At 70.7% G+C, this 57671-nt stretch carries 52 protein-coding genes and 1 tRNA gene (1 of these 53 running past the window's edge); 42 read left to right on the top strand and 11 right to left on the bottom strand.

Annotation, left to right across the window (positions count from 1 at the left end; genetic code table 11):
- On the top strand, positions 1–1080 hold the 3' portion of the coding sequence (gene dusB / locus ACFHWS_RS10785; RefSeq protein ID WP_416554438.1) for a tRNA dihydrouridine synthase DusB. The gene continues 114 nt to the left of window position 1, outside the view; 1080 of the gene's 1194 nt are visible here — the last part of the coding sequence; its start codon lies beyond the left edge, outside the window; its stop codon occupies positions 1078–1080.
- A 241-nt stretch (positions 1081–1321) separates the two neighbouring features.
- Positions 1322–4057: a pyruvate, phosphate dikinase gene (gene ppdK, locus ACFHWS_RS10780; RefSeq protein ID WP_416568115.1), complete on the top strand. Its 2736-nt coding sequence runs from the start codon at positions 1322–1324 to the stop codon at positions 4055–4057.
- An 85-nt stretch (positions 4058–4142) separates the two neighbouring features.
- Here ppdK and ACFHWS_RS10775 read toward each other — a convergent pair whose 3' ends face one another.
- Positions 4143–4631 (bottom strand): roadblock/LC7 domain-containing protein, encoded by a 489-nt coding sequence (locus tag ACFHWS_RS10775; RefSeq protein WP_416554442.1) that lies wholly within the window; start codon positions 4629–4631, stop codon positions 4143–4145.
- Between the two features lie 460 nt (positions 4632–5091).
- On the opposite strand from ACFHWS_RS10775, the gene ACFHWS_RS10770 reads away from it, so the two are divergent.
- Together ACFHWS_RS10770 and ACFHWS_RS10765 are read left to right on the top strand one after the other, a co-directional pair.
- Positions 5092–5442 (top strand): VOC family protein, encoded by a 351-nt coding sequence (locus ACFHWS_RS10770; RefSeq protein WP_416554444.1) that lies wholly within the window; start codon positions 5092–5094, stop codon positions 5440–5442.
- 620 nt (positions 5443–6062) lie between these two features.
- On the top strand, positions 6063–7358 hold the full coding sequence (locus ACFHWS_RS10765) for a deoxyguanosinetriphosphate triphosphohydrolase (protein WP_416554446.1): 1296 nt from the start codon (positions 6063–6065) through the stop codon (positions 7356–7358).
- Positions 7359–7364: 6 nt separating this feature from the next.
- Here ACFHWS_RS10765 and ACFHWS_RS10760 read toward each other — a convergent pair whose 3' ends face one another.
- Complete coding sequence (locus tag ACFHWS_RS10760) at positions 7365–7679, bottom strand: hypothetical protein (RefSeq protein WP_416554448.1); 315 nt, start codon at positions 7677–7679, stop codon at positions 7365–7367.
- 285 nt (positions 7680–7964) lie between these two features.
- Here ACFHWS_RS10760 and dnaG point away from each other — a divergent pair, with 285 nt between their 5' ends.
- Both dnaG and ACFHWS_RS10750 read left to right on the top strand, forming a co-directional pair.
- Positions 7965–9866 (top strand): DNA primase, encoded by a 1902-nt coding sequence (dnaG, locus tag ACFHWS_RS10755; RefSeq protein WP_416554450.1) that lies wholly within the window; start codon positions 7965–7967, stop codon positions 9864–9866.
- Positions 9867–9868: 2 nt separating this feature from the next.
- A complete protein-coding gene (locus tag ACFHWS_RS10750; RefSeq protein WP_416568114.1) occupies positions 9869–10393 on the top strand; it encodes a hypothetical protein in 525 nt (174 codons plus the stop codon).
- A 58-nt stretch (positions 10394–10451) separates the two neighbouring features.
- On the opposite strand, the gene ACFHWS_RS10745 is transcribed toward ACFHWS_RS10750, so the two are convergent.
- Entirely contained in the window at positions 10452–11642 is a 1191-nt protein-coding gene (locus ACFHWS_RS10745; RefSeq protein ID WP_416554454.1) for an ROK family transcriptional regulator, read from the bottom strand.
- Positions 11643–11910: 268 nt separating this feature from the next.
- Here ACFHWS_RS10745 and ACFHWS_RS10740 point away from each other — a divergent pair, with 268 nt between their 5' ends.
- From ACFHWS_RS10740 to ACFHWS_RS10625, 24 genes are all read left to right on the top strand, one after another.
- A complete protein-coding gene (locus ACFHWS_RS10740) occupies positions 11911–12849 on the top strand; it encodes an ABC transporter ATP-binding protein (RefSeq protein ID WP_416554457.1) in 939 nt (312 codons plus the stop codon).
- A 12-nt stretch (positions 12850–12861) separates the two neighbouring features.
- The gene (locus ACFHWS_RS10735) at positions 12862–13503 is read left to right on the top strand and encodes a GNAT family N-acetyltransferase (RefSeq protein WP_416554459.1); all 642 of its coding nucleotides are present in this window, start codon (positions 12862–12864) and stop codon (positions 13501–13503) included.
- A 374-nt stretch (positions 13504–13877) separates the two neighbouring features.
- Positions 13878–14714, top strand: a complete 837-nt coding sequence (locus tag ACFHWS_RS10730; RefSeq protein ID WP_416554461.1) for an ABC transporter permease — start codon at positions 13878–13880, stop codon at positions 14712–14714.
- Positions 14715–14745: 31 nt separating this feature from the next.
- The gene (locus ACFHWS_RS10725; protein ID WP_416554463.1) at positions 14746–15558 is read left to right on the top strand and encodes an ABC transporter permease; all 813 of its coding nucleotides are present in this window, start codon (positions 14746–14748) and stop codon (positions 15556–15558) included.
- Positions 15559–16136: 578 nt separating this feature from the next.
- On the top strand, positions 16137–17087 hold the full coding sequence (locus ACFHWS_RS10720; protein ID WP_416568113.1) for a sugar phosphate isomerase/epimerase family protein: 951 nt from the start codon (positions 16137–16139) through the stop codon (positions 17085–17087).
- 344 nt (positions 17088–17431) lie between these two features.
- Positions 17432–18610, top strand: coding sequence for an ROK family protein (locus ACFHWS_RS10715; RefSeq protein ID WP_416568112.1), 1179 nt, complete (start codon positions 17432–17434; stop codon positions 18608–18610).
- A 74-nt stretch (positions 18611–18684) separates the two neighbouring features.
- Complete coding sequence (locus ACFHWS_RS10710; protein WP_416568128.1) at positions 18685–20193, top strand: sugar ABC transporter ATP-binding protein; 1509 nt, start codon at positions 18685–18687, stop codon at positions 20191–20193.
- Between the two features lie 55 nt (positions 20194–20248).
- Positions 20249–21328, top strand: a complete 1080-nt coding sequence (locus ACFHWS_RS10705) for an ABC transporter permease (protein ID WP_416554468.1) — start codon at positions 20249–20251, stop codon at positions 21326–21328.
- Positions 21329–21435: 107 nt separating this feature from the next.
- Entirely contained in the window at positions 21436–22527 is a 1092-nt protein-coding gene (locus tag ACFHWS_RS10700) for a substrate-binding domain-containing protein (protein WP_416554470.1), read from the top strand.
- 53 nt (positions 22528–22580) lie between these two features.
- Positions 22581–23768 (top strand): Gfo/Idh/MocA family protein, encoded by a 1188-nt coding sequence (locus ACFHWS_RS10695; protein WP_416554576.1) that lies wholly within the window; start codon positions 22581–22583, stop codon positions 23766–23768.
- Positions 23769–24062: 294 nt separating this feature from the next.
- A complete protein-coding gene (locus tag ACFHWS_RS10690; RefSeq protein WP_416568111.1) occupies positions 24063–26132 on the top strand; it encodes a ThuA domain-containing protein in 2070 nt (689 codons plus the stop codon).
- Between the two features lie 360 nt (positions 26133–26492).
- Positions 26493–27665 (top strand): inositol-3-phosphate synthase, encoded by a 1173-nt coding sequence (locus tag ACFHWS_RS10685; protein ID WP_416554474.1) that lies wholly within the window; start codon positions 26493–26495, stop codon positions 27663–27665.
- Positions 27662–28582: an SCO3242 family prenyltransferase gene (locus ACFHWS_RS10680; protein ID WP_416568110.1), complete on the top strand. Its 921-nt coding sequence runs from the start codon at positions 27662–27664 to the stop codon at positions 28580–28582. Before ACFHWS_RS10685 ends, ACFHWS_RS10680 begins: the two co-directional genes overlap by 4 nt.
- Positions 28579–29550 carry a sugar phosphate isomerase/epimerase family protein gene (locus ACFHWS_RS10675; RefSeq protein ID WP_416568109.1) on the top strand — a complete coding sequence of 324 codons (972 nt, stop codon included), beginning with the start codon at positions 28579–28581 and terminating at the stop codon, positions 29548–29550. Before ACFHWS_RS10680 ends, ACFHWS_RS10675 begins: the two co-directional genes overlap by 4 nt.
- Positions 29547–30218, top strand: coding sequence for an EboA domain-containing protein (locus ACFHWS_RS10670; RefSeq protein WP_416554480.1), 672 nt, complete (start codon positions 29547–29549; stop codon positions 30216–30218). The genes ACFHWS_RS10675 and ACFHWS_RS10670 overlap by 4 nt, the downstream gene beginning before the upstream one ends.
- A complete protein-coding gene (locus ACFHWS_RS10665; RefSeq protein ID WP_416568108.1) occupies positions 30219–31070 on the top strand; it encodes a TatD family hydrolase in 852 nt (283 codons plus the stop codon).
- Positions 31070–32254 carry a metabolite traffic protein EboE gene (eboE, locus tag ACFHWS_RS10660; RefSeq protein ID WP_416568107.1) on the top strand — a complete coding sequence of 395 codons (1185 nt, stop codon included), beginning with the start codon at positions 31070–31072 and terminating at the stop codon, positions 32252–32254. Before ACFHWS_RS10665 ends, eboE begins: the two co-directional genes overlap by 1 nt.
- Positions 32251–33660 (top strand): alkaline phosphatase family protein, encoded by a 1410-nt coding sequence (locus ACFHWS_RS10655; RefSeq protein ID WP_416554486.1) that lies wholly within the window; start codon positions 32251–32253, stop codon positions 33658–33660. Before eboE ends, ACFHWS_RS10655 begins: the two co-directional genes overlap by 4 nt.
- Positions 33657–34724, top strand: coding sequence for a polyprenyl synthetase family protein (locus ACFHWS_RS10650; RefSeq protein WP_416554488.1), 1068 nt, complete (start codon positions 33657–33659; stop codon positions 34722–34724). The genes ACFHWS_RS10655 and ACFHWS_RS10650 overlap by 4 nt, the downstream gene beginning before the upstream one ends.
- A 23-nt stretch (positions 34725–34747) precedes the next feature.
- On the top strand, positions 34748–36001 hold the full coding sequence (locus tag ACFHWS_RS10645) for a glycosyltransferase family 4 protein (protein WP_416554490.1): 1254 nt from the start codon (positions 34748–34750) through the stop codon (positions 35999–36001).
- Between the two features lie 225 nt (positions 36002–36226).
- Positions 36227–37708 (top strand): O-antigen ligase family protein, encoded by a 1482-nt coding sequence (locus tag ACFHWS_RS10640; RefSeq protein WP_416568106.1) that lies wholly within the window; start codon positions 36227–36229, stop codon positions 37706–37708.
- 17 nt (positions 37709–37725) lie between these two features.
- Positions 37726–38874, top strand: a complete 1149-nt coding sequence (locus ACFHWS_RS10635) for a Wzz/FepE/Etk N-terminal domain-containing protein (RefSeq protein WP_416568105.1) — start codon at positions 37726–37728, stop codon at positions 38872–38874.
- Complete coding sequence (locus ACFHWS_RS10630) at positions 38843–40489, top strand: oligosaccharide flippase family protein (protein ID WP_416568104.1); 1647 nt, start codon at positions 38843–38845, stop codon at positions 40487–40489. Before ACFHWS_RS10635 ends, ACFHWS_RS10630 begins: the two co-directional genes overlap by 32 nt.
- Positions 40486–41337, top strand: coding sequence for a sulfotransferase (locus ACFHWS_RS10625; protein WP_282231720.1), 852 nt, complete (start codon positions 40486–40488; stop codon positions 41335–41337). Before ACFHWS_RS10630 ends, ACFHWS_RS10625 begins: the two co-directional genes overlap by 4 nt.
- A 414-nt stretch (positions 41338–41751) precedes the next feature.
- Here ACFHWS_RS10625 and ACFHWS_RS10620 read toward each other — a convergent pair whose 3' ends face one another.
- Positions 41752–42360: a TetR/AcrR family transcriptional regulator gene (locus ACFHWS_RS10620; protein ID WP_416554499.1), complete on the bottom strand. Its 609-nt coding sequence runs from the start codon at positions 42358–42360 to the stop codon at positions 41752–41754.
- A gap of 55 nt (positions 42361–42415) precedes the next feature.
- On the opposite strand from ACFHWS_RS10620, the gene ACFHWS_RS10615 reads away from it, so the two are divergent.
- Together ACFHWS_RS10615 and ACFHWS_RS10610 are read left to right on the top strand one after the other, a co-directional pair.
- Entirely contained in the window at positions 42416–43240 is an 825-nt protein-coding gene (locus ACFHWS_RS10615; protein WP_416554501.1) for an SDR family NAD(P)-dependent oxidoreductase, read from the top strand.
- A complete protein-coding gene (locus ACFHWS_RS10610; protein ID WP_416568103.1) occupies positions 43237–43680 on the top strand; it encodes a nitroreductase family deazaflavin-dependent oxidoreductase in 444 nt (147 codons plus the stop codon). The genes ACFHWS_RS10615 and ACFHWS_RS10610 overlap by 4 nt, the downstream gene beginning before the upstream one ends.
- A gap of 38 nt (positions 43681–43718) precedes the next feature.
- Here the strand turns inward: ACFHWS_RS10610 and ACFHWS_RS10605 are convergent, their stop codons facing one another.
- Positions 43719–43910, bottom strand: a complete 192-nt coding sequence (locus tag ACFHWS_RS10605) for a hypothetical protein (protein WP_416568102.1) — start codon at positions 43908–43910, stop codon at positions 43719–43721.
- A gap of 156 nt (positions 43911–44066) precedes the next feature.
- On the opposite strand from ACFHWS_RS10605, the gene ACFHWS_RS10600 reads away from it, so the two are divergent.
- Positions 44067–44876, top strand: a complete 810-nt coding sequence (locus tag ACFHWS_RS10600; protein WP_416554507.1) for an XRE family transcriptional regulator — start codon at positions 44067–44069, stop codon at positions 44874–44876.
- Positions 44877–45090: 214 nt separating this feature from the next.
- The gene (locus tag ACFHWS_RS10595; protein ID WP_416554509.1) at positions 45091–46038 is read left to right on the top strand and encodes a DUF559 domain-containing protein; all 948 of its coding nucleotides are present in this window, start codon (positions 45091–45093) and stop codon (positions 46036–46038) included.
- Here ACFHWS_RS10595 and ACFHWS_RS10590 read toward each other — a convergent pair whose 3' ends face one another.
- The 3 genes from ACFHWS_RS10590 to ACFHWS_RS10580 are packed head-to-tail and all read right to left on the bottom strand — an operon-like array spanning position 46039 to position 49301.
- Positions 46039–47517: a hypothetical protein gene (locus ACFHWS_RS10590; protein WP_416568101.1), complete on the bottom strand. Its 1479-nt coding sequence runs from the start codon at positions 47515–47517 to the stop codon at positions 46039–46041.
- Complete coding sequence (locus ACFHWS_RS10585) at positions 47514–48320, bottom strand: sulfotransferase family protein (protein WP_416554513.1); 807 nt, start codon at positions 48318–48320, stop codon at positions 47514–47516. Before ACFHWS_RS10585 ends, ACFHWS_RS10590 begins: the two co-directional genes overlap by 4 nt.
- Before the next feature lie 18 nt (positions 48321–48338).
- Positions 48339–49301, bottom strand: coding sequence for a hypothetical protein (locus ACFHWS_RS10580; RefSeq protein ID WP_416554515.1), 963 nt, complete (start codon positions 49299–49301; stop codon positions 48339–48341).
- A gap of 275 nt (positions 49302–49576) precedes the next feature.
- Here ACFHWS_RS10580 and ACFHWS_RS10575 point away from each other — a divergent pair, with 275 nt between their 5' ends.
- From ACFHWS_RS10575 to ACFHWS_RS10560, 4 genes are all read left to right on the top strand, one after another.
- Positions 49577–50812, top strand: a complete 1236-nt coding sequence (locus tag ACFHWS_RS10575) for a glycosyltransferase (RefSeq protein WP_416554517.1) — start codon at positions 49577–49579, stop codon at positions 50810–50812.
- Positions 50809–51918: a sulfotransferase family protein gene (locus tag ACFHWS_RS10570; protein WP_416568100.1), complete on the top strand. Its 1110-nt coding sequence runs from the start codon at positions 50809–50811 to the stop codon at positions 51916–51918. The genes ACFHWS_RS10575 and ACFHWS_RS10570 overlap by 4 nt, the downstream gene beginning before the upstream one ends.
- 4 nt (positions 51919–51922) lie before the next feature.
- The gene (locus tag ACFHWS_RS10565) at positions 51923–52828 is read left to right on the top strand and encodes a sulfotransferase family protein (protein ID WP_416568099.1); all 906 of its coding nucleotides are present in this window, start codon (positions 51923–51925) and stop codon (positions 52826–52828) included.
- Positions 52829–53180: 352 nt separating this feature from the next.
- A complete protein-coding gene (locus ACFHWS_RS10560; protein ID WP_416554523.1) occupies positions 53181–54191 on the top strand; it encodes a sugar phosphate isomerase/epimerase family protein in 1011 nt (336 codons plus the stop codon).
- A gap of 116 nt (positions 54192–54307) precedes the next feature.
- On the opposite strand, the gene ACFHWS_RS10555 is transcribed toward ACFHWS_RS10560, so the two are convergent.
- Positions 54308–54670, bottom strand: a complete 363-nt coding sequence (locus ACFHWS_RS10555; protein ID WP_416554525.1) for a hypothetical protein — start codon at positions 54668–54670, stop codon at positions 54308–54310.
- A gap of 345 nt (positions 54671–55015) precedes the next feature.
- Between ACFHWS_RS10555 and ACFHWS_RS10550 the strand changes: the two genes are divergently transcribed.
- The 3 genes from ACFHWS_RS10550 (at position 55016) to ACFHWS_RS10540 (ending at position 55811) form a co-directional block, all read left to right on the top strand.
- Positions 55016–55088 (top strand) — tRNA-Asn (locus tag ACFHWS_RS10550).
- Between the two features lie 58 nt (positions 55089–55146).
- A complete protein-coding gene (locus ACFHWS_RS10545; RefSeq protein ID WP_416568098.1) occupies positions 55147–55386 on the top strand; it encodes a hypothetical protein in 240 nt (79 codons plus the stop codon).
- Positions 55374–55811: a hypothetical protein gene (locus ACFHWS_RS10540; protein ID WP_416568097.1), complete on the top strand. Its 438-nt coding sequence runs from the start codon at positions 55374–55376 to the stop codon at positions 55809–55811. The genes ACFHWS_RS10545 and ACFHWS_RS10540 overlap by 13 nt, the downstream gene beginning before the upstream one ends.
- Before the next feature lie 68 nt (positions 55812–55879).
- On the opposite strand, the gene ACFHWS_RS10535 is transcribed toward ACFHWS_RS10540, so the two are convergent.
- The gene (locus ACFHWS_RS10535; protein WP_416568096.1) at positions 55880–56044 is read right to left on the bottom strand and encodes a hypothetical protein; all 165 of its coding nucleotides are present in this window, start codon (positions 56042–56044) and stop codon (positions 55880–55882) included.
- 5 nt (positions 56045–56049) lie between these two features.
- Positions 56050–56784, bottom strand: coding sequence for an NAD(P)-dependent oxidoreductase (locus tag ACFHWS_RS10530; protein WP_416568095.1), 735 nt, complete (start codon positions 56782–56784; stop codon positions 56050–56052).
- A gap of 114 nt (positions 56785–56898) precedes the next feature.
- On the opposite strand from ACFHWS_RS10530, the gene ACFHWS_RS10525 reads away from it, so the two are divergent.
- A complete protein-coding gene (locus ACFHWS_RS10525) occupies positions 56899–57579 on the top strand; it encodes a TetR/AcrR family transcriptional regulator (RefSeq protein WP_416554533.1) in 681 nt (226 codons plus the stop codon).
- Positions 57580–57671: the final 92 nt, after the last annotated feature.

Raw genomic sequence — 57671 nt, 5'->3', positions numbered from 1 at the left:
ACCAATGTCGCCTTCCGCCGGTTGTGCCGCGAGCAGGGCGGCGGGCTGTACGTCTGCGAGATGATCACCACGCAGGCGTTGGTCGAGCGCAACCCGAAGACGCTGCGGATGATCGCGTTCGCGCCGTCCGAACGGCCCCGGAGCCTGCAGCTGTACGGGGTCGATCCGCAGGTCACCGCAGCCGCCGTGCGGATCGTGGTGGAACGTGACCTGGCCGATCACATCGACCTGAACTTCGGCTGCCCGGTGCCCAAGGTCACCCGCAAGGGCGGTGGTGCGGCGTTGCCGTGGCGGCACCGGCTGTTCAGCCGGATCGTCGCCGGCGCGGTCCGGGCGGCCGCGCCCGCCGGAGTACCGGTGACGGTGAAGATGCGCAAGGGCATCGACGACGATCACCTTACGTACCTGGACGCCGGGCTGGCCGCCCAGGAGGCGGGGGTCGCGGCGGTGGCGCTGCACGCCCGTACCGCCGCCCAGCGGTACTCGGGCACCGCTGACTGGGACGCGATCGGCCGGCTCAAGCAGACCCTGAGCGTGCCGGTGCTCGGCAACGGTGACATCTGGGAGGCCGATGACGCGGTGCGGATGGTGGCGCACACCGCCGCCGACGGGGTCGTCGTCGGCCGGGGCTGTCTGGGCCGGCCGTGGCTGTTCGCCGACCTGTCGGCGGCGTTCGAGGGCGGGTCCGGGCGGACGTTGCCGACCCTGGGCGCGGTCGCCGCCACCATGCGCCGGCACGCCGAGCTGCTGGTCGACTGGTTCGGCACCGGACGGGACGGGCGTGCCGACGCCGAGCGGGACGGCTGCACCGACTTCCGTAAACACGTGGCCTGGTATCTGAAGGGCTTTCCGGTCGGCGGTGAGCTGCGCCGGGCCCTCGCCATGGTGTCCAGCCTGGCGGAGCTCGACGCGCTGCTGTCCAAGCTCGACCCGGCCGAGCCGTTCCCCCGGCACACGTTGGGCCAGCCGCGGGGCCGGACGAACTCGCCGGGCAAGGTCTTCCTTCCGTGCGGATGGCTGGCCAGCCGGGACGACGATTCCGTCCCGGTCGGGGCGGAGACCGCCGATTCCGGCGGCTGAGATCCGCTGGCGGATCCCGTACCTCACACCGGTCGACCGGCGTGATCCAGCTCACCGGTGAATGCGCAGAACTGCGCACGGAAGCGCTCCCAGAACGGGTATCCGATCGCCGCCTGTGTCGTTTCCTGTGCGGCTGGTCACCCACTACTGTCGGCTGGCCTCCCCGGTCGCTTAACCTGCGCCAACCAATGGCCATTGGTGAACCATCGTTCAGCGCCGAACGGCACATGGGAGGCCAACAATGGCGGAATCCGGCGGACCGGGCGACCCGTCCCGGCAGACAACCGATCACCACAGGTACGTCTACGACTTCACCGAGGGGAACCGCTCCCAGCGGGATCTGCTCGGCGGCAAGGGCGCGAACCTGGCCGAGATGACCAATCTCGGCCTGCCGGTCCCACCCGGCTTCACCATCACCACCGAGGCGTGCCGGGCCTACCTGACGACCGGCGCGGTACCGCCGGATCTGCCCGACCAGATCGCCGCCGCCCTGGCCCGGCTGGAGCGCCAGCGGGGTAAACGGCTCGGTGACCCCGCCGACCCGCTGCTGGTCTCGGTCCGCTCCGGGGCCAGGTTCTCCATGCCGGGAATGATGGAGACGGTGCTCAACGTGGGCCTCAACGACGAGTGCGTGGCGGGGCTCGCCGCCCAGGCCGGCGGTGACGAACGATTCGCCTGGGACTCCTACCGTCGGCTGGTCCAGATGTTCGGCCGGACGGTCTGCGGGGTGCCGGGGGAGGAGTTCGACCAGGCGCTGGAGGCAACCAAGCGGGCCGCCGGCTCCGACGACGATCTCGCGCTGGACGCCGACGCGCTGCGCGGACTGGTCCGGGCGTACCAAAAGATTTTCTTCGCGCACACCGGCCGGGACTTCCCGCAGGACCCCCGCGAGCAGCTCGACCTGGCGATCCGGGCGGTCTTCGACTCGTGGAACGCCGAACGGGCGGTGATCTACCGGCGTCAGGAGCGGATCCCCGCCGAACTCGGCACCGCGGTCAACGTGGTGGCGATGGTCTTCGGCAACCTGGGGCCGGATTCCGGCACCGGCGTCGCCTTCACCCGCGACCCGGCCAGCGGTGACCAGGGGGTTTACGGCGACTACCTGGCCAACGCGCAGGGCGAGGACGTGGTCGCCGGGATCCGTAACACGCTGCCGCTGCAGGAGCTGGCCCGGCTCGACCCCCGTTCATACGACGAGCTGCTGGCCATCATGGCCCGGCTGGAGAACCACTACCGGGACCTGTGCGACATCGAGTTCACCATCGAACGCGGCAAGCTGTGGATGCTGCAGACCCGGGTCGGCAAGCGGACCGCCGCCGCCGCGTTCATCGTCGCCAGCCAGTTGGTCGACGAGGGGATCATCGATCTGGACGAGGCGCTGCACCGGGTCAGCGGGGCACAGCTGGCGCAGCTGATGTTCCCCTGCTTCGACCTGTCCGACGCGCCGCCGCCGATCGCCACCGGGGTGGGTGCCTCGCCGGGTGCCGCGGTCGGCAGGGTCGTCTTCGACTCGGCGCGGGCGGTCGAGCTGGCCAGGCAGGGAGAGCAGGTGATCCTGGTCCGGCGGGAGACCAACCCCGACGACCTGCCCGGCATGATCGCCGCGCAGGGCATCCTGACCAGCCGGGGCGGCAAGACCAGCCACGCCGCCGTGGTGGCCCGGGGGATGGGCAAGACCTGCCTGTGCGGGGCCGACGCCCTCGACATCGACGCCAGGGCCGGGCGGTTCATGGTCGCCGATCTCACCGTCTCCGAAGGTGACGTGGTGTCGATCGACGGCACCAGCGGCTGCCTGTACCTCGGTGCGGTGCCGGTGCGACCATCCGAGGTGGTGCAGTACTTCGAAGGCGCCGTCGACCCGGCGAGCTCCACCAACCCGCTGGTGCTCGCCGTACACCGGATCCTGTCCCACGCCGACGACCGGCGGCGGCTGGCGGTGCGTACGAACGCCGACACCGGCGCAGACGCCGCGCGGGCCCGGCGGTTCGGCGCCGAGGGGATCGGGCTGTGCCGCACCGAGCACATGTTCCTCGGCGACCGCCGGGAACTGGTGGAGCGGCTGATCCTGGCCCGTGACGAGGCGGAGCGTGCGGCCGCGCTGGCCGAACTGCTGCCCCTGCAGCGGGCCGACTTCCGGGAGATCTTCCAGGAGATGGACGGCCTGCCGGTCACCGTACGGCTGATCGACCCGCCGCTGCACGAGTTCCTGCCGTCGCTTGAGGAGTTGGCCGTCTCGGTCGCCCTGGCGCAGGCCCGGGGTCAGGACGCCGGCCGCGACACGGCGTTGCTCGCCGCGGTGCGCCGGATGCACGAGCAGAACCCGATGCTCGGCCTGCGCGGTGTGCGGCTCGGCCTGGTCATCCCTGGGTTGTTCGCGATGCAGGTGCGGGCGATCACCGAGGCTGCCGTCGAGTTGGCCGCCGCCGGGCGCGATCCGCGCCCGGAGATCATGGTCCCGCTGGTCGGTGCGGTCCAGGAACTGGAGACGGTACGCGCGGAAGCCGACCGGATCATCGCCGAGGTGCTCGGCGACCGGTCAGTCGAGATCCTGATCGGCACCATGATCGAGGTGCCCCGGGCCGCGTTGACCGCCGGTCAGCTCGCCGGATCGGCGCAGTTCTTCTCCTTCGGCACCAACGACCTGACCCAGATGGGCTGGGGATTTTCCCGTGACGACGTGGAGGGCGCGTTCTTCTGGCGTTACCTGGAGCTTGGCATCTTCGGCATCTCGCCGTTCGAGTCGATCGACCGGGACGGCGTGGGCCGGCTGGTGCGGATCGCCGTCGAGGAGGGCCGCGCCGCCCGGCCCGGTCTGAAGATCGGGGTCTGCGGCGAGCACGGCGGCGACCCCGACTCAGTGCACTTCTTCCACGAGGCGGGCCTGGACTACGTGTCCTGCTCGCCGTTCCGGGTGCCGGTCGCCCGGCTGGAGGCCGGCCGGGCAACGGTCGAGTCGACCGGCTCGGACAGCCGCTGACCGGCCGCTGACGAAGAACGGCCGGGCACCCTGGGGGGCAGGAGGGTGCCCGGCCGCCGCCTCGGTTCCCGCCGGCCGGCGTTGGTCAGAACCGGCGGCGAGGTAGCGCCGGGTTGTACGGCAGGGTCGCCATCGGGGTGCGGACCGCCAGCGGCGCGTGGTTGTCCAGCAGGCCCGGCACCGGTGCCGCGACGTTGCCGGCCGGCCTGCTCCGCAGCAGTTCGCCGATCGACCGGGCGGCCCGACGGCCATGGGCGTGCAGCAGGCCCGGATCGGTGCCCGGTCCGGCGAGCACGGCGAGCAGCGCCCGGTCGCCCACCGGGTAGAGGGCGACCTGGCCACGGTTGCCGTGGATGACGGTCTCCCGCAGGTCACCGTGGCCGGCGGTCATCGCGAACCGCCGCCCCAGGCCGACGCTGGCGGCGGCCAGCGCGGCGATGCTCTCCGCTTCGGTGCTGGCGAGGTCGTGGGTGATCAGCAGGCCGTCCACCCCGGTCAGTACGGACCCGGTCACATCGGGCACCCAGTGGCGTAGCCCGTTCAGCTCGGTAACGATAGCGGTGTCAGTGTCCACCGGCGGTCTCCTTCACTCGATCGTCCGGTTGGCTGGTCGCCGACCTCGTCCCGACCGACCTGCCGCAGGCGTACCGGCGGGTGGTGGCCGGACGGGGAGGGCGGCCGCGGTCGGCGCGGCGTCGGCGACGTTGCGCGCCGCGCGACAGTGGGCGCAGGGTTCCGCCACCGGGCCGGGTGGGGTGCCGGCGGGCCTCGGTCGGTCGATGATCGACACCAGCGGGTTGTCCAATCGTCCGGTCGAGGCGGCAGTGACGATGTGCTCCTGGCACGTTACCGCAGGCGATGTTTCTTTGTGGACCCGTAACCATCGGCAATCGGACAGCAATCGATAACTGATTGGCTATTGCGAACGATCATCAAACTGACTTCGGGTGTTTGGCCCGTCACCCTGCCGGGTCGGTGGTCGTCGCCGTACGGTAGGCCTGGAACCGGGTCCGTACGACCTCAGGAGGTGGCCGGTGGCAAGTCAGTGGGAGAACCTGGTGGTCGACGCCCACGACCCGGCCCGGCTAGCCAGATGGTGGGCGCAGGCGCTCGGCTACCAGATTGTGCACGAGGCGTCGGACGAGGTGGAGATCCGGCGCGCGCCGGACCAACTGCCCGGGCTGATCTTCGTTCCGGTGCCAGAGAGCAAACAGTTGAAGAACCGGCTGCACATCGACCTGCGCCCGACGGATCAGGCAGCAGAAGTCGAGCGGCTGGTCGACATGGGTGCCCGCCGGGTCGACATCGACCAGGGCGACGTCACCTGGATGGTGCTGGCGGATCCGGAGGGCAACGAGTTCTGCGTGCTCAGCGGACGTGGCTGAGTGGCCCGCCCCACCGCGGCCCGCAACAGCAGCAGGAACGTCCGGCCGTCCGGCCCGTCGCCGAACCCCAGCCAGCAGGACTCGGGCCGGCCGTGGGTCTGCCAGCGGGCGGTGACCAGGATGCCGTCCGCCGCCGGCAGGGCCAGCGCCAGCGTGGCCAGTCGTGCCGACCGGGCGTAGCGGTGCGGCGGATCGTCCCCGGCAGTGACCAGGTGCCGCCCGAGCAGGATGTCGACCCGATGATGACGGCGCGGTGGTCGCGCCGATCCGGTCGGGCCGGTCGAACTGGTCAGACAGCAGGCGCTGGCGCCGGCCAGCTCTCCCATGAGCTGGCCGGCGCAGTGCTCCTCGACGGCGTACCGCATCGGTTCGGCGACATCGCAGATGTGTACGAGCCGGCTGGTACGGGTCCACCCCTGGTCAGCCACGCCCCGATTGTGGGCTGGTCGGTGCGGTCCCGCAGGGCCGACGTCAACATCACGACACAAACCGGAAACCACCCCGAAATCGTTACCCGGTCGGGTGACGGCGCCGCCGCACGAGGGGTTCGGTTCGCCGCCCCCGACGGGCCGGTCGGGTTGCCGGTTCGCCGCGCCGCCAGGGCGGTTAGGCTGCTGAAGGTGAGTCCCTCTCCGGACGGCCCGGCGGTTGGTCGCGCCGCCGACGTGCACCGTCTGGTGCCGGAGCCGGCCAAGGACACCGGCTACGGGCGCAGCCCGTACGAGCGGGACCGGGCCCGGGTGCTGCACTCGGCCGGGTTCCGGCGGCTGGCGGCCAAGACCCAGGTGCATCTGGCGGATCCGAGCGGCGCGGACGGCGTACCCCGGACCCGGTTGACCCATTCGCTGGAGGTCGCGCAGATCGCCCGCGAGATGGGTGCCCGGCTCGGCTGTGACCCGGACGTGGTGGACGTCGCGGGCCTGGCCCACGACCTCGGACACCCGCCCTTCGGGCACAACGGTGAGCGGGCACTGGACGAGGTGTCCGCCGGCTACGGCGGCTTCGAAGGCAACGCGCAGACGCTGCGGGTGCTCACCCGCCTGGAAGCAAAGGTGATCGGTCCGTCCGGCGATTCCGTCGGGCTCAACCTCACCCGGGCCTCGCTCGACGCTACCTGCAAGTACCCCTGGCCACGCCGGCCCGGCGAGCGCAAGTTCGGGGTGTACGCCGACGACCAGCCGGTGTTCGCCTGGCTGCGCGACGGCGCGCCCGACGGCCGGCGGCGCTGCCTGGAAGCGCAGGTGATGGACTGGGCCGACGACGTCGCGTACTCGGTGCACGACCTGGAGGACGGTATCCATGGCGGCTACATCGACCTCGGTCGGCTGATCGCGGACCCCGACGAACAGGCTGCGCTGGCGGCCGACGTCGCCGCAGTGTACTCCACCGAGTCCGCCGACGAATTGACCGGCATCCTGGCCGAGTTGCTGGCCCGGCCGGAGCTGCGGCTGCTGGCGGGCTACGACGGCAGCCACCCGGCCCAGGCAGCGCTGAAGGGTACGACCAGCATGCTCACCGGGGCGTTCGTCGCCGCCGCGGTGTCGGCCACCCGGGAGTGTTCCGGTGGGCAGCCGGTGCGGCGGTACGCGGCCGATCTGGTCGTGCCGCGGGTGGTGCGCGCCCGGTGCGCGCTGTTGAAGGGGCTGACGTTGCGCTACGTGATGCGTCGGCCGGGTGCCGCCGCCGGCTACCTGCGGCAGCGGGAAATCCTCGCCGAACTCGTCGAGGCGTTGACCGCGTACGCCCCGGCCGGTCTGGACCCGGTATTTCTCCCATTGTGGTCGGACGCGTCGGAGGACCGGGCCCGGGCCCGAGTGATCATCGACCAGGTCGCGTCACTCACCGATCTGGCGGCGATCTCCTGGCACCGGCGGCTGACCCGGCCGGCGGGGCGGCCGGGTCCGACCCGCGTCTGATCCGGTTCACGGCCGGTGGCTCACTCGGCCCTCGGCCGGCGGGCGGACCGCGACCAGGTCTGCGGCGAGCAGCGCCGACCACCAGGTCTCGACGTTCGACAGCGATCCGGAGATGATCCGTGGCTGGTCGCCCTCGGTGAGCAGGGTCAGGGCCGAGCCGTCCGGCCAGGCCAGCACCCAGCCGGCGATGTGTGGAAGCTCGTCCTCCGGCGCCAGCTCGGCGTCCTGGCCGCGGTAGAGGGCGCACAGTCGGGGCGCTTCGTCGAGGGCGATCACGTCCAGGTGGTCGGTGGCGCTGGTCTCGGGTAGCAGCTGGGGCATGGGGGTGCCTCCTCCTTCGGGCTGGGGATCCGGCAATGTAGACGAGACACAGTGAATCGTGAAGAAAGAGAAACAAGCCAGCGAACGGTTCACTAGGTACGACACAGACAGTATTGCCCTGGTTACAGGTGAGGACAAGGTCTGTTCTTCGGCGAGGCGTGGAAAGTGCGTATTGACAGAAGCCTGCCTGGTCAGGGTGGGGTTCGGGGGTCCGCTGCGGCCGGTGGGGTGCCGGCTCCCGGCTCTCGGCACCCGCACCGTCGGTGATGGTGGCGGCAGGGCAGGATGTACCTCGAAGGAGGGCGGCAGAGCATGGCTGGTCGGATCCGGGACGAGGACATCTCGCTGGTGCGGGAGCGTACGTCGATCGCCGACATCATCTCGGAGAGCGTCACACTCAAGTCGGCCGGTGGCGGCAACCTCAAGGGGCTCTGCCCCTTCCACGACGAGAAGACGCCGTCGTTCACCGTGGCACCTGGCCGGAACGTGTACTTCTGTCACGGTTGTGGCAAGGGTGGGGACGCGATCACCTTCCTGATGGAGGCCGAGCATCTCACCTTCGTCGAGTCGGTGGAGCGGCTCGCTGCCCGTGCCGGGATCCAGCTGCGCTACATCGAGGCCGGTCCCGCGCCGGTCCGCCAGCAGACCGGTCAGCGGCAACGACTGACCGCGGCACACGCCGCCGCGGTCGAGTTCTACGTCGACCGGCTGACCGACCCGGCGGCCCGGCCGGCCCGCGAGTTCCTCGCCCGCCGTGGGTTCGACCGGGCGACCGCCGAGCGGTACGCGTGCGGGTTCGCCCCGGACGCGTGGGACGAGTTGACCCGGCATCTGCGCCAGCGGGGCTACACCGCCCAGGAGCTGATCACCGCTGGGCTGGCCCGCCAGGCCCGGTCCGGCTCGTTGATCGACCGCTTCCGGCGCCGCCTGCTGTGGCCGATCCGGGAGCTCGGTGGCGACGTCATCGGCTTCGGCGCGCGTAAGCTCTTCGACGACGACGACGGACCAAAGTACCTGAACACCCCGGAAACCCCGATCTACAAGAAGTCTCACGTGCTGTACGGGATCGACCAGGCGAAGCGGGAGATCGCCCGGCAGGGCAGGGCGGTGATCGTGGAGGGCTACACCGACGTGATGGCCTGCCACCTGGCCGGGGTGCCGACCGCCGTCGCCACCTGCGGCACCGCGTTCGGCGCGGACCACATCGGCGTACTGCGCCGGCTGCTGATGGACACCGAGGCGGTCGCCGGGGAGGTCATCTTTACCTTCGACGGGGACGCGGCCGGGCAGAAGGCGGCGCTGCGCGCGTTCGAGGAGGATCAGCGTTTCGTCGGGCGTACCTTCATCGCGGTCAGCCCGGACAACATGGATCCGTGCGATCTGCGGCTGGCAAAGGGCGACCTCGCGGTGCGCGACCTGGTCGCGCGCCGGGAACCGCTGGTCGACTTCGCGCTGCGGCAGGTACTGAGCCGGTTCGACCTGGACACCGTCGATGGCCGGGTGGAGGCGATGCGGCGGGCCGCGCCGCTGGTGGCGAAGCTCAAGGACCGGGACAAACGCCCGGAGTACGTGCGCAAGCTCGCTGGCGACCTCGGGATGGAAATCGAACCGGTGCAGCGGGCAGTGCTTGCGGCGGCGGCCGGGCCGCAGCGGACCGCTGGCGGCCGGGCGGCGGTGCCTGAGCCGGCGGCGCCGAAGCCGCGCAACGAGCCGGACGATCCTCAGACGTTGGTCGAACGGGAGGCGTTGAAGCTCGGGCTCCAGGTGCCGGTGCTCGCCGGTCCGATGTTCGACAATCTCGGCGCGGAGGTCTACCAGCATCCGGTACACGCCGTGCTGCGGGACGCGATGGCGCAGGCCGGCGGGGCCGCAGCCGCTACCACCGGAGCGGTGTGGATCGAGCGGGTCCGGGACAACTGCGCCGACCTCGCGGCCCGGGCGTTGGTCGCCGAGCTGGCAGTCGAACCGCTGCACGTCGACCGGGAGGCGGACCCGTACTACGTCTCGGTGACCCTGGCCCGCCTGCAGTGGGGAGCGGTCACCACCCGGATCAGGGAGCTGAAGTCGAAGGTGCAGCGGATCAATCCGGTGACCAACCAGGACGAGTATCTGACCCTGGCCGGAGAGCTGTTCTCCCTGGAACAGCATGCGCGTGCGTTGCGCGAACAAGCCGTGGGAGGGTTGTGACGGTGTGGAGTCTGTTTCGGCGTAGCGCGCGGCTGCCGGCCGACCAGCGGCCGCCGCTGGACCGTGACGAGCGGGTGCTGGCCTGGAGTGGGACCGCGACCGGCACGCTGGTCGTCACCAACCGGGGCCTGTGGTTGCCGGGCCGGGCCACCCGGCTCGGCTGGCACCGGGTGCACAAGGCGGTCTGGTCGGGCGAGACGCTGGTCGTCACGCCGGCCGAGACGGTGTCTGAGCACGACGGTTACACCGTGGTCGCCGACGGGCCGGCAATCTCGTTCGACCTCTCGGACCCGGGAGACGTTCCGGACCAGGTCCGGACCAGGGTGACCCGGTCGGTCGGCTACAGCATGCACCACCAGCTGGATGGTGGTGGGGCTCGGGTGGTGGGCCGGCGGGTGTCCGGCATCGACGGCCTGAGCTGGACGGTGCGCTACGACGCCGGCGTCGACACCGACGCGGCCTGGCTGCCCGAGCGTACCGCCGAATTGGTGGCCGCGGCCCGGGCGTCGGTCGAGCAGCAGCCGTGACCGGCCGCGGTGGTGGAGCCGTCCGGTGGCGGATGCGCCCGGGGTCGGGCAGGTCGGCTCAGCTGGCGGTGAAGACGTGGTCGCTGATCATCCGGGTAGCGCCGATCAGACCGGTCTGGTCACCCAGCTCGGACAGGACGATCGGCATGTCGCCGGTGGCCAGCGGCAGTGAGCTGCGGTAGACGACGCCTCGGATCTCGGCCAGTAACGCGTGACCCATTCCGGCGAGCCCGCCGCCGATCACCACCATCCCCGGGTTGAAGAAGCTCACCAGTCGGGCCAGCACCTGACCGACGCGTCGTCCACCGTCGCGGACCATGCCGACCGCGACCGGGTCGCCGGCGGCGGCCGCCCGGGTGACGTCCAGCGCGGTGAGCGTGCCGATCCGGGCGAGTTGTTCGGCGAGCTGGTCGGAACGCCCGGCTCGGGCGGCGGCGACCGCGTCGCGGGTCAGCGCCGCACCGCTGAAGTACGCCTCCAGGCAGCCGACGTTGCCGCAGAGGCATTGCGGCCCGTTCTCGTCGACAGCGGTGTGGCCGATGTCGCCGGCGCAACCGTTGGCCCCCCGGTAGACGTACCCGCCGACCACTATCCCGGCGCCGATCCCGGCGCCGATCTTGACGAACAGGAAGTCGTCGAACGAACGGGCGATGCCGGCGTGTTTCTCACCGAGCGCCATGATGTTGACGTCGTTGTCGACCAGCACCGGGCAGCCGAGTTCGGTGCTGAACATCTCCCGTACCGGAAAGCGGTGCCAACCCGGCATGAACGGTGGCGAGACCGGCACGCCTTCGTGGAAACTGACCGGACCGGGCACCCCGATGCCGGCGCCGGTGAACCGCGTGGTGCCCGAGTCGGCGGCCAGTTTGGTGACCAGTTCGAGGGCCTGCGCGATCACCGCTGTCGGACCCTTACGCAGCTCGGTGCGCTCGGCCAGCCGGGCCACGACCTGCAGTTCGCCGTCGGTGAGCGCCACGTCCAGAGTGCTCGCGCCGATGTCGATGCTGAGGAAGCGGGTGGCGGCGGCGATCCGGACGATCGACGACGGACGACCGCCGCGGGACGCGGCCGGACCGGCGGTCTCCACCAGACCCCGGTCGATCATCCGGTCGAGCTCGGTGGCCACCTTCGACCTGGAGAGGCCGACCGCGTCGCCGAGTTCGGCGCGCGAGCACGGGCCGTCGCGGAGCAGGCGCAGGATCTGCGCCTGATGCGTGTTCTCCGGCCACACTCCCAACACGTTGGTCATTGTCCTTCACCTGGGTCCGGCACGTGGCGTCGTCCGACGTGGAGGGCCGGTGGACACGCGGGCGGAGCGGACCGGCGTGGGCAGGGATCGGGCGAGGTGACGAACTCGCCCGCTGACCCAGGAATAGTGAGCCAGGATGGCAAACTTAGTGCATCAAAGCGTAAACTTCAAGATGCTCGTACAGTACTTTGTCCCCGATCTGGCGGAAGGTGCCTGCTTGCGAAACTCGCTGGCGTCCCTGTCGGGGCCGCGCGGTAGCGTCGGGGCCGTGACTGAACGGGGTAGCGGGCCACTCATCCACGCACGCGGTCTGGTCAAGCGGTTCGGGGCGTTCACCGCGGTCGCCGGCATCGACGTCGATGTCGCGCCCGGTGAGGCGTTCGGCTTCCTGGGGCCGAACGGCGCCGGCAAGAGCTCCACCATGCGGATGGTGGGCTGCGTCTCCCCGCCCAGCGGCGGCACCCTGCGCATCCTCGGGATGGATCCGCAGCGGGACGGCCCGGCGATCCGGGCCCGGCTCGGCGTCTGCCCGCAGCTGGACAACCTCGACCAGGACCTGACGGTACGGGAGAACCTGGTCAGTTACGCCCGCTTCTTTCAGATCCCGCGCCCGGTCGCCCGGCGACGCGCCGACGAACTGCTCGATTTCGTGCAGTTGCGCGACCGGGCGGGCAGCAAGGTGGAGCCGCTGTCCGGCGGCATGAAACGCCGGCTCACCATCGCCCGTGCCCTGGTCAACGAGCCGGACATCGTGCTGCTCGACGAGCCGACCACCGGGCTGGACCCGCAGGCCCGGCACCTGGTGTGGGAGCGGCTGTTCCGGCTCAAGCAACGGGGTGTCACCCTGGTGCTGACCACGCACTACATGGACGAGGCCGAGCAGCTCTGCGACCGACTGGTGGTGATGGACGGCGGTCGGATCGTCGCCGAGGGCTCGCCGCGGGACCTGATCACCCGCTACTCCACCCGGGAGGTGGTCGAACTCCGGTTCCCGACCGACGACCAGGACAGCTTCGCCGACAAACTGGGCGGAATCGCCGAACGGACCGAGGCGCTGCCGGACCGGATCCTGCTCTACACCGGCGACGGCGACGGGGCGCTCAACGAGGTGCACCGCCGTGGGCTGGCGCCGACCAGCGCGTTGATCCGGCGCAGCGGTCTGGAGGACGTCTTCCTGCATCTCACCGGCCGGACCCTGATCGACTAGAATCGGCCGGGGATGATCGCGCAGACCGACCGGCTGTCACTACGCCGCTTCACCATCGACGACCTGCCACTGCTCGTCGAGCTGGACAGTGACCCCGAGGTGATGCGGTACCTCACCGGAGGCAGACCGACCCCGGCCGAAACCGTACGCCGCGAGGTCCTGCCTGCGATCCTGCGTGACTATCTTCGCTTTCCGGGCTTTGGCAAGTGGGCCGCCATCGAGCGCTCCAGCGGCGCCTTCATCGGCTGGTTCGCGCTGAAGCCGGCCGCCGCCGGTCCGGCCGGTGTCGGTCCCGCCAGCGGTGTGGTCAACGGCCGGGGTGGTCGGCTGGCGATCACCGAGGTGGAGCTCGGGTACCGACTGCGGCGCGCCTCCTGGGGCCGGGGGTACGCCTCGGAGGGTGCCCGAGCGCTGCTGCGGATGGCGTTCGACCACCCGACCGTCGACCGGGTCTTCGCCGAGACGATGGCGGTCAACGTCGCCTCGCGGCGGGTGATGGAAGCGGCCGGGTTGCGCCTGGCCCGCTGCTTCCACCTGCAGTGGGACGATCCGATTGAGGGCGTCGAGCACGGCGAGGTCGAATACGAGGTGCGCCGAATCGACTGGGCGGAGCGCGTCGCGGCGCCGGCGATCGAGCGCAACCGCCCGCACTGACGGCGGGGCCGCACTGACAGTTGGGTCGCCGAAACTTCGGCCTGGTAGCGCCGCGTCTGACCCAGTTCACCGAACGCTTCGAGCCGTACCCGCCATTCTCGTGCTGTCCACCACGGGCGACACCGAGCGGCGGTGGTTGGCAGCTGGGCAGGCGCTGCAACGGGTGCTGTTGCTGACCACCGTCGAGAACTTGGCGACCATCCCGGGCGGCGGACCCGGGAGACGGAAATCCCGGTGAGGATGTCCCGCCGTCGCCGTAGAGTACGCCGGGCCGGTAGATCCCGGGCGGTCGGGCCGGGGCGTCGTTTCCACGATGTCGTACCCGGGCGGTACAACATCGGCCGGGGACCGGGTACGGGGGAGGGCGACGACGGATGTCCGGGACAGACACTGGCGCGACGCCGACGGCCACGACAACCGCGCGATCGACCGGGGCGCGGGCCCGGAGCTGGTTCGGGCCGGCGTCGAGCGTCCTGGAAGCGAACCTGACCGGCTACCGGCGGACCTGGCGGTCGTCGGTCTTCTCGACGTTCCTGCTGCCGCTGTTGACGGTGCTCAGCTTCGGTGTGGGGGTGGGAGCCTACGTTGACCAGGGGGTCGGTGGGTTCAGCTATCTCGACTGGATCGTCCCTGGTCTGATCGCTTCCACCGCGTTGCAGGTGGCCATCGGGCAGTCCTCGTGGCCGGTGCTGGGCGGGTTCACCTGGCAACGAACCTACTACTCACAGATAGCCGCTCCGCTACGGATCGCCGACATCGTCGGTGGGTTGCTCGCCTTCGTCCTGCTGCGGGTGCTGGCCAGTGCCGTGGCCTTCCTCGCGGTGGCCGCCGCGTTCGGTGCGCTGCATTCAGGTTGGGCGGTGCTGACCCTGCCGGTGGCCGTGCTGCTGGCAGCGGCCGTCGCCCTGCCGGTGGCCGCCTTCGCGGCCACCATCCGCAGCGACAGCTACATGGTCATCGTGTTCCGGTTCGCGGTCATCCCGATGACCCTGTTCGCCGGAGTGTTCTTTCCGGTGGAGTCGCTGCCGGTGACAGTGCGCTGGCTGGCTTACCTGTCGCCGCTCTGGCACGGGGTCGACCTGTGCCGGGCGGCCTCGCTCGGCACCACGCCCGCCTGGTCCGTCCCCGGACATCTCGGCTACCTGAGCCTCTGGGTGGCGGCCGGATGGTGGCTGGCCGTCACCCGGTTCCGCAGGCGTCTGATCCACTAGAGAGCGTCTGATCCACTAGAGGAGGCAAACGGTGGTGACCCTCGTCCTGCCGCAGGTGCTCGGGGTCGGCGCGGCCGTGCGGCGGGCCGGGTCGGTGATGGAGCGCAACGCGGCCGCCCTGAAGTCCGCGTACTGGGTGGTGATGATCTCCGGGGTGGTCGAGCCGTTGCTCTACCTGTTCTCGATCGGTGTCGGCGTGGGCCGGCTGATCGGGGACATCGCCCTGCCGGGCAGCGGGGCCGTCATCGGGTACGCCGCGTTCGTCGCGCCGGCGATGCTCGCCGCCTCGGCGATGACCGGCGCGTTGTCGGAAACGACTTTCAACTTCTTCGCCAAGATGAAGTTCGTCAAGCTCTACGACGGGATCCTGGCCACCCCGGTCCGTCCGACCGAGTTGGCCTTCGGCGAGCTCGGCTGGGCGATGGCGCGGGGCAGTATCTATTCGGCGACCTTCCTGCTGGTGATGGTCGTGATGGGGTTGACGACCGTCCCGCGGGCGCTGCTGGCGTTCCCGGCGGCGGTACTGGTCGGGTTCGCCTTCGGTGGGCTCGGCATGGCGCTGTCCACCTACATGCGTAGCTGGCAGGACTTCGACTTGATGGGCTCGGCCCAGTTCGCGGTCTTCCTGTTCTCCGGGACGTTCGTGCCGGCGGAGGCGTACCCGTCGGTGCTGCGTTGGCTGGTCGAGCTGACCCCGCTGTACCGGTCGGTCCATCTGATCCGGGCGATCTCCGTGGACACCGTCGGGTGGACGCAGTTGGTCGACGTCGGCTACCTGGTCGGGGTGACGGTGCTCGGGCTGACCGTCGCCGGGCGTCGGGTAGGTCGGCTGCTCTGCAACTGACGTCCTAAAGCACCCTTCTGCGACAGTCATCGATCTTGTCGGGTCCTGTCGTACAGACTTCTGGCTGGCGGAAGACAAAGCCATCGGTAGTTCACCTGAAAGTTTAGTTCGACGGGGTCATTCTTTCCCTGGTCTCCGGGGCTGATGTCTGCCCCAGACGTAACACCAGCGACACAGCGTCGTAAACGCCGGTCGCGACCAGGGCCACCAGGCCCGAGCTGTCTCCCGCCAGGGGCATGGCGGAGACAGCTGCGGTTCGGGGTCGGTGCCCGCCACCGCGGCACCGACCCGAACCCACCCATCCGAACCTCTCCGCCCCGGGGTCGTGCGTTTCGGCGGCGTGCGGCTCCGTACACCCCGACCCTCCTCACTCGTCATCGGCGGCTCTGCGAGCCGCTGCAGAAAGGTGGACAGAATGGACGAGGTGCTACGCCGCAACGGGCAACTCTCGCCACCCAATCCGGCGCTCACCCGCCGCAACATCCTCGCCGCATCGGCCGGTGCCGCTGCCGTGCTCGGTGCGGCCGGGCTGCCGGTGCTGCAGACCAGCCGTCCGGCCCGGGCCGGACGGCTGGTCGGTGGACCCGCTGATCCCCGAGCAGAACCGGGGCATCATCCTCTTCTCGGTCCGGGACCGCATCCGGGCCGCTCCGGACGACAGCGGCGTGCCGTACGGCTTCGAGCGGGTCCTGGCCCGCCTGGCGGAACTCGGTTACAAGGAGGTCGAGTTCGCTGGTTACACCCAGAGCGAGGAGATCCTCGGACGGCAGATCACGCCGACCGAGATCCGCAAGATCCTGGACGACAACGGCCTGGTCGCAAACGGCACCCACGCCAGGATCAATGCTGAGACGTTCCAGCAGGAGCTCGACATCGCCGAGGAACTCGGCATGAAGAACATCGGCACCGGCAGCGACCCGACCCGCAGCGACTACCAGTCGGACTGGAACGAGGCCGCTGACCTGTGGAACGAGCTCGGCCGGCAGGCCCGGGAACGCAAGATGCGGCTCTACACCCACAACCATGACGCTGCGTACAACTTTCTGCTCGACTCCGGCCCGCTGGACGAGCAGGGACGGCCGACCCGTTCGTCCGGTGTCCGCAAGGTCGAGTACTTCATGGCCAAGACCGACGCGAAGTACGTCTACTTCGAGATGGACATTTACTGGGGCTACGTCGCCCGGCACAAGCACTACACGTTCATCAACTCGGCCGGCAAGGAGCGGACCCGGGTGTTCGACCCGATCCTGACCGTGGCCCGTCGGCCCCGGCGGTTCCCGCTGTTCCATGCCAAGGACGGCAACAAGAACTCCGAGCTGAGCAACGGCTACGAGATGACGCCGATGGGCGACGGCGACATCAACTTCCAGCAGTCCTTCCAGACCATCGGGCACTACGACTTCCACCACGCCAACTGGGAGCAGGACACCGCTCCCGGTGGATCGGAGAACCCAGGTCAGTCGCTGGAGTTCGCCGAGCGCAGCTACCAGCACATGTCGGAACTGACCGTCTACAGCCAGAGCGAGTGATCCACCGGTCGCCAGTCACCCGGCACGGCGGCCACTGATCCAACCGTGTGAACCGACCGGGGTGCCGGCCGCCGCCGCGGCGGCGGCCGGCACCCCGGTTCCGCGTGTCCGGGCTCCGCCCTCGTTGCGCGAGGGCCGATCGGTCGATCCCTCGTGCCCTGAACCAGATACATCGGGCCAGGTTAACTTCGGTTCGGGTAGGTGCCACCAACTTCTGTCACGATCAGAAAAAGTTTTGCTTCAGTAGACCGAAACTCTGGACACGAGACTGAGAAGACTCTTAGTGTTTCGGTCACGACACGCCGAGGTCGCCTCGGTGTTACTCACTGTCGGAGGTGGACCCCATGCGTACGGCGGATCCTCTGCACCTCCAGCTGCTGCGACTGCTGCGGGACAACGGACCGGTCTCCCGGGCCGAGCTCGCCGACCAGCTGGAGATTCCCCGCCCTCGCCTGCTGTCCGAGTTGGAGCGGCTGGTCGCCTCCGGCTTCGTGACCGAAGCAGGGATGGCCGCCTCACGGGGCGGCCGCCGCTCGACCCTGGTCGAGCTCAACCCGGATCTGCGGTTCGCCGCGATCGACCTGGGCGCCAGCTCGGTCGACGTGGAGATCACCAACGGCCGGCTGGAGCCGGTGGCCGCGTACGCCGAGCCCGCCGACATCCGGCAGGGGCCAAAGGTCATCCTGCACCGAATCAACGAGCTGCTCGCCAAGGCCCGGGTCGAAGGGGTGCACGAGCGCCTCGACGGTATCGGCATCGGGGTACCCGGGCCGGTCAGCTACCGCGACGGAGTGCCGGTCTCCCCGCCGATCATGCCGGGCTGGGACCGGTTCCCGGTCCGCGAGCTGCTCGCCCGGGAGCACGGCTGCCCGGCGGTGGTGGACAACGACGTGAACATCATGGCCATCGGGGAACGGCACGGCGGCGTGGCCCACTCGGTCGACGACTTCCTGTTCGTCAAGCTCGGCACCGGCGTCGGCTGCGGCATCTACCTCGCGGGCCAGGTCTACCGGGGGATCGACGGCTGCGCCGGCGACATCGGCCACATCCAGGTCGACTCGCACGGTCCGATGTGCTCCTGCGGCAACGCCGGATGTCTGGAGGCGCTGTTCAGCGGTGCGGCGCTGGCCAAGGAGGCGGCCGCCGCCGCCCGGGCCGGCACCTCTCCGGCGCTGGCCGAGCGGCTCACCCAGCGGGCCGAGCTCACCGCGCGTGACGTTGCCGAGTGCGCCATGGAAGGCGACGTCACCTGCATCCGGCTGATCCGCGACGGCGGCCGACGGCTCGGCGGCGTCCTCGCCGGTCTGGTCAGTTTCGCCAACCCGTCGATGATCGTGATCGGTGGTGGTCTGGCCCACCTCGGGCACATCCTGCTGGCCGAGATCCGCAGCGTGGTCTACCGGCGGTCGCTGCCGCTGGCCACCGGCAACCTGCCTGTCGTGCTGTCCGAGCTGGGCTCGCGGGCCGGCGTGACCGGCGCCTCCGTGCTGGCCAGCGACGTCGCCTTCGAGCAGGCGTCGTGAGCGCCCCCGAGGCCACCGGCGCCGCGCCGGTTGACGAGCCCGGTGGCACCCCGACCGTGACCGCCGGCGGCGACGTGGTGCTGCGGCTGACCGACGTCGTGAAGACCTTCCCCGGGGTACGCGCGCTGGACGGGGTGCAGCTCGAGGTGCGCGCCGGGGAGGTGCACTGCCTGCTCGGCCAGAACGGGGCCGGCAAGTCGACCCTGATCAAGGTACTGGCCGGCGTGCACCGCCCCGACTCCGGGCGGGTCGAATGGCAGGGCCGACCGGTCCGGTTCGCCAATCCGCAGGCCGCGATGCGGGCCGGCATCGCCACCATCTACCAGGAACTCGATCTGGTCGACGACCTCTCCGTGGCGGAGAATGCCTTCCTCGGCCACGAGCCGCGGACCGCGGGCTTCGTCCGTCGGTCGGCGATGGCTCGACGCACCCGCGACATCCTGGGCCGACTCGGCCACGCCGAGATCCGACCCCGCGGGCTGGTCCGATCGCTTCCGGCGGCCGGCAAGCAGGTGGTCAGCATGGCCCGGGCACTGTCCCACCAGGCCAAGCTGATCATCATGGACGAGCCGAGCGCGGTGCTCGCCCACGACGAGGTCGAGAACCTGTTCCGGATCATTCGCGAACTGACCGCTCAGGGCATCGCGGTCATCTACATCTCGCACCGGTTGGAAGAGATCCGCGAGATCGGTGACCGGGTCACCGTACTCAAGGACGGCCGGACCACCGCGCAGAACCTGTCGGCCCAAACCACCCCAACCAAGGAACTGGTCAGCCGGATGACCGGCCGGTCGATCGAGTACGTGTTCCCACAGCGGGAGCCCAACCCGCACGGGGAGCAGCTGCTGGAGGTGTCCCGGCTCAGCCGCGCGGGGGAGTTCAGCGACGTCTCACTGACTGTCGCACGGGGGGAGATCGTCGGCATCGCCGGTCTGGTCGGTGCGGGTCGTTCGGAACTGCTGGAGACGATCTTCGGAGCCCGGACCGCCGACACCGGCAGGGTCACGATGGCCGGCAAACCGGTACGGGCCGGCAGCGTCGGTGCCGCAGTGCGGGCCGGCATGGGCATGGCGCCGGAGGAACGCAAGAGCCAGGCGCTGCTGCTGGGCGAACCGATCTTCCGCAACATCACGCTGGCCACCTTCGGTCGCCTCGCCCGGGTTGGGTTCACCGACGCCGGCCGGGAGGTCAGCGCCGCCGAACGGGTGGCCGGCTCGCTGGAGCTGCGTCCCCGGGGTGTGCACCGTCCGGTGCGCCAGCTCTCCGGCGGCAACCAGCAGAAGGTGGTGGTCGGCCGGTGGCTGCTCGGTGACACCCGGCTGCTGCTGCTCGACGAGCCGACCCGGGGCGTCGACGTCGGTGCCCGGGCCGAGCTGTACCAGGTAATCCACGACCTCGCCGCGCAGGGCGTGGGCGTCCTGCTGGTCTCCAGCGAGGTGCCCGAGGTACTGGGGCTGGCTGACCGGGTGCTGGTGATGCGGGAAGGACGCGTCGTCCACCACGCCCCGGCCGGTGAGATCGATGAGGAAACCGTGCTCGATCTCGTCATGTCGGGGTCGGCGAAGGAAAGTGCCACGGCGTGACCGGGCGACCCGACCGGTTGGCCAGCGGCCAGCCGGTAAACGAAGGAGTAGGACTGTGACCGCGGAAGAGGCCACGGCGACCGTACCCGGTAAGGAGAAGCCGGCAGCGCCGCCGGCGCACGGCGCGGACGAACCATCCCGGCAGAGCTGGTGGCGTTCCGACGCCAGCGAGTACGCCCGCCGCAACCTGTGGCTGGTCGGCGTCCTCGTTATTCTGGTCATCATCGGTGCTGCCACCCGGCCCGACCTATACAGTGACCCTACCTGGGTCCGCAACAACATCTTCACCATTTTGCAGCAGGCCTCCGCGATCGGCGTGGTCACCGTCGGTATGACATTCGTGATCATCGCCGGCGGCATCGACCTGTCGGTCGGCGCGATCATGGCGCTGGCCGGGGTATGGGCCACCACGGTAGCGACCCAGAGTTTCGGCCCCGGCGGCATGATCTTCACCGCTGTCGTGGTCGGGATGTGCGTCGGGCTGGTCAACGGAGTGCTGATCTCGTACGGCCGGCTGGTGCCGTTCATCGCCACCTTGGCGATGATGGTGGCTGCGCGAGGGCTGGCCGCGCTCATCTCCGGCAAGCAGACCCAAATCTCCACCTCGTCGGTGATCAACGGAATGGCCACCCAGCGGATCCTCGGAATCCCGTTGCTGGTCGTCATCCTCGCCGCGGTGGTCGCCGCCGGCTGGGTGCTGCTCAACCGCACCACCTTCGGCCGACGCACCGTCGCCATCGGCGGCAACGCCGAAGCGGCCCGGCTCGCCGGGATCAACGTCCGGTGGCACACGCTGCTCATCTACGGACTGTCCGGGCTGTGCTGCGGCATCGGCGCGATCATGCTGACCGCGCAGGCCAACTCGGCCCAGGCCGCTATGGCCAACCTGTACGAGCTTGACGCGATCGCCGCGGCGATCATCGGCGGCACGCTGCTCACCGGCGGTCGCGGCACCATCATCGGCGCCCTGTTCGGGGTGCTGGTCTTCTCCACCATCACCAACCTGTTCGCCATCAACGGACTATCCACCGAATCCCAGAACATGATCAAGGGCGGGATCATCGTGGTGGCCGTTCTCATCCAGCAGTTCCGGTTCAACTCCCTCAGTCAGCTCTTCAACCGAAGAACCGTCTGACTCCCACCTGACACACCCGTCCACCGCCCGGTGGCCGTCGACTTCCGACGGTCGCCAGGCCCCGCACACCCCGGTAACCCCTCGCCATTGCGATCCAGGAGGTCGTCATGACCGCTTTCTCCCGCCGGACACTGTTCGGCGCGCGCGGTGCCGCCGCCGGTGACATGTCCCGCCGTCGGCTGCTCGCCGGTGGTGCCGCAGTCGGTGCCGGTGTACTGCTGAGCGCGTGCACCAGCAACGAAGCCGCCCCGACCAACACCCAGACGCAGGCAGCCAACCAGGGCAACCCCAACTCCGAGCCCGGTGAGACCGTCACCATCGGCTTCTCCGCCCCGGCGGCCGACCACGGCTGGCTCGCGGCGATCACCAACAACGCCCGGGCCCAGGCTGAGGCGTACTCGGACGTCGAGTTCCTCACCGTCGAGGCAGGTGCCGACGCTGCCGCTCAGCGGGCCGCGTTGGACACGCTGATCTCGCAGAGTCCGGACGTCATCGTGATGCTGCCGCACGACGGAGCTGAACTCACCGCCAGCGGTCTGCAGGCCATGGAGGCCGGCATCCCGGTGGTCAACCTGGACCGGGCGTTCACCCAGGCGCTCGCCTACCGTACTCAGATCAAGGGCGACAACTACGGCATGGGCGTGTCGGCGGGCAACTACATCGCCGCTCAGATGCAGGAGAAGGGCATCGCCAACCCGGTGATCGCCGAGATCGCCGGGATCGACGCGCTGGAGTTGACCCAGGAGCGGTCCGCCGGTTTCAAGGACGCCCTCGAGGCACACGGCTTCACCGTCGCCAACCGGCGGGCGGCCGAGTTCACCGCCGACTCCGGCCAGCGCGAGGCGGCCAACCTGCTGCAGGCCCTGCCGGAAATCGACGCCATCTGGAACCACGACGACGACCAGGGCATCGGGGTACTGGCCGCGATCAGCCAGGCCAACCGGTCGGAGTTCATCATGGTCGGCGGTGCCGGTTCGCGGGCGGCGATGGAGGCGATCCAGGCCGACGACAGCGTGCTGAAGGCGACCGTCACCTACAGCCCGTCGATGGCCTCCTCGGCGATCTCGCTCGCCCGCCTGATCGCACAGGGCCGGGGCATGTCCGACCTGGTCGAGCTGCAGGTGCCCAAGGAGATCATCCTGGCCTCGGAGACCATCACCAAGGAGAACGCGAGCGAGTACCTGCCGCTCGGGTTCTGACCTTTTCGGGGAGGCTTACCTTGTCCGCTGAACACAACGAACTGCGGGTCGGCATGGTCGGCTACGCGTTCATGGGCGCCGCGCACTCGCAGGCCTGGCGTACCGTGAACCGGGTCTACGATCTGCCGGCGCGGGTCCGGATGACCGCAGTGTGCGGCCGGGACGAGTCCAAGGTGGCCGAGGCCGCCGACCAACTCGGCTGGGAGTCGTACACCACCGACTGGCGGGCGCTGATCGCCCGGGACGACATCGACGTGGTCGACATCTGTACGCCGGGTGACAGCCACGCCGAGATCGCCATCGCGGCACTCGCCGCCGGCAAGCACGTGCTCTGCGAGAAGCCACTGGCCAACACGGTGGCCGAGGCGCAGCAGATGGCCGACGCGGCTCGGGCCGCCCGGGCCGGCGGCGTCCGGTCGATGTGCGGATTCAACTACCGGCGGGTGCCGGCGGTGACGTTGATGCGTCAACTCGTCGCCGACGGCCGGATTGGAACGATCCGGCACGTGCGGGCGGTGTACCTGCAGGACTGGATCCTCGATCCGGAGTTTCCGTTGGTCTGGCGGTTGCGCAAGGACAAGGCGGGTTCCGGGGCGCTGGGTGACATCGGTGCGCACATCATCGACGCCACCCAGTTCGTAACGGGCCAACGGATCGCCCGGGTGAGCGGGCTGACCGAGACGTTCGTCAAGCGGCGGCCGCTGCCAGCCGGTTCCAGCGGGCTGACCGCTTCGGCCGGCGGCGGGTCCGCAGACGACGCCGAACCGGCCACCGGCGAGGTCACCGTCGACGACGCCGCGCTGTTCATGGCCCGGCTCGACGGTGGGGCGGTGGCCAGCTACGAGGCGACCCGCTTCGCCACCGGACGCAAGAACGGGTTGCGGATCGAGATCAACGGCTCGCTCGGGTCGGTCGCGTTCGACTTCGAGCGGATGAACGAACTGGAGTTCTTCGACGCCACCCGGCCCGCGGCCGAGCAGGGCTTCACCCGCATCATCGTGACCGAACCGGAGCACCCGTACCTGTCCGCCTGGTGGCCGCCCGGCCACGGCATCGGGTACGAGCACTCCTTCACCCACCAGGCCCGTGACTTCGTCGCGGCGCTGGCGGCCGGAGACGACCCGACACCGTCCTTCGACGACGCACTCCAGGTCCAGCAGGCGCTGGCCGCGGTGGAGCAGTCGGCCGGGCTCGGCGAATGGGTCACCGTGGACTCGGTGAAGACCACGGCACCGGCCTGAGCGGCCCGACCTTCGTGGCAAGGTCTGGAAACCGAGACTCCTCGTCCCGTGGGCGAGGGTCGCCCGGCGCGGTTGCGCCCCGTGCCGGGTGATCCGCGGGTACGAGGACGGCTCGTCCGGCGTGACCGGATCGGGATTCCCCGGTCACGCCGGACGGCCGGCAGGGCGTACCAGAAGACTCTGGCGGACGTGGCACCGCGCCAGGGGTGAGGCACCAACCGTAACTGTCCGTCCGCAACGGAATCAGTGCCCACGGTCAGGCATGAGCCTCCCGAACCCCCGGAGGAACGACTGATGAGTAGATCCGCCCGGCGATGGCTTGCCGTCGCCGCGGGTGCGGCACTCGCCGCACCCATGATCACCACCGCGCCAGCGGTCGCCCACGACGGCCACGAGCACCACGACGACTACCAGGTGCTGGTCTACACCCACAGCGAGGAGGCGGCCCAGGCGTCGACCGCCAAGGGTGTCAACGCCATCCGTACCCTCGGCAAGAACAACGGCTTCACGATCGACGTGTCCCGCAACGGGACCAGCTTCACCAGTGCGAACCTCGCCAACTACGCGGCAGTGGTGTTCATCAACAACACCGGTGACGTGCTCGACGACGCGCAGCAGGAAGCGTTCGAGGACTACGTCAAGGCCGGCGGTGGCTACCTCGGCGTGCACCTCGCGGTGGACGCCGAGCCGGACTGGGCCTTCTACCGTGGCCTGGTAGGCACCACCTCGACCGGCACCAGCGCCAGCGGTGCCGGTGTCATCGACGTCGTCGACCGCTACCACCCGTCCACGGCCACGATGCCCCGCGAAGTGATCGTCGAGGACGAGTACCTCAACTACACCGGCAACGTCCGGGGTGTGCAGCACGTGCTGGCCAGCGTCGACCCGACGTCGCTGGACGGCAGCAGCATGGGCGCCGACCACCCGATCTCCTGGTGCCAGGACTACCAGGGCGGCCGGTCCTGGTACACCGGTCTCGGCGCCTCGGCGGACACCTTCACCATCGGGGCGGTCCGCAAGCACCTGCTCGGTGGCATCGAATGGGCTGCGGGCATCGCCGAGGGTGACTGCGGCGCGACCGTCGAGTCCAACTACGAGCGCGTCGTTCTCAACGACCAGCCCGGTGAGCCGATGACTCTCGCGGTGCTGCCCGACGGCCGGGTGCTGCACAACACCCGCGCCGGTGAGATCCGTCTGTACGACCCGTCGTCGGGGGCCAGCCCGGTCATCAACAACCTGGACGTCTACCAGCACGACGAAGACGGCCTGCAGTCGGTGACCCTCGACCCCAACTTCGCCGAGAACAAGTGGGTCTATCTCGACTACGCGCCACCGCTGGACACTCCGGTGGACGACCCGGCCACCCCGGGCGTCAACGAGGGCGACGCACCGGCCAACAGTGACGACCCGAGCGTCTGGGAGCCGTTCAAGGGCTACAACCTGCTCTCCCGGGTCAAGTTCGTCGAGGAGCCGACCCCGCACCTGGACATGTCGACCGAGCAGGAGATCCTCAAGGTCGACACCGACCGGGGCGCCTGCTGCCACGTGGCCGGCGAGGTCAAGTTCGACGGCCGGGGCCTGCTCTACCTCGTCACCGGCGACGACACCAACGCCAGTGGCTCGGACGGCTACACCCCGATCAACCGGTCGGCGACCCGGGGTCCGGCCTACGATGCCGCGCGCTCCTCGGCCAACACCAACGATCTGCGGGGCAAGGTGCTGCGGATCCGCGTCAAGGACGACGGTAGCTACAGCATCCCGGCCGGCAACCTGTTCCGGGAGTCGCAGGACGTCGATGACAAGACCCGTCCGGAGATCTTCCTGATGGGCCTGCGCAACCCCTTCCGGTTCGACGTCGACGACCGTGGCTTCGTCTACATCGGTGACTACTCGCCGGACTCGCGCAACCCGGACCCGCAGCGGGGCCCGGAGGGCACCGGCCGGTGGTTCGCGACCAAGACCGCAGGCAATTACGGCTGGCCGTACTGCTACTCGCCGACTCTGCCGTACATCGACTACGACTTCGAGACGGGAACCTCGGGCGAGCCGTTCAACTGCGCCGCGCCGATCAACGACTCGCCGCGCAACACCGGTCTGAGCGTGCTGCCGCCGGTCGAGCAGCCGCAGTTCTGGTACACGTTCAACGCCACCACCACTTGCCGGGACAGCTACCTGGTCGACCCGGTCGGCAGCTGTGACTTCCAGTGGCCGGTGATCGGCACCGGCGGTGTCGGTCCGATGGGTGGCCCGATCTACAAGTACGACGAATCGCTGGAGTCGAAGTACAAGCTGCCGGCGTACTACCACGACACGGTGTTCTTCGGTGAGTTCAGCCGGGACCGGATGTTCAACCCGGCGAGCTGACCGGGCCGTGGGCCGGTGGCCGGCCGGCCACCGGCCCACGGACGACGACCCGGTAACCGCCGGGGCGGGCGCACCACCCGTCCCCGGCCGGGGACCGACCAGCAGTACCGCGGCCGGCGTGAGCCGGCCGGGGACAACTCAATGCGGGGGAGGCAGGGCCGAACGCCGAACGTCCCTGCCTGCCACAGCCCCGTCCGTCCGGTCGACCGGGCCCGCGACGGTGTCGTTGACGCCGACCTCGGCGCCGTCGACGGTGGTGCCACCCTGGCGCGCCCGGACGGACGGGGCCTTGCCGAACCGGCAAGGCAGACAACCGGCAGCAGAACGAGCACCGCCAGCGGCGGGCGTTGGGAGGCAGGAATGCGTACCGGAGTCTGGCTGATCGGAGCCCGTGGCTCGGTCGCGGTCACCAGCATCGTCGGCGCGCTGGCCGTGCGCGCCGGACTGGCCGACACCACCGGCTGCGTCACCGAACTGCCGCCGCTGCGCGGCTCGGCCCTGCCCAACTTCACCGATCTCGTCTTCGGCGGCCACGACATCGCCGCGACGCCGCTGGTGAAGAAGGCCGACGCGTTGGCCAGCGCCGGTGTGGTCCCGGGGCGGCTGGTCGCCGCCCTGCACACCGAGCTGACCGGTCTGGAAGCACAGCTGCGTCCGCTGCCGGCCGGGGCCACCCAGGCCGAGACAGCGGCGGCGATCGCCGCAGACCTGGTCGCCTTCCGCCGCCGGCACGACCTGGATCAGGTAGTGGTGGTCAACGTCTCGACCACCGAACCGGCGCCGCCACCGCATCCGGCGCACCACGACCTGGCCGCGCTCGCCGCCGCGCTCACCGAGGCATCCGGCGGCCCGCCGGTGCTGCCGCCGAGCGCGTTGGCGGCGTACGCCGCGCTCGGCGCCGGCTGCGGCTACGTCGACTTCACCCCGTCGGTGGGGGCCCGGTTGCCGGCCCTCGACGAGCTGGCAAGACAGCGGGGGGCGCCGTACGCCGGGCATGACGGCAAGACCGGCGAGACGCTGGTGAAAGCGGTGCTGGCACCCATGTTCGCGCTGCGTAACCTGCAGGTCCGCAGCTGGTCCGGCAGCAACCTGCTGGGCGGTGGCGACGGGGCCAACCTGGCCGAGCCGGCGGCCAACGCGGCCAAGGCGGCCAGCAAGCAGCGGGTACTTGGCGAGATTCTCGGCTATCAGCCGCAGGGGTACACCCGGATCGAGTACGTCGACGACATCGGGGACTTCAAGACCGCCTGGGATCTGATCACCTTCTCCGGCTTCCTCGGCACCGGGATGCGGATGGAGTTCACCTGGCACGGATGCGACTCGGCACTGGCCGCCCCGTTGGTGCTGGACCTTGCCCGGCTGACCGCCGCCGCCGCTCGTGCCGGACGCGTCGGACCCCTGCCGGAGCTGGCGTTCTTCTTCAAGGACCCGATCGGGTCGGGCCCGCACGCCCTCGGCGACCAGTGGCGGATCCTGGTCGACTTCACCGCGTACCTGCACGGTCAGACGGCCGAGCCGGGCGGTGTCGCATGACACCGCCACGGCTGTCGGATCTGGCCGAGCTGGTCCGGGCACCGGCAGCGCTGTCCGTGCCAGGTGACGTGGTCGCCGGGGCCGCTGCCGCCGGCGGGCTCGGCCCGCGTAGCGCCGGGCTGGCCGGCGCGTCGGTCTGCCTCTACTGGGCCGGGATGGCCGCCAACGACTGGGCCGACCGGGAGCTCGACGCGGTCGAGCGGCCACAGCGACCCATCCCGTCCGGCCGGGTCACACCTGGTGCCGCGCTCGGTGTCGCCGCCGGGCTCACGACCGCCGGGCTGGCGCTCACCGCCGTCACCGGCGGCCGCCGGGCGCTCGCCGTCGGCGTGCCGCTGACCGCCGCCATCTGGGCGTACGACCTGTGGGCCAAGAACACCCCGGCCGGCCCGGCGGTGATGGCCGCCTGCCGAGGGCTCGATGTCCTGCTCGGCTCGGCCGGCACCGGCCGGACCCGGGCCGCGCTGCCTGCCGCGCTGGCCGTCGCCGCGCACACCTACACCGTGACCGAACTGTCCCGTAGTGAGGTCAGCGGTGCCGATCCCCGGCTGCCGGCGGCCACCTTGGCCGGGACCGCTGCCATCGCACTGGCCAGCGTCGCGCCGGCGGCCGGCCGGGCCATTTCGGTCCGCCAGGCCACCTCCGCCCACTGGTGGCGGGCCGGAGTCACCGCCGGACTCGCCGGCTGGTACGCCGCCCGATACGGTGCCGCGCAGACTGCGGTCGCCCGTGACCCCCGGCCCGAACAGGTACGCGCGGCGGTCGGCGCCGGCATCGTCGGTCTGCCCGCCCTGCAGGGCGCGCTCACCGCCCGGGCGGCGGCCACCGGCACCGGCCTGGCCACCGCCGTTGGGCTCGCCGTCTCCGCCGCCGCGCCGATCGGTCGGCGGCTGGCCCGCAAGGTGTCCCCGACATGACCGCCGACCCGGCCGGCGAGCGGGAACCGGCAACCGGCGGGCCCGGCCCGGACGCGGCAGCCGGGCTGCGGTTCGGGTACGGCACTAACGGCTTCGCCAACCATCGGCTCGGTGACGCGCTGGCGCTGCTCGCCGACCTCGGCTACCAGGGTGTCGCGCTCACCCTCGACCACGATCACCTCGACCCGTACGCCGCCGGTCTGCCCCGCAAGGTGGCCCGGGTCGCCGACCAGTTGCGGGACCTCGACCTCGCGGTCGTGGTCGAGACCGGCGCGCGGTACCTGCTCGACCCGTGGCACAAACACGCCCCGACCCTGCTGCACGACACTGCGGCCCGTCGGGTCGATTTCCTGCGCCGGGCGGTGGCGATCGGCGCCGACCTGGGCGCGGAGGCGGTCTCCTTCTGGTCGGGGGTGCGCCCGGGCGACGTCGACGACGCCACCGCCTGGGCCCGGCTGGTCGCCGGCTGCGCGACGGTCGTCGAGGCGGCCGACGCCGCCGACGTCACCCTCGGCTTCGAACCAGAGCCCGGGATGCTGGTGGCCGACATCGCCGGCTGGTGGCGGCTGCGCGACGCGCTGGGCCGCCCGGTCCGGTTCGGCATCACTCTCGACATCGGACACTGTCGGTGCCTGGAGCCGGTGCCGGTGCCGCAGTGTGTCACCGACGTGGCCGCGCACCTGGTCAACGTCCAGATCGACGACATGCGCCGGGGCGTGCACGAGCACCTCGAGTTCGGTACCGGGGAGATCGACTTCCCGCCGGTGCTGGCTGCCCTCGACGCCGCCGGTTACCGGGGCCTGGTCGCCGTCGAGCTGCCCCGGCATTCACATGCCGCCCCGGCGGTCGCCGCCCGGTCCATCGAGTTCCTCCGGTCCGCCGAACTCCAGGCTCGCACGGGACCGGCCGGTGCGGCATCAGCCAGTACGGGTTCGGCCCGCACCGTCGTTGAAGGAGGCCAGCTGTGAACCGGTCCGCCCAGCCCGCCGAGGACCCCGCCGACGTCGCAGGCAGACTCGCCGCCGCGCTGGCCGGCGTACCCGATCCGGACTGGCTCGCGCAGGCGCGGAGCCGGATCATCACCGACCCGGTCAGCCTGCCGATGCTGTTCGCCAGCGCGGGCCGCCGCTGCGGCCGGGCCGAGCTGGCTGCCGTACCGGGTTGGTCGGCCGACGAGGCCGCCCGGGTGCTGCTCCTCGTCGACCTGGCCACCGTCACGACTGAAGCGGAGTTGGCCGCCGCGGTCGCCGACTGCTACCACCACGGCGACGCTGCGGAGCGTCGGGCGGTGCTCAAGGCGCTGCCGCTGCTGCCGGTCGGTGACCGGGCGGTGCCGCTGCTCGACGACGCGATCCGGACCAACGACACCCGGTTGCTGGCCGCCGCGCTCGGCCGGTACGCCCGCCACCTCGACCAGCCGGCGTGGCGTCAGGCGGTGCTCAAGTGCGTCTTCACCGGCGTACCGCTGGCTGCCGTGCACGGCCTCGACGCCCGCGCCGACGCCGAACTGCTGATCATGCTCGCTGGGCTGCACGACGAGCGGGTCGCCGCCGGCCGGAGCCTGCCGGACGACGCGCTCGCCCTGCTGCGGCGGCTGCGCACCGCGGCAGACACCACCACCCGACAGGAGGGGTGAATGCGCATCTTCGACCCGCACATCCACATGACCTCACGGACCACCGACGACTACCAGGCGATGGCCGACGCCGGGGTCCGGGCCCTGGTCGAACCGGCTTTCTGGCTCGGCCAGCCGCGCACCAACGTCGGCTCGTTCGTCGACTACTTCGACTCGCTGCTCGGCTGGGAGCCGTTCCGGGCCAGCCAGTTCGGCATCCGGCACCACGCCACGATCGCGCTGAACCCGAAGGAGGCCAACGACCCCCGCTGCGCCGGTGTGCTCGATGTACTGCCCCGCTACCTGGTCAAGGACGGGGTGGTGGCGGTCGGCGAGATCGGCTACGACTCGATGACCCCGGCCGAGGACGAGGCGTTCGCCGCCCAACTGGCGTTGGCCCGCGCGCACGATTTGCCGGCCCTGGTGCACACCCCGCACCGGGACAAGGCCCGGGGCACCGAACGGACTCTGGCGGTGGTCGCCGAGTCCGGCATGGACGCCGGCCGGGTGGTGCTCGATCACCTCAACGAGGTGACAGTCGGGCTGGTCAAGGAGTCCGGCTGCTGGATGGGCTTCTCCATCTACCCGGAAACCAAGATGTCGCCGCCGCGGATGGTGGAGATCATCAAGGAGTACGGCCCGGAGCGGATCCTGGTCAACTCGGCCGCCGACTGGGGCCGGTCCGATCCGCTGCTGACCCGGACCACCGGCGCGGCGATGCTGGCCGCCGGATTCAGCACCGACGACGTTGACCGCGTGCTGTGGCGCAACCCGGTGGAGTTCTACGGCCAATCCGGCCGGCTCGACCTGAGCGACGTCGCCGCCACCGCACCGACCTTCGAAGGCAGCTCGATCATGCGGGGCGGTGGCTGATGCGCCTGCACGACCGGCGTCGGCGCACCGTCCACCTCAGCTACTGCACCAACGTGCACCCGGCCGAGGACCTCGACGGAGTGCTCGGCCAGCTCGACACGTACGCGGTGCCGGTGCGCGACCGGCTCGCTGCCGACCCGCTCGGCCTGGGTCTGTGGCTGGCCGCGCCGGCCGCCGCCGCGCTCGCCGCCGACCCGGCCGCCCGGCGCCGGCTGCGCACCGCGCTCACCGACCGTGGCCTGGAAGCGGTCACTCTCAACGGGTTCCCGTACGAGGCGTTCCAGGCGCCGGTGGTCAAACACGCCGTGTACCACCCGGACTGGGCCGACCCGCGCCGGCTCGACTACACCCTGGCGCTGGCCCGGATCCTCGCCGACCTGCTGCCCGACGACGCCGAGCGCGGCTCCATCTCCACGCTGCCGCTGGCCTGGCGGGAGCCGTGGGACACCGAGCGGGCCGACGCCTGCGCCCGGATGCTGGACCGGCTGGCCGTCGGTCTGACCGAGGTCGAACGGGACACCGGCCGCACCGTCCGGGTCGGCTTCGAACCTGAACCGGGCTGCGTCGTGGAGACCACCGCTCAGGCCGCCGAACAGCTGGCCCGGGTGGACACCGACCGGCTCGGCGTCTGCGTCGACCTGGCCCATCTCGCCTGTGCCTGGGAGGAGCCGGTCGCCGCGGTCGGTCGGCTGCGGTCCGCCGGGCTACCGGTGGTCAAGGTCCAGGTGTCGGCCGCGTTGGAGGTCACCGACCCGGTGCGGGACCGGTCCGCGATCGCCGGCTACGTCGAACCTCGGTTCCTGCACCAGACCCGGTCCGGGGTCGCCGGGGCGACCGACGACCTCGACGCCGCGCTCGACGCCGGGCTGCCCGGCCCGTGGCGGGTGCACTACCACGTGCCACTGCACGCCGCGCCGGTCGCGCCGCTGGCCTCGACGATGCTGCAACTGCGGGCCGGTCTCGCCGCGATCATCGACGGCGACGGCTGCGACCACTTCGACGTGGAGACCTACACCTGGGGGGTGCTGCCGGCCGGACAACGCCCCACCGGACCCGACCAGCTCGCCGCCGGGATCGCCGCCGAGCTCGCCCAGGCCCGCGACGAACTGGTCGGGCTCGGCATGAGCGCCCGCACCCGTACCGCCGCCACCCGTACCGCCGCAGGATCGGAGGCCGCTGCATGAACCCGCTGCTCGTACTCGACGTGGTCGGCCTGACCCCCCGGCTGCTGCGCCACATGCCCCGGCTGGCGGCGGTCGCCGACTCCGGCTTCCAGGCCGAGCTCGGCACCGTGCTGCCGGCGGTCACCTGCTCGGTGCAGTCCACCTTCCTGACCGGTGAGCCGCCGTCCGGCCACGGCATCGTCGGTAACGGCTGGTACTTCCGCGGCCTCGGCGAGGTGTTTCTCTGGCGGCAGCACAACGCCCTGGTCGGCGGGGAGAAACTGTGGCAGGCCGCGCGCCGGGTCCGCCCCGACTACACGGTGGCGAACATCTGCTGGTGGTACGCCATGGGTGCGGACGTCAACTGGACGGTCACCCCCCGGCCGATCTACCACGCCGACGGGCGCAAGGATCCGGACTGCTATACCGATCCGCCGCAGCTGCACGACGAGCTGACCGGTCGGCTCGGCACGTTCCCGCTGTTCAACTACTGGGGGCCGGGTGCCGGGCTGGTGTCGTCGGAGTGGATCGCGAAGGCGACCCGGCAGATCATGGCCGACCATTCGCCGGATCTGACCCTGGCGTACCTGCCGCATCTCGACTACGACCTGCAACGCTACGGTGGCGCCGGCCCGCACGCGCAGCGGGCGGCGGCCGAACTCGACGCGGTGCTGGCTCCGCTGCTGGACGCGGCGGCGGCGCGCGGCGCGACCGTCGTGGCGCTGTCCGAGTACGGCATCACCGACGTGTCGCAGCCGGTGCACGTGAACCGGCTGCTGCGCGCCGAAGGGCTGCTGCGGGTTTACACCCAGGCGGGGATGGAGTACCTCGACCCGTGGACATCGCGGGCGTTCGCCGTCGCTGACCATCAGGTCGCCCACGTGTACGTTCGGGATCCGGCCGACGTCGCGACGGTGGCCAAGCTCTGTGCCGGCCTGCCCGGGGTGGCGCAGGTCCTCGACGCCGACAGGAAGGCGGCAGCCGGCCTGGACCATCCGCGCTCCGGTGAGCTGGTGCTGGTGGCCGAGCCGCAGGCCTGGTTCACCTACTACTACTGGCGCGACGACACCGCTGCGCCGGACTTCGCCCAGTTGGTGGAGATTCACCGCAAGCCCGGCTACGACCCGGCGGAGCTACTGTTCGACCCGGCCAATGCGGGTGCCGCCAAGGCACGCGCGGCGATCGCCCTGGCCCGCAAGAAGATCGGCCTGCGGTACACGATGAACGTGGTCGGGCTGGACGCCGGTGCCCGGGCGGTACGCGGATCGCACGGCCGGCTGCCGGAGGACCCCGCCGACGGCCCGGTGCTGCTCTGCTCGGACCCGGCGCCGGCCCAGGACCGGTTCGCCGCCACCGAGGTCAAGTCGCTGCTGCTGGAGCTGGCCGGGCTCGGTGCCGGTGAACCGGCACCGGAGGTGTCCCGGTGACCGTGGCGCCGGCCCGTCGAATCGGCGGGTCGCCGCGGGAGCGGTGCGACGCCGAACTGACGGCGTTCCTCGACCGGCAGGATCCGCACTGGCCGGACGGGGCATCGCGCGGGGTGTACGACACACTGCGCCGGTTCGTCCTGGCCGGCGGCAAGCGGCTGCGCCCGGTCTTCTGCTACTGGGGGTGGCGCGGTGCCGGGGGAGCGGACTGCCGGGAGATCGTCGCGGCCGCCGCCGCGCTGGAGATCTTCCACGCGTTCGCGCTGATCCACGACGACATCATGGACGGAAGCGACCGTCGCCGGGGCGAGCCGTCGGTGCACCGAATCTTCGCCGACCTGCACACCCGCTCGTCCTGGCGGGGCGACTCCGGCCGCTACGGTCACAACGCCGCGCTGCTCTGCGGGGACCTCTGCGCCGCCTGGGCGGACCAGATGTTCCACGAGTGCGGGCTCGATGCCGAGCAGATCCGACGCGGCTACGCGATCTTCGCTGGGATGCGGACCGAGGTGATCGCCGGGCAGTACCTGGACCTGGTGTCCGGCGTAGGCGACGGTTCCGTGGCCAGTGCGCTGACGGTAATCCGGATGAAAGCCGCCAGATACACGGTTACCCGACCATTACAGATCGGTGCCGCCCTTGCCGGGGCCGGCCCCGAACTGCTGGACGCGTACGCTGCCTTCGGCGATCCACTGGGCGACGCGTTCCAGCTCCGTGACGACGTACTCGGAGTGTTCGGCGACCCGGCGGTTACCGGCAAGTCGGTGCTCGACGATCTGCGAGAGGGCAAGTCGACGGTGATGATGGCGCAGGCCCGCAACCTGGCGGACCGCAGCCAGGCAGCCCGGTTGCGAGAGCTGTTCGGCAATCCGGAGCTGGGCCCGACCGGGGCCGACGAACTGCGCAGCATCATCGCCGACACGGGAGCTCTCGAGGTGATCGAGCAGATGATCCGGATTCGTACCCAGGAAGCGGTGACCATTCTTGTCGATGCGTCGTTGACCCCCGAGACGCGCGCGGAATTGACCGTCCTGGCTGAATCGGTGGCCGAGCGGCAGAGCTGACCCGCAGGACCCAAGGAGGCATCGTGGCCGTACCCCACCAGGTGACCGGTGGTTCGCATCCGGTCGACCAGCATGGTGTCGAACCGGGAACGGAGCACCGGCGGCTGCGGATAGCCATGATTGGCCAGAAGGGGATGCCCGCGACGTACGGCGGGATTGAACGTCACGTCGAGGAGTTGGCCAGCCGGCTGGCCGCTCGGGGACACGACGTCACCGTGTACTGCCGGCCCAGCTACGGGTCGGTGCCGATGGACCGGTATCGCGGCGTACGGCTGCGCCAGGTGCGAACCGTGGCCAGCAAACACCTCGACGCCATCGTGCACTCCACCACCTCGACCCTGGCCGCCATGCGTGACCGGCCGGACATCGTCCATTACCACGGTCTCGGCCCCGGCCTGGTCGCGCCGCTGCCCCGCTACCTGGCCCGCAGCAAGGTGGTGCTCACCGTGCACGGCCTCGACCAGCAGCGGGCCAAGTGGAGCCGGCTCGCCCAGACGGTGCTCGGTACCGCCCACTGGCTCAGCGGGTACGTGCCCGACGCCCGGGTCGCCGTCTCCCGCGGTCTGGCCAACCACTACCAGACCAGGTTCGGCAGTTCGGCCAGCTACATCCCGAACGGAGTCGGCATCCCGCGCCAGGTCCCGGCCCGACAGATCGGCCCCCGCTTCGGCCTCACCCCCGGCCGGTACCTGCTGATGGTCGGCCGTCTCGTGCCGGAGAAATCGGCGGATCTGCTGGTCCGCGCATTCCGCCAGGTCGACACCGACCTGCGGTTGGCCATCGTCGGCGGATCGTCGTTCAGCGACGACTTCGTGGCCCGGGTACGCGCCGAGGCCGTCGACGACCCTCGGGTAGTCTTCACCGGCTTCGCGTACGGCGATCTGCTGGCCGAGCTCTACTCGCACGCCGCCGCTTTCGTCCAGCCGTCCCGGCTGGAAGGGCTGCCGCTGACCCTGTTGGAAGCGGCTTCCTACGGATTGCCGGTGGTGGCTAGTGACATCACCCCGCACGTCGAGGTGCTCGCCGCCGACGGACCCGGTCACCGGATCTTCCGCGATGGTGACGCCGACGATCTGGTCCGCGCGCTGCGCCAGCTGGCCGCCGATCCGGACGCGGAGCGCATTGGCGCAAAGGCCTTGCGTGACCGGGTCGGCGCCGAGTACACCTGGGACGCGGCCACCGCCGAGCTGGAAGCGCTGTACCTGAATCTGCTGCCGGCCCGCAAGCCGCAGCTGATCCGGCCCCGCCGCCAGCCCCGCAGCGAACCGGACGGCTGATGGCCGGCCCCGGCGTGTCGGCCTATACTGCCTCGTTGCGGATCCAGCTAGATTAGGCCGGCCCACCGGCGAACGGCGGTGGGCCGGGCCGGCCCACCGGGACGGCGGATCGACCTCCGTCCGCCCCGACCCGGGGCCGGTGGCGGTCCGGGTATGCGGCGCGGCTCGACCCGACAACGGGCGAAGCGGGACAACTGGCAAAGCGGGACAGTGGATCGGCGTGCGGTGACCAGACGACAGCGGGAACCCCGGCCAGCGGGCCGGCTGCTCAGCGTGCTCGCTGCGGCCGCCGCCGCGGCCGTCGCCGTTGCCGTCGGCCTGGCACTCGCCGCCGGTGACCGGCGCGGTGTGGTGCTGCCTGTCGCCCTCGTCGCCGGAGCCGCCGTCGGGGTGCTGGCCATCACCCGGTTCTCCGGGTACGTGATCCTGATGCTCGCCGTGCGTCCGCTGCTGGACGTGGTCAAGCTGAGCGGACCGACCGCCGGCCGGACGGACACCGACCAGGCGTCCCGGCTGAGCGACCCGTCGACCATGGTCGCGGTGCTCTTCCTGCTCGCCGCCGGGCTCTGGCTCGCCGCCCAGTTGCGCCGCAGCGGCCGGTTGCGCGGCACCCCGCTGGGCTGGGCGATGCTGCTGGTCGGAGCGACCGCGCTGGTCAGCGCGCTCGGCGCGAACCGGCCGACGCCGAGCCTGCTCGAGGCGATGCGGATCCTGACCGTGGTGGTCATGTTCGTGGTACTCGAACAACTGATGCCCGACCGGGTGGCGGTTCGGCGGATCCTGATCGCCTGCTACGGCTCGCTGGCCCTGGCGCTGCTCTACACCGTGCTGGTCAGCGCCTTCGGGCAGGTGCCGTCCGAGGTCAAAGGCCAGTTCATCAGGGTCAGCGGCCCGTTCAGCCAGTCGACCACCTTCGGCCGGTACCTGATGTTCATGATCGTCTTCGGGTTCGCGATCTACCGGTTCCTGGCCCGTCGCGCCCAGGTGGTCCTCGCCATACTGCTCGGGCTTTCCCTGGCTTTCCTGATGCTGACCAATACCCGTTCGGCGATCCTCGGCGCGGCGCTCGGGCTGATCGTCGTCGCGGTGCTGCACCGCAGCGGTCGGATGCTCGCCACCCTGCTGGTCGTCGCGGTCGCCGGGGTCAGCCTGCTGCCCTCGGTCGGGGGCCGGTTCGCCCAGCTCGCCGAGGACCGGCCCACCGGCGGCGGGCCGACCGGCAACACCCTGCAGTGGCGGGTCGACTACTGGGCGGAGATCGTCACCCTGGCCAACCGCAACCCGGTAACCGGGATCGGGCCGAACATGACCCAGCACGAGACCTTAGAGGCGAAGAAGCCGCACAACGACCTGCTGCGGGCGTACGTGGAGACCGGTCTGGCCGGGCTGCTGGCCTACCTGGCGATGCTGGTGCTGCTGCTGTACACCGCCCGTACGGCGTTGCGCCGCGCCCCGCCGGACAGCCTGGAACGCGGCGCCGCGGTCGGTTTCGCCGGCTGCGCGGTGGTGTTCATCGCGGTCAGCCTCGGCTCCAACGTCATCTCCAACGTGGTGACGCTGTGGTACTTCGTCGCGTTCGCCGCCGCGGCCAGCGCCATCGCCCACGGGCGGGCCACCCCGGCCGTCGGCAACCCGGACCGCGGCCTGATCGTTGACCCGTCTACCCCACCGGCCCGGTCACCACGTTCGGCCGCCGGACAGTACTGAACACCGACAAAGCCGGCATGAGTAGGAGCCACAGCGTGGAGATCGTCGACTACCTGCGCATCGCGCGCCGGCGGCTGTGGCTGCTGGTCGGTGTGCCGGTGCTAGCTGCGGGCGCGGCCGCGACCCTGGTGCTGATCGCCCCGCAGCAGTACACCGCTATGGCGTACGTGGCCGCCCCGGCTCTGGTCGGCGGCACCGCAGCCCAGCAGTTCACCGGCAACCAGGCGGCCAACCAGTTCGCCGCCGCGTTCAGCGCCGCCGCCACCTCCCCCCGCGTGATCGACGAGGTCGTCGCCGACACCGGCGTGGCCGCCAACCGGCTGCGGTCCGGGCTGGTGGTCAACCAGGTTGGCGTGAGCAGCCAGATGGAGATCACCTTCACCTCGCCGGACCGGGCGACCGTCTCACCAGTGCTAACCGCGACCGTCGAACGCGCGCTGGCGTTCCTCTTCTCCTCGCAGGTCGCGATCGCCACCGAGCAGGTCGCCGCGGCCAGCGCCGACGTCGCCGCCGCGACCGCCGCGATCACCGCCTGGGAGAAGGAGAACAAGGTCACCCAGCCCGACAAGATTTACCAGGCGACCCTCAACGAGATGGCGAGCCTGCGCCAGCAGCGCCTGCAGATGCAGGCGGTCGGCAACGGCCGCGGCGCCGACGCCGCCACCGAGGCGATCAAGGCCGGGCAGAAACAACTCGACACCATCGGCCCGAAACTGGCCGACTATCAGGCGCTGATCGCCCAATGCGACGCCGCCACCGGCGCGCTCTCCTCGGCCCGGCAGGGCCTGCAGTCCGCCCGCGCACAGGTCCAGGCCGCCGACCCGGCGGAGGTGGCCAGCATCGGCGCGGTCCGCGCGGTCTCTCGTACCACCAGTCTGATCAACACCACCGTCTCGGTCGCCGGCGCTGGTCTGCTGCTCGCCGTCATCCTGGTCGCGATGCTCGAGCTACTCGCCCGCAACCGTGCCGGTGAACCCCCGGCGTCGTCGACCGACAGCCCGAACCCGCCGCCCGGCCCCCGCCCGACCGGCGGCGACGAGACCCGGGAGATCCCGGTGGCCCGGGCCGGCCGGGTTGGTCGGGCCGCGCCGGTCGGTCAGCTGTCCCAGGCCGGCGGCCGGGTCTACGGATCCGATGGCCCGCTCGAACCGCACCCGGGGCGGTGACGTGACGGCCGAGCCGCCCCCGGCCCCCGCCGCCAGCACCCCGTCGGGCCCTGACTCCGGCGATCAGCACATCCGCGGGATGGCCCGGGGCGGCGGGCTGAACCTGGTCGGGGCGATCCTCAATCAGGGTGCGGTATTCCTGGTCATGCTGCTGCTGGCCCGCTTCCTAGGGATCAGCGAGGTCGGTCAGTACGCCCAGTGCTACGCCGTACTGGCCCTGCTCAGCCTGCTGTCGCTGTCCGGGTTCCGGGCCGGGCTGACCCGGTTCGTCGCCGTACACCTCGCCGACGACGACCCGGCCGCGATCCGTGGCACCATCCGGCTCGGCCTGGCCATCTCCGCCGGCTCGGCGACCGCGATCGCGGTCGCGCTGGCCGTGGCCGCCCCCGCGTTGGCCGCCGCGCTGCACGACCCTGGCCTGGTCACCGGGCTGCGCCTGGTGGCGTTGACCCTGCCGGCGCTGACCGTCTGCGAGGCGGCGCTCGCCGCCACCCGGGGCTGGCGCACCCAGCGGCCGTTCACCCTGATCGGGCAGATCTACGAGCCGGGTACCCGGCTCCTACTGACCGCGCTGGCCCTGATCCTCGGCGCCGGCGTCACCGGCAGCTACTGGGCGCTGGTCATCGCCGGCTGGTCGGCCGCGTTGCTGGCCCTCGGCGCGCTGGCCCGGCTGATGCGCCGGGTCGCGCCGGGCCCGGTCGTCTACCGGCCCCGGCAACTGTTCAGCTTCTCCACCGTGAGCTGGGTGTCGTCGCTGTCGTCGACCGGCCTGATCTGGGTCGACACCCTGATGCTCGGCTTCTTCGCCAACGACGAGATCGGCGTCTACAACGTCGCCACCCGGCTGGTCACCGTGGCGATCTTCGTGCTGGCCCCGATCAACGCCGCGTTCGGGCCGTACCTGGCGTACCTGCACCACCAGGGGCGGGCCGACGAGGTACGCCGGATCTACGGCGCCGCCACCGGCTGGGTGGTGCGGCTGTCGCTGCCGGCGTTCGTGGCGCTGCTGGTCTTCCCGGAGAGCCTGCTGACGGTCTTCGGCGGCGGGTTCGCCGCCGGCGCTGCGGTCACCCTGGTCCTCGCGGTCGGGCAGTTGGTCAACGCGGCCACCGGGCCGTGCGGCACGGTGCTGAACATGTCCGGCCGGGTGGCGATCAACATGTACGACAACATCGCCGCGCTGTTGCTGAACATCCTGCTCAACCTGTGGCTGATCCCGGCGTACGGGATCATCGGCGCGGCGGTCGCCTGGGCGATCTCCCTGGCGGTGGTCAACGTCGCCCGGGTGCTGCAGGTGCGGGCCCTGATCCACGCCGTGCCGGTGACCGTTGGCATGCTCAAAGGGCTCGCCGCCGGGCTGGTCGCGCTGGCCGCCGGGCTGGTCGTCCGGCTGCTGCTGCCCGGCTGGCCGGAGCAGTTGCTGGTCGGGCTGCCGGTGGTGGTGACCGTCTACGTGGGCGTCGTGCTGGCGCTGGGCCTGAGCCGGGAGGACATCATGGTGCTGCGTACCCTGCGCCGGGGTGGCCGGCGCGGCGGGGTCGGCCGTCCCGGCGGGGCGGACGGCCCGGACCGGCCCGGTGCACCGGTGGCGAACCTGGAGGAGGCGGCACGATGACCGGCAACCGGGGGACCACCGACCGGCTGCGCCGTACGGTACGCGGGGCGCGGGCCTGGGCGCGCACGATGGTGCCCGGCCAGCTGGGTGCCCTGCCGGACTTCCTGATCATCGGTGGACAACGTTGCGGCACCACCTCGTTGCACCACTATCTCGCCGCCCATCCGCAGGTGCGCCCGGCCACCGGCAAGGAACTGCAGTACTTCAGCATCCACCACGGACGCGGGGAACGCTGGTATCAGGCGCACTTCCCGGCCCGCCCGGCCGGGGTCCGCAGCTTCGAGGCCAGTCCGTACTACCTGTTTCACCCGAGCGTGCCGGCCCGGGTCGCCACCGACCTGCCGCAGGCCCGCTGCATCGCCCTGCTGCGCGACCCGGTCGAGCGGGCCTACTCGCACTACCTGCACACCCGCTCGTACGGTGCCGAGCCGTTGTCGTTCGCCGACGCGGTCGCCGCCGAGGAGCGGCGGCTGGCCGACGCGCTGCGCGACGGGCCGGGCAGTCCGGCCGCGCACACCGCGCTGCGCAACCACTCGTACCTGGCCCGGGGCCGTTACGCCGAGCAGTTGCAACGCTGGTACGCCGTCCTACCGGCGGATCGGCTGCTGGTGCTGCGCAGCGAGGACATGTACGTCGACCCGGCCGGCGTCTACGACCGGGTGCTGCGCTTCCTTGACCTGGATCCGTTCACCCCGGCGGGGTTCGCCCAGCACACCCGGCGCACCGACCAGGGGCCGGGGGAGCTGACCGACGAGCTGCGCGCCCAGCTCGGCAGCTACTTCGCCCCGCACAACGCCGACCTCGCCGACCTGCTCGGCTGGCCGCACACCTGGTCGCCCCGGAGCTGACCGACGCTCGATCGCGGCTCCGCTGATGCCGGCCGGGGCCTGCCGTCGGCTGAGACACTGGGTGTCTCCGGCCAGAATGGCGGTTGTCCGTTGCCGTCTCGACCCCGTGAGCCGCTGGGTGCCGCTGCCTCCCTGCTGCTCGTGTTCTGCGGGGTAGCGGCGGTTTTCTGCTCCCTTTGTCGGACGGCCGCGTGCTTGGAGTTCCGCAAGGATCCGCTGCAGCAATCGGGGGAGCGGGTGTTCGGGCTCACCGGCCGGGTCTACTCGGACATCACCGCCAGGGCGGTGTCCTGCCCGTAGCGACCTCGGAGCAGCCGCCCACCGCTTCATGATCACATGACGAAAGTTCGGCCGACACGCCGACAGGCCCCCAGCAGAGCATCAAGTGATCATGATCCGGCGGCAAGGCCAGGTTCAGGAACCGTCGGCTGGTGCACGGGTGAGTACGCCGTGCAGTACCTGGTCGGTGAGGTGGTCGCGGAACCGGGTGTCGGTGGGGTCGGCCCCGGCGACGGACCGGCCGAGCACGGCGAGCAGCAACGCGCCGAGGACGGCGTTGGCGGTGTCGGCAGCGTTGGCGATGTCTGCGACGGTGACTGCGCCGTCTGTGTCGGCCTTTGCTTCGGCGAGGAGTTCCCGGAGCGGGCCGGCGATCCATCTGTCGTTGGCGGCCATGACGTCGGTCATCCGGCCGGTGGAACCGAGGGCGCTGAGCAGGCCGGCGCAGATCCCGGGGTGCTGCGACAAGTAGCTGGCGAGAGCCGCCACCATCGCCCGTAGTCGCCGCTCGGGCGGGTCGGTGGGGTCTACCGACGCCTGTACCGCCTCGGCTCCGTCCTGGGCGTGCGCGGTCAGCAGGAACGCGAGCAGGTCGTCGCGGCCCGCGAAGTAGTAGTACAACGTCGCCCGCGACGCCCCGACCATGCCGGCGATGTCTTCCAGCCGGGGCGCGGGGTCGCCGTGGAGCACCTGCTCGCTGACGTCGAGCAGGCGTCGCGCGAGGTCAGCCGGAGGGGTCTTCACGTTGACACAGCCTATCCGCTTGTCCTGGATCAGAATCCAGACTACAGTCTAAATCATGGTTGAAATCAGATCCTACGGCCCGTGGGCGCTGATCACCGGTGCCTCATCCGGCATCGGTGAGGCGTTCGCCGAGTACCTCGCCGCTGCCGGGCTGCACCTTGTCCTGGCGGCCCGATCCACCGACCGGCTCGAGATCCTCGCCACCGCGCTGACCCGTGCCCACGGCATTAGTTGCCGGGTGGTCACCGTCGACTTCGGCAGGACCGAGGCCGCTGTCGAGCTCGTCGACGCGACCGCGGATCTCGACGTCGGCCTGCTGGTCTCCAACGCGGGCACCGGCCAACCCGGACCACTGCTCGACCAGGACCTCGGCGACCTGCACCGCCGGCTCACCGTCAACGCCACCACACACCTGGATCTGACCCACGCCTTCGGGCGGCGGTTCGTCGCCCGCGGCCGAGGCGGCATCATCCTCGTGTCGTCACTGGGTGCGGTGCACGGGCTGCCGAACATGGCCCACGAGAGCGCGGCCAAGGCCTATGTGCTCAACCTCGGCGAGGCCCTGCACCACGAACTCGCCGCCGCAGGCGTGGCCGTCACCGTGCTGTTGCCGGGCAATGTCGACACCCCGATCATCGACGCCCTCGGCATCGACCGGGCAGCCATGCCGATCCGGCCCCAGCCGGTCCAGAACGCCGTACGCGAAAGCGTGGCCGCGTTCCTGCGCGGTCGGCCCACCCACATCCCGGGCCGGTCGATGCGGATCATGACCCGGCTGCTGCCCCGGACCCGGTCCATCCGCCTCAACGGCCGGATGCTCGGCCAGGCCGCCCGCCGCCTCGCCGAACGGGAAGCCACCACCACGGTGGCCCCGTCGTGAACGCCGCTGCCCTGCCCGCCGGGGTGGAGCGGGTCAGCCGGATCCCGTACCGGCTACTCAGCTGGGGGGTGCCGATGGGGCCGCTGACCCTGCTGCGTACCCAGGGCCGGCGCACCGGCCTGCCGCGTACCGTGCCGGTCGTCACGCTGCGGCACGCCGACCTCGACTGGCTCGTCTCACCGTTCGGTGCCACCCAGTGGGTGCGCAACATCCGCGCCAACGGCCACGCCGAACTCGGCCGCGGACACCGGCTCCGCACCGTCGGCCTCGTCGAGGTCGACGGCGAGACCAAACTGGACGTCCTGCATCGCTACCGCCGCGCGTTCGGGTTCATCCCGTTCGTCCGGCAGGCCTTCGACGCCACCCCCGGCGACGGTCCGTCCGGGTTTCGCACCGAAGTGGACCGCCACCCGGTCTTTCTCCTCCAGCCGCGCGGCTGACCCGCTCACTCGCTGGCGAGGCCCCCGCGCCGGTCGCATCAGCCACAGGGGCGGAGTACGTAGACAGCCGAACTGCCTGATCCACTGTCCAGTTCGGCTGTCTGCAGGTCGGTCACCGGTATGTTGATTCGCTGTCCAGTTGCGCCGCTGCCTGCGTCGGCCCACACCTCGACCGTCCCGCTGGCGGGTAGCTGCCGTGGCCCGATCACCAGGATCTGAACCTCTGCCATCGCATGTCTCCTGCCTGCTCGCGCCGGCGGTCGCGCCGGCTGCCACGAAAACAAGGATGTCGCCGAATTGTCGCCCCGCGCGACGGCTTCCATGGGACGACGTTCCGGCGACCTGCAGGGCGACATTCCGGCGACACAAGGGCTACGATCACTCGCATGACGACCACTCCGAACGCGACGTTGCGGGCTGTGCGGATGGGCCTGCTGATGAGTCAGGACGACTTCGCCCGCGCGCTGCGGCAGGCAGGGGATCGCGCCGGAATGCCCAACGATGCGAACAAGCGCCTCGTGCAACGCTGGGAGGCTGGGGCGATCACCTCGCCCCGTCCGGCGTACGCGCGTGCCCTGGAATCGGTCACCGGCCTGCCGATCAGCTCGCTCGGCTTCACTGTGGCGGTCCCGCATGCCCGCAGCGCCGACGCCGGCGAGGATGGTGCCGGCGGCCGGGGTGGCGAGGGCGGGGACGAAGCTCGGGGTGCTCAGGTGCCGGCGACCGGGCAGGCGTCCACCCCGGTGCCGCGCGGTGGCCCTGCCCCATGGACCGCGCCGACCGGCAAATACTCCGGAGTGTGGCTGTCCCGGTACGAGTATCACAGCTCGGGTCGTGGTGCCACGTTCACCGGTCGGCACTATGTCGTGCTGCTGCAGCACGGTGACCGGCTCACCGTGCGCAGTCTGCCCAACTCCTCCGATGCGCCGCTCACCATGGACCTGACCGTCGACGGCAATGTGGTCACCGGGACCTGGATCGAGCAGACCGCGCCGCAGGGCTACTACCGCGGCGCCCGGTACCATGGCGCGATCCAACTGCTGGCCGAGCCTACCGGGCGTCGGCTGACCGGAAAGTGGATCGGGTTCGGCAAGGAGATGGAGGTCAACACCGGCCCGTGGGAGCTGGTATTCCAGGATGCCAGCACGAACAAGGCGACTCTGGCCGCCTACGACCGTCGGCCCGATCCGGAGTAGCAGCCCGCTGCCTCATGATCAGTAGCTGCCCTTCATGATCAGATGACGGAAATTCGGCCGACACGCCGGTGAGCGCCCAGCAGAGCATCAAGTGATCATGGTCCGGTAGCGCGTCGCCGAGGAACCCGCCACCTGATCCACAGTCGAGCAGTTGTCCACAGCGTGGCTCTACCTGGGTCGTCTGATGGCTTAGGTCGCGGCATCGTAGCCGGGCATGAACGAGGTGATCGAGGAGTTGTGCCGGCGCAGCGGCGGTGTGGTGACCCGTCGCCAGGCCCTTCAGATGGTGCCGCGCTGGGCGCTGGACGACGCGGTACGCGCCGGTCGACTGCGGCGCGTTCTGCCGGGCGTCTACGTCACCACCGAGTTGATCGACGACGACCGTGGCGGAGTGTCGTCGATCCAGTTGCTCGCACCGCAGCTGCGTCGGCATGCGGTGCTGGCCCACGCCGCCGGTCGGGTCGCGTTCAGCCACACCACCGCACTCGATCTCTGGGGGCTGCGCCAGCAACCCACTGCCGAGGTACTGCACCTGACGGTGCCGATCGGCGTGGGAATTCGCAGCCAGGCCGGCCTGACCGTGCACCATCGACCGGCGTTCACCGTCGGTCCGCCGCAGGTGGTGGTACGCGACGAGGCGCCGGTGACGCGGCTGGAACGGAGTCTTGTCGAGTCCTGGCCGCTGCTGCCGGCCGCCGACCGGCCGGCTCCGCTGATCCGGGCTGTCAACGACAGGTGGACGAACGCGGACCGGATCTGCGCAACTCTCAATGAGCTGCCGCGACTCACCGACCGGGCCGCGTTGCGGACGCTGCTGGCGAAGCTCGCCGCCGGCTGCCGCAGCCAGCTGGAGATCTGGGGCCACGAGCACGTCTTCGTCGGTGCCGGGATGCCCGAATTCCAGCGGCAGTATCCGGTCCGGGTCGGCGGCCGCACCATCTACCTGGACGTGTACGCCGAGCGGGAACGGATTGACTTCGAGCTCGATGGAGCCGCCTCGCACGGCAGCCCTGCCCAGCGTGAGATCGATCTACGGCGTGACGCGTTGCTGGCCACTGTCGGCATCCAGGTGGTGCGGTTCGCACACCGCCGGCTGGTGACCGAGCCGCGGCAGGTCCGCCGCGAGATCCTGACCATTCTCCACCGCCGGGGGTACGGCTGATCAGTCGACGTCGGCGAGGATCGACTCCGGGGTGCCGGTGGCGCGCAACAGCACCGGCCGGTCGGTGACGGTCACCTCGGCCGCTGTCTTGGTCGGCGAGGCGCCGGCCGGCCCGGCGTGCAGGCTCGGCACCGCAGACACCCGTACCGCGTCGTTGACCTCGCCGGACCAGACGACCAGGGTGCTCTCCTCGCCCTGCTGGAACGCGACGCCGATCAGCCCGTCCCGGCGGACCGGAGTGACGGTCGCACCACGGGCCGCCACCGCCAGGCTCTCGAACATCCGGCCAGCCTCACGTTCCGTACCATCGGGGTCGAGCAGGCCGTAGCGAACCTCGCTGCCGGCCCGGTTGTTCGGGCTGTAGCCCAGCGGCAGCCACATCACTTGTCGGATACCGCCGGCCAGCAGCATGGTGGAGACCTTGACGACCTCCTCGGCCCGGCTGACGTCGTCGCCGTCGCCGTCGCGCCAGAACTGCCCGACCTCCCACGCCTCGATCGGCACGTTGACCGGGTTCTGTGCCGCGACATAGTCCAGCAGCGCCGGTACGCCGTCGAAGTGCTCGTAGTAGTGCACCTGACGTAGCTGCACCACCCCGTCGTCGATCAGCTGCTCGGTCGCGGCCAGGAAGGCGACGTTACGTACGTTGGTCTCGTTGTCGAGCGCGGTCCGCAGCGTCTCGATCGTGTCCACTTCGGGGATCTTGCGGCCCCGGGTGCCGATCCGCCGCTGGAAGTACGCGTTGTAGGCGGCGATCGCCTCGTCGTTGCGGCCGGCTTGGACCAGCCGGTCGACCACCCCGAAGCCGTACGCGACACTGCTGATGCCGGAGTCGACGACCACCGCGTCCGGGTTCGCGGCGTGCACCGCCTCAGCGGCGGCGGTGGCCAGCTCGACGTACTCCGCGGGGGTGCCGCGCCAGTACTGCGGGGCGTTGACCTCGTTCTCGATTGCGTACTGGCGGACGCCGTAGGGCGTGTAGCGGCGCACCACGTCACCGACGAACTGCCGATAGGCGGCCATGTCCAGCGGCATCGTCGACTCGGTCTTGTTGGCCTGACCGCGGACGTGTTCCGGGGTGCCACCGGTGGCCCAGCACATCTCGGTCCGGATCTTGATGTTCAGCGCGATGCCGAGTACCCGGCTGCGCTGGGCAATCTGGTCCAGGGCCGACCAGTCCTGTTGCCCCTGGGTCGGCTCGATGCTGCACCAGCTGATCTCATGGTAGGTGGCGGACCCGGACAGTTTGCGCAGGTACGGGAGGAACTCGTCGTACCGGTTCCAGTCCCAGTGCGCGCCGAACGGGTGGGTGTCCTCGGGGTAGGGCGGCAGGCTCGGCAGCGGCGCGCCGGTCGGCGGCACCGGTGGCGGGGTGGTGTCCTCGTCGGCGCTGGTGCAGCCGGCAAGGAGCAACAGCCCGCCGAGCGCCGCCGCCACCCAGCGCCGGGCCACGGTGTCCGGCCGCGTCGCAGTGTTCATCGGTAACCCAGCTCGCGCAGCATCCGCCCGGAGAAGACCGCGACGAGCAGCCGCAGGAACGGGTCCAGCTCCCGGCGGTAGCTGCCGACGCGGGACCGGTAGATGGCCGAGTCGGTGCCGGCGGAGGCACGGCGTCGGTCCGCCTCACTGGTGTACTTTCCGGCCACGTCATGCGGTTTGTCGACGTAGTCGAGCACGCCTTCCTCCCACGGTTCGCCGAGGAACTCGAACAGCGCGCGCATCGACTTCTCCGGCTCACGTACCGCATCCTCGTAGCGCAGCTCGTGGTAGCGGTCAGCCGGCAGGGTGGCACCCACCGCACGAGCGGTACGAATGTAGCGCGGCCACTTGACCACGCACTTCACCGCCGACCAGTACCCGAACCGTTTGCGGTGCGAGACCACCACGTCGCGGCCGTCTCGAATCACGTGCACGATCTGCGCGTCCGGGAAGACCTCGGTGACGAAGTCGAGCGAGATCGCGTACAGCGGGGTCTTGTCGGCCCACCGGGCCTTGCCCCGGCCGGTGGCGTAGTCGGCGTGCACGCCGCCGAAGAAGTCGGCGATGCGGCGCAGCCAGTCCTCCCGGGTGAAGCCGAAGCGGGCCAGTCGCTCCCAGTCGGAGCCGACGATGCGTCGCAGGTCCGGCAGGAACCGGGTCTCCGGTCCGCAGGAGATTCGGGAGTGCGAGTCGAGCACCAGCCGCAGGAAGGTGGTGCCGGAGCGCTGGCAGCCCACCAGGAAGATGGGCGCCGTCGGCAACTGCGTCACTTCGGCGGTGGCCGGCGCGAGGGCTTCAGCCATGGTCGGTCCTTTCCACGCTCACCGGGCACGCCGGTCGGTGTCGGCTTGTCGAGGTGGGGTGGTGGGGGACTGCGGGCGGCCGCTGGCGGTCAGTCGGGCGGTGAGTTCGTCGCAGAGCGTACGGACCGCCGGGTCGATCGGCAGCGGCTGGCGGGCGGGGGTACGAGGGGCGATGTGCGCGGACAGGTCGGGGCGGTAGGCGATCCCGAGGAAGTCGCACAGCCGGCTGATCTGCCCGGCCGGATCGGCGATCAACGCGTCGTACGAGCTGAGCAGCACGTCGTCGCGGCGGTTTAGGCCGAGGCGGAAGTAGAGGGTGTTCCGGACATACCAGAAAAGAGCGGCGGCGGTGTGCCGGTCCATCCGTCGGTAGTCGAAGCCGTGGATCAGCTCGTAGGTGTCCGCGTCGAGGCGCTGGCCCTGCCAGCGACGGCCGATGGTGCCGTCGGCGATGGCGGCGAGCGCCCGCAGGTTGGCGTCGCCGAACTTGGCCACCTCGGAGCGGGCCCGGTTGTCGACGTCGCGCCAGGCCCAGATCGCCCGACCCGGCGCCATCCCGGGCAGGGCGAGCAACTCGTCGACCCGGTGGCTCTCACACAGCGGTTTGACCAGGACGTACGCGTGTCGGCTCCGGTTCACCACGGTGGTCAGCACCGCGTCGTCGCGGAGTTGAAAACGATGGAAGACCCGCCGGTCGCTTTCGTTGCGGACCTCAAACTCGCCGATGTTCTCCAGCCCGCGGACCAGCATGTTGGTGCCGGACCGCTGCAGGCCGACCAGGTAGACCGGGGTGGCCTGACCACGGGGTACGCCGTGCTGGTGTCGCCAGCGCAGCTTGGTCCACGCGGTGGTGACCCGGTCGACCGGGTTGAGCCGGTCCTCCTCGACGAGGCGGCGGAGTCCTTCGGTGCGGAACCATCGGGCGTGCCGGGCGATTCGCCGCGCGGTCCAGGCCAGGGTGGAAGGCTCGTCGTTGTTCACCGGTCCTCCTCGGGTACGTCACCAGCCGCTGTGGCCAGGCTGGGGCGAGGTCGGGCCGCGGTCAGGCTACTCACGGATCGGGGCGAAACGCCAGAACGCAGGCTGGTCAGCCACACAAGATCATCCGATCAGCTAGTTGGCGATTCGGTACTGGACTAACCCGGCGTGGGTGCATAGCGTGAGGCAGCAGCCAGGGCGGGAGCCCTGCGCCACCATAACCGGGTGGCCACACCCCGGTATCGAGCGAGCGGGCCGGACTGATGCGTGTCCTCCATGTGAACAAGTTTCTGTACCGTCGGGGTGGCGCTGAGGGGTATCTGATCGACCTCGCCGATCTGCAGCGCGCCGCCGGGGACGAGGTTGCGTACTTCGGGATGACCCACCCGGACAACGACGGGCCGTTGCCGTACGCCCGGCACTTCCCGCCGCACGTCGAGTTGGAACCGGCGCCGCGCGGACTGCGCCCCCGGCTGGCCGTCGCCGGTCGGATGATCTGGTCGCCGGCGAGCCGCCGCGGCCTGACCCGGGTGATCGAGGACTTTGGGCCGGACATCATCCACCTGCACAACATTTACCACCAGCTGTCTCCGTCGGTGCTCGCCGCCGCCCGCGACGTCGGGGTGCCGTGCGTGCTGACCATGCACGACTACAAGCTCGCCTGCCCCAGCTACCAGCTGCTGGACCGGGGGAAGGTCTGTGAGGCGTGCGTCGATGGAGGTCCGCTCCACGCCGCGCGGCGCAGGTGCAAGGATGGATCGGCAACCGCCAGTACGCTACTCGCTGTGGAGTCGTGGATACACAGAAAGTCACAGGCATATGGTCCGGTCGGGGTGTTCGTCAGTCCCAGCCGGTTCCTCGCCGACGTGATGCGCCGAGCCGGCGTCTACCCGGACCGGCTCCGGGTGATCAACCACTTCGTGGACACAGCTGCCGTGGCGGTGAAGGACTCGCCGGGCGGGGGAGTGGTCTTCGCCGGCCGGATCTCCGCTGAGAAGGGGGTGGACACGCTGGTCGAGGCGGCCGCCCGGCTGCCCCGGCAGGTGCCCGTCCACGTGGCCGGCGACGGCCCCGCACTGCCTGCGGTCCGGGCCCTCGCCGACCGGGTGGCACCCGGCCGGGTGCGGTTCCACGGCCGGCTGGACAAGTCCCGGCTACACGACCTGATCAGGTCCTCGGCGGCGGTCACGGTGCCGTCCCGTTGGCACGAGAACCAGCCGATGGCGGTGCTCGAGGCGTTCGCCTGCGGCGTGCCGGTGGTCGGCACCGACCTTGGTGGGCTGCCGGAGCTGATCAGTCCCGGCGTCGATGGCGAGACCGTCCCGGCCGACGACCCGGCGGCGCTCGGCGACGCGCTGGGCAGGTTAATCGCCGATCCGGACCGGGCGTACGCGATGGGCCGGGCCGCCCGGGACAAGATCGACCGTGACTTCACGCCCGACCTGCACCTGAACCGGCTCCGCGACGCCTATCTGGCCGCGGCGTTGACCGCCCCGGCCGGAACCCGACGATGACCGGTACGCCCCCTGCTGCCGGTACGCCCTCTGCCGCTGGCGCGTACGGCCCGACGAGTCCTCCGGTCCGGGTGCTCTACCTGGCCGGCAGTGGTCGCAGCGGCAGCACCCTGATCACCACCGTCCTGGGGCAGCTGGACGGCTGTTTCGCCGCTGGCGAGCTGCGCTACCTCTGGCAGCGCGGGATGGTCGACAACCGTCCCTGCGGCTGCGGCGCGCCGTTCAACGCGTGTCCGGTCTGGCAGGCGGTCACCGCCGAGCTGGCAGCTGCTGCTGGTCCGGCATTTGCTGCCGGCTCGGCGGCCGCCGGCATAGCCCGACGACTGCGGACCAGGCTGCGGATGCGGGACCTGCCAGCCATGCTGCGCCGGGCCGGCGCAGGCCGGCGGGCCGTGCCGCACCACGCCGACGATGCCGCGATCGCAGCGGTCTATCCGGCGGTCGCCCGCCAGGTGAGTCGTAGCGGCGACGGGCCGGTGGTGGTGGTCGACTCGTCGAAGCTGCCACCGTACGGTGCGTTGCTGCGTGACCTGCCCGGCATCGACCTGCGGGTGCTGCACCTGGTTCGGGACCCGCGCGGCACCGCCTTTTCCTGGCGCCGTCGGCGTGGACTGGACGGCGCGGCGGACCGCAAGCTGATGAGCCGCCCGCCGGTGTGGAAGGCGGCTCTGCTGTGGCGGGTGTGGAACGCCGCCACCGCACGGTTCTTCGAAGCCGCCGGACCCGACCGCTACCTGCGGATCCGCTACGAGGACGTGGTTGCCGACCCGGCCGGTCAGCTACGCCGGATCGCGCTGTTCGCCGGGCTGGATCCGGCCGGGCTGCCGGTGGACGCCGAAGGCCGGGTCACTCTGGCCCCCACCCATTCGGTGGCGGGCAACCCAGCGCGGCACCGTACCGGAGCGGTCCCGGTCAGCGACGACGCAGAATGGGTCTGGGCGCTGCCCGGCCGGTCGTTCGCGGTGGTCACCGCGGTGACGCTGCCGCTGCTGCGCCGCTTCGGCTACCCGGTACGGCGTCCCGCAGCGCCCCCGGCCCCGGCTGTGCCTCCGGCCAGGACCCAGGGCGGGCCGGTCCCGGCCACGACACCGAGCAAGGAAGGCTGACCCGATGCTGTCCGTCGTCGTGGGTACCGGACGGTGCGGATCGACCCTCGTCCAGGAGATCCTGGCCCGGCACCCGGCCGTCGGCTTCGTGTCCGGGCTGGACGACAAGCTGCCCCGGCTCAACCTGGCCGGTCGCCGCAACGGCCGGCTTTACCGCCGCTCGACGCCCCGGCCGGCCGGTATGACCTCGCTCGGGCACAGCCGTCGCCTGCTGGAACGCGGCCGGCTGCGAGTGGCGCCGTCCGAGGCGTACCGGCTGATCGACCGGCAGGTGATGGCCGGCTACTCCAGGCCGTGCCGGGATCTGCGGGCCGACGACCTCACCCCGTACGTGGGCCAGCGGCTGCGCGCCTTCTTCGACCGCCGGGTCGAGCGGCAGGGCTGCCAGGTGCTGCTGCAACACGTCACCGGCTGGCCCCGCACCGGTTGGCTGCATGCCGCGTACCCGGATCTGCGGGTGGTCAACGTGGTCCGCGACGGGCGGGCGGTGGCCAACTCGTGGCTGCAGATGGGCTGGTGGGACGGCTGGCGTGGGCCGGACAACTGGTTTCTCGGCCCGCTGCCGGCCGACCTGCGGGCCGAGTGGGAAGAAGCCGACCGGTCGTTTCCGGTGCTGGCCGCGCTCGGCTGGAAGATGCTGATGACCGCGTTCGCCGAGGCTCGGGCCAGCCACCCGGCCGGCCAATGGCTGGACGTACGGTACGAGGACCTGCTGGTCGCACCGCGCGACGAGGTGGCCCGGATGCTCGACTTTCTCGGCCTCGACTGGTCGTCCGCGTTCGAGCGTGGCTTCCGCCGGTACGAGTTCCACAGCGGTCGCGGGGCGGCGTACCACCGGGAACTCAGTCCGGAGCAGTTGGCTGCAGTGGACCGGGTGCTGGAGAAGCCGCTTGCCGAGTGGGGTTACTGACCAGCCAGGCTCGTACCCCGCTAGCGTCGTACCCTGTCGGCCTGTACCTCGGCTGCCTCTATCGCGCGGGCCGGCAACCGGCCTAGAGTGGTGCGGGCAGGCCCGTACCCGGGCCGGTGTCCGGGCGGGAGGCGCAACCCGCCCGGTCGGGAAGCGCCGCGCCGCACGGTGACCGTGCCGGGTGCCGCCGTGACCAGCCGGCCGGTGTTCGCTGCCTGCGCCACCGATCGGTGTACCACGACCAGGCAGTTCCACGCCGTAGCTCATCGGGCCGTCACCTCGCACCGGTCCAACCACGCGCCGCACCTGTGGCGTGGGCTGGAATCCCAGTGACGACAACGGGAGAAGGACCATGGCGCGACCCATCACGCTCTTCACCGGCCAGTGGGCCGACCTGCCGTTCGAGGAAGTGTGCCGGCTGACCTCGGAGTGGGGCTACGACGGCCTGGAGATCGCCTGTTGGGGCGACCACTTCGAGGTGGACCGGGCGCTGACCGAGGACGACTACGTCGAACGCAAGCTGCAAACCTTGGCCAGGTACAACCTCAAGGTGTACGCAATCTCCAACCACCTGGTCGGCCAGGCGGTCTGCGACCATCCGATCGACGAGCGACACCAGGGGATCCTGCCCGCCCGGATCTGGGGCGACGGGGAACCTGAAGGCGTCCGTCAGCGCGCCGCCGAGGAGATCAAGGACACCGCCCGGGCCGCTGCGAAGCTCGGCGTCGACACCGTCATCGGCTTCACCGGCTCGTCGATCTGGCATACCCTGGCCATGTTCCCGCCGGTACCGCCGGAGATGATCGAACGCGGCTACCAGGACTTCGCGGACCGGTTCAACCCGATCCTCGACGTGTTCGACGAGGTCGGGGTCAGGTTCGCCCACGAGGTGCACCCAAGCGAGATCGCCTACGACTACTGGACGACCCGCCGCACCCTGGAGGCGATCGGCAACCGCCCGGCGTTCGGCCTCAACTGGGACCCGTCGCACTTCGTCTGGCAGGAACTGGACCCGGTCAACTTCATCCTCGAGTTCGCCGACCGGATCTATCACGTCGACTGCAAGGACGCGAAGGTCCGTACCGGCGACGGTCGGCGCGGCCGGCTCGCCTCCCACCTGCCCTGGGCGGATCTGCGTCGGGGCTGGGACTTCGTCTCCACCGGGCACGGCGACGTGCCGTGGGAGGACTGTTTCCGGGCACTCAACGCCATCGGCTACGACGGACCGATCTCGGTCGAGTGGGAGGACGCCGGGATGGACCGGTTGGTCGGCGCTCCCGAGGCATTGCGGTTCGTCCGTCAGCAGGCGTTCGACGCCCCGGCGGCGGCGTTCGACGCGGCGTTCTCCAGCAGCCGGGACTGACCTGGCCGCCGCCGCACCAGCGGCGGCGACACACCGGTACGACCGTGGGCCGGTCACCCCCGTCAACGGGGGTGACCGGCCCACGCGTACGCCGCGTTCTCGATGGTGTGCCGGCGTCAGCTGGCGCTGCCGCCGGGCCCGGTGCCCTTGCCTGGCTTGCTCCCGGCCGTCGTCGCACCGGTGGACCCGGGCGAGGAGGCCGTGCCCATCCCGGCGTCGGCGAGACTGCTGTCGGGGGTGGTGAGGTGGTCGTGGCCGTTGAGGCGTTCGGCCAGCCGGGTGTGGCTGAGCCGCTCCCGGCCCTCCGCGTAGATCCGGTTGGCCTGAGCTTGCGCCACCCCGGCGGCCTCCTGCACCGTCGGGTGGTCCATCACCTTGCGTGCGTTGAGTACCAGCTCGTCGTACTTTTCCCGACCGGCGCGGGCGCCCAGGACGAAACCCACGGCCACCCCGCCGATGAACCAAAGTTTTCCGCGCATAGCGGCTCCTTCCGTACCTGACCCGGTGTACCCGTCGGCCGTCGGTCCGGTTCGGTGCCGGCTGGCCGATGAGTGACCCGGTCGTGCCTTCGTCATCTGTCCGGTGCTGTCTACCCATCCTGCTCCCTTCTCACGCGTCAGCGCAGACAACTCGGTCTTTTGTCCGTTTCGATAGGTTTCTTATTGGAGCTCGACCGCCGGGCCGTGCCGCGAACCCGGCCGGTCCGAGACGGTGGACCCGTTCGGTCCGGGGCGGCGAACCCGGTCGCCCATCCGGCGCTGGCGTCCTGTACTCTTGTTCCGTCGCTAGGCGGCCGGAGAGATCCGGTACCGGCTACGCAGCGGTCCCCCGTAGCTCAATTGGCAGAGCAGCCGGCTGTTAACCGGCAGGTTTTTGGTTCGAGTCCAAACGGGGGAGCTTTCACGGATGGCCGTCGTGGCGGAAGCCGTCATAGTCGGTGCCGGGCTCACTGGGCTTGCGGAAGCCCGCCGACTCTCCGCAGCCGGCGACGCTGCTCGCCGGTGTCGGCACCCTGCCGGACCGGCTCCGACTCGGTCGGCTGCTGGTGCGGTACGCCCTGGCCGGTCCCGCCGGCTGCTCACCCGAGCGGAGACGATCGGCGATCGAGCCTGGCCTGGTGCGCACCCGTTGCCAGTGGATTATCGTGGCGACCGATCCACCGGCGGCCGCCCGGCTGATCCAGTGCGCCAGCTGACCACCAACTATCATGCCGCCGACCAGCCGCCGGTGGCGGAGACGACCCTGCTGCTCGACGGGCACCGCCGCAGGCCGGTCACGAACACCGTCGTGGTCAGTCAGGCGGCACCGGACCACGCACCGCCCGGTCAGCACCTGATCGCCACCTCCGTTGTCGGTCGAGAGACACCGCCAGAGACAGTCGTCCGGGCCGAGTTGGCACGGCTGTCCCAGACCCCGACCACCGGTTGGTGTCACCTGCGGACGGTGGCTGTCGTCGGCGCGCTGCCGGCGGGAGCGCCGCCGCGTGGCACGCTGCGCGCGCCGGCGCAGGTGGTCGCGACGACCGTCGGTGACGATGGGATACCTGCGGGCGTCCCCGCCGGGCAATCCGGACGCTATCCCGACCACCACGCCGCTGACCGAGTAGGACAGGGATCCTGAGACCGCCGTCGCAGCCCTGTCCGACCTCGGACACCGGGCCGGCGAGCCGGTACGCCGGCGTACCGGCCTCAACCGCGTCGACGTAGCAGCTCGGCTGCGGCGCCGAACCGGATTGTCCGTACCGGGGCACCGGTGGGCGAGGCGCTGCGGCGGGCGATGCGGCGGTCGCGGGACGACGGATCACCGTTGCGCCACTGGGCGTCGTTCGCGGTGGTCGGTGCCGGCTGGGCCACGCCTGTCACTGCGGTAGACCGGCATGGGCGAGGGCGGACGGAGTCAGCCGACCGACGATGGCCGGAGCCTGCCGGATGAGGGTGTCGTCGTCCACGGCCTCGACCATGAACCTGGCGTAGTCGATGCGCCGGGTCAGGTTGCTGGCCAGCACCGGGTCACCCACATGCCGGCTCCACACCGGCAGGCCCTGGCTGTCGCCCTCCTCGAGGTCGCTGCCGCGTACGACGGTCCAGTCGGTGCCGCTGGCGAAGACCCGTTGGCAGGCCTGCACCTGGTCGTCGACGTCCACCACCCGCAGCAGCTTTGCCAGCCAGCCGAAGATCGTCGTGTAGAGCTTGAACCCCCGGGGGTAGACGTCCCGGCCGTCGCGGGTGATGTGCCAACCGCAGGAAAAGATTAGCCGGGCACCGGGCTCGGCGTAGTCGAGCACCGCCTGCGCGGTGCCCGAAGCGTAGCTCTGCACCCCCCACGGCACCAGCACGGTGAGCACAGCGTCGCAGCCGCGCACCGCCCGGGCAATGACCGTACGGGAGTTGGTCGGACCGGGGACCACGGTGATCCGACCGTCGAACTCGGACAGTTTGGGCACGCTCTTCTCACGGCACACGGCGACGACCTCGTACCCGCGCTCCAGCGCGTGCCGCACCATGTACCGCCCGAGCTTCCCGGACGCGCCGACGACGCAGATCCGCCGGCCCGCACCTGGCTGGCCGACTCCGTCGGTGCCGATCGGTTCCATGGTCCCGCTCCTGTCTCTCGAATTCCCCGTACCACGTTTGGCTTACGCTGTAAGGTACAGCCTTGCGGTGTAAGGTTGTCAAGAGGTCCGAGCGGCTGACGGCAGGAGGATCACGTGGGCACAGAGCCAGCCGGTACGCCCGGGAACCGGCGCACCGCGCTCACCAGGGACCTGGTGCTGCGCGAAGCGGTCGCGCTGGCCGACGAGGCCGGCTCGGGGGTGCCGAGCATGCGCCGGCTAGCGCAGCGGCTCGGCGTCGAGGCGATGTCGCTCTACCACCACTTCCGCAACAAGGACCTGATCCTCGACGGAATGGTCGATGTCGTGTTCGGTGAGATTGACCTACCGGCGGACGGGGTCGACTGGTGTGCCGCGATGCGGGACCGGGCGGCTTCGATGCGGGCGGCGCTGATCCGACACCCGTGGGCCATCGGTCTGATGGACTCCCGGACCAACCCCGGCCCGGCGACCCTGCGCCACCACGACGCGGTGCTGGGCTGCCTGCGTGCAGGTGGCTTCTCCATCGCCGGCGCGGCGCACTCGCTCTCCATGCTGGACAGCTACGTCTACGGGTTCACCCTGCAGGAACTCAGCCTGCCGTTCACCTCGTCCGCCGAGGTCACCCAGGTGGCGGGCGCGATCCTGGAGCAACTGCCCCGCGACGAGTTGCCGCATCTCGCCGAGATGATCGTTCATCGGGCGCTGGCACCCGGCTACTCCTATGCGGCCGAGTTCGACGTCGGGCTCGACCTGATCCTCGACGGTCTGCAGCGGCGCCGGGAAAGCTGGCGGTGACCTGTGGGCGGGTCACTGCCGGCACCCCCTCACTGTCCCGCACCGGGTTTGATGGAGACATCGAAACCTGGGAGGAACACCAGCGATGCCCG

This window comes from Micromonospora sp. LOL_013 (assembly GCF_048060315.1).
Lineage (GTDB): Bacteria > Actinomycetota > Actinomycetes > Mycobacteriales > Micromonosporaceae > Micromonospora_E.
Note: the sequence above shows the minus strand (reverse complement) of the source record. Positions and strands in the feature narration are given on the sequence as shown.

Coding starts and splice junctions, on each gene's coding strand:
- ppdK (WP_416568115.1), top strand. CDS start 1,322: ATGGCGGAATCCGGCGGACCGGGCGACCCGTCCCGGCAGACAACCGAT.
- ACFHWS_RS10760 (WP_416554448.1), bottom strand. CDS start 7,679: ATGCCCCAGCTGCTACCCGAGACCAGCGCCACCGACCACCTGGACGTG.
- dnaG (WP_416554450.1), top strand. CDS start 7,965: ATGTACCTCGAAGGAGGGCGGCAGAGCATGGCTGGTCGGATCCGGGAC.
- ACFHWS_RS10745 (WP_416554454.1), bottom strand. CDS start 11,642: ATGACCAACGTGTTGGGAGTGTGGCCGGAGAACACGCATCAGGCGCAG.
- ACFHWS_RS10735 (WP_416554459.1), top strand. CDS start 12,862: ATGATCGCGCAGACCGACCGGCTGTCACTACGCCGCTTCACCATCGAC.
- ACFHWS_RS10730 (WP_416554461.1), top strand. CDS start 13,878: ATGTCCGGGACAGACACTGGCGCGACGCCGACGGCCACGACAACCGCG.
- ACFHWS_RS10715 (WP_416568112.1), top strand. CDS start 17,432: ATGCGTACGGCGGATCCTCTGCACCTCCAGCTGCTGCGACTGCTGCGG.
- ACFHWS_RS10700 (WP_416554470.1), top strand. CDS start 21,436: ATGACCGCTTTCTCCCGCCGGACACTGTTCGGCGCGCGCGGTGCCGCC.
- ACFHWS_RS10695 (WP_416554576.1), top strand. CDS start 22,581: ATGGTCGGCTACGCGTTCATGGGCGCCGCGCACTCGCAGGCCTGGCGT.
- ACFHWS_RS10690 (WP_416568111.1), top strand. CDS start 24,063: ATGAGTAGATCCGCCCGGCGATGGCTTGCCGTCGCCGCGGGTGCGGCA.
- ACFHWS_RS10685 (WP_416554474.1), top strand. CDS start 26,493: ATGCGTACCGGAGTCTGGCTGATCGGAGCCCGTGGCTCGGTCGCGGTC.
- ACFHWS_RS10680 (WP_416568110.1), top strand. CDS start 27,662: ATGACACCGCCACGGCTGTCGGATCTGGCCGAGCTGGTCCGGGCACCG.
- ACFHWS_RS10675 (WP_416568109.1), top strand. CDS start 28,579: ATGACCGCCGACCCGGCCGGCGAGCGGGAACCGGCAACCGGCGGGCCC.
- ACFHWS_RS10665 (WP_416568108.1), top strand. CDS start 30,219: ATGCGCATCTTCGACCCGCACATCCACATGACCTCACGGACCACCGAC.
- eboE (WP_416568107.1), top strand. CDS start 31,070: ATGCGCCTGCACGACCGGCGTCGGCGCACCGTCCACCTCAGCTACTGC.
- ACFHWS_RS10655 (WP_416554486.1), top strand. CDS start 32,251: ATGAACCCGCTGCTCGTACTCGACGTGGTCGGCCTGACCCCCCGGCTG.
- ACFHWS_RS10635 (WP_416568105.1), top strand. CDS start 37,726: ATGAGTAGGAGCCACAGCGTGGAGATCGTCGACTACCTGCGCATCGCG.
- ACFHWS_RS10630 (WP_416568104.1), top strand. CDS start 38,843: ATGGCCCGCTCGAACCGCACCCGGGGCGGTGACGTGACGGCCGAGCCG.
- ACFHWS_RS10625 (WP_282231720.1), top strand. CDS start 40,486: ATGACCGGCAACCGGGGGACCACCGACCGGCTGCGCCGTACGGTACGC.
- ACFHWS_RS10615 (WP_416554501.1), top strand. CDS start 42,416: ATGGTTGAAATCAGATCCTACGGCCCGTGGGCGCTGATCACCGGTGCC.
- ACFHWS_RS10605 (WP_416568102.1), bottom strand. CDS start 43,910: ATGGCAGAGGTTCAGATCCTGGTGATCGGGCCACGGCAGCTACCCGCC.
- ACFHWS_RS10600 (WP_416554507.1), top strand. CDS start 44,067: ATGACGACCACTCCGAACGCGACGTTGCGGGCTGTGCGGATGGGCCTG.
- ACFHWS_RS10595 (WP_416554509.1), top strand. CDS start 45,091: ATGAACGAGGTGATCGAGGAGTTGTGCCGGCGCAGCGGCGGTGTGGTG.
- ACFHWS_RS10590 (WP_416568101.1), bottom strand. CDS start 47,517: ATGAACACTGCGACGCGGCCGGACACCGTGGCCCGGCGCTGGGTGGCG.
- ACFHWS_RS10585 (WP_416554513.1), bottom strand. CDS start 48,320: ATGGCTGAAGCCCTCGCGCCGGCCACCGCCGAAGTGACGCAGTTGCCG.
- ACFHWS_RS10570 (WP_416568100.1), top strand. CDS start 50,809: ATGACCGGTACGCCCCCTGCTGCCGGTACGCCCTCTGCCGCTGGCGCG.
- ACFHWS_RS10565 (WP_416568099.1), top strand. CDS start 51,923: ATGCTGTCCGTCGTCGTGGGTACCGGACGGTGCGGATCGACCCTCGTC.
- ACFHWS_RS10560 (WP_416554523.1), top strand. CDS start 53,181: ATGGCGCGACCCATCACGCTCTTCACCGGCCAGTGGGCCGACCTGCCG.
- ACFHWS_RS10555 (WP_416554525.1), bottom strand. CDS start 54,670: ATGCGCGGAAAACTTTGGTTCATCGGCGGGGTGGCCGTGGGTTTCGTC.
- ACFHWS_RS10530 (WP_416568095.1), bottom strand. CDS start 56,784: ATGGAACCGATCGGCACCGACGGAGTCGGCCAGCCAGGTGCGGGCCGG.